The sequence below is a fragment of the Rhodophyticola sp. genome (assembly GCF_965284195.1).
In the GTDB taxonomy this organism is placed as follows: domain Bacteria; phylum Pseudomonadota; class Alphaproteobacteria; order Rhodobacterales; family Rhodobacteraceae; genus Rhodophyticola.
On record NZ_CBDIRM010000001.1, the window covers coordinates 1,684,188 to 1,740,530 of the forward strand.

General features: G+C 62.1%; 55 protein-coding genes, 3 tRNA genes and 4 pseudogenes (1 of these 62 cut by a window edge). 41 read left to right on the forward strand and 21 right to left on the reverse strand.

Translation table 11 applies throughout. The features are described from left to right. Positions 1–218, reverse strand: partial view of a phosphoribosylaminoimidazolesuccinocarboxamide synthase gene (gene purC / locus ACQ651_RS08345; RefSeq protein ID WP_121899528.1) — the beginning only. The gene continues 544 nt to the left of window position 1, outside the view; 218 of the gene's 762 nt are visible here — the first part of the coding sequence; the start codon lies at positions 216–218; the stop codon falls past the left edge of the window. Positions 219–388: 170 nt separating this feature from the next. On the opposite strand from purC, the gene ACQ651_RS08350 reads away from it, so the two are divergent. Next, positions 389–703: a DUF1476 domain-containing protein gene (locus tag ACQ651_RS08350; RefSeq protein ID WP_227286748.1), complete on the forward strand. Its 315-nt coding sequence runs from the start codon at positions 389–391 to the stop codon at positions 701–703. Here ACQ651_RS08350 and ACQ651_RS08355 read toward each other — a convergent pair. Continuing rightward, positions 700–888, reverse strand: a complete 189-nt coding sequence (locus ACQ651_RS08355) for a hypothetical protein (RefSeq protein ID WP_430449013.1) — start codon at positions 886–888, stop codon at positions 700–702. The two genes, ACQ651_RS08350 and ACQ651_RS08355, sit on opposite strands and share 4 nt — an antisense overlap. An 85-nt stretch (positions 889–973) precedes the next feature. On the opposite strand from ACQ651_RS08355, the gene bmt reads away from it, so the two are divergent. After that, entirely contained in the window at positions 974–1,990 is a 1,017-nt protein-coding gene (gene bmt / locus ACQ651_RS08360; protein WP_375552097.1) for a betaine--homocysteine S-methyltransferase, read from the forward strand. A gap of 110 nt (positions 1,991–2,100) precedes the next feature. Here the strand turns inward: bmt and ACQ651_RS08365 are convergent, their stop codons facing one another. Beyond that, positions 2,101–3,183, reverse strand: a complete 1,083-nt coding sequence (locus ACQ651_RS08365; protein WP_375552096.1) for a PA0069 family radical SAM protein — start codon at positions 3,181–3,183, stop codon at positions 2,101–2,103. A gap of 149 nt (positions 3,184–3,332) precedes the next feature. On the opposite strand from ACQ651_RS08365, the gene ACQ651_RS08370 reads away from it, so the two are divergent. The 3 genes from ACQ651_RS08370 (at position 3,333) to ACQ651_RS08380 (ending at position 5,815) form a co-directional block, all read left to right on the forward strand. Next, positions 3,333–4,040 carry a corrinoid protein gene (locus ACQ651_RS08370; protein ID WP_121899532.1) on the forward strand — a complete coding sequence of 236 codons (708 nt, stop codon included), beginning with the start codon at positions 3,333–3,335 and terminating at the stop codon, positions 4,038–4,040. 201 nt (positions 4,041–4,241) lie between these two features. Beyond that, positions 4,242–4,958 carry a metallophosphoesterase family protein gene (locus tag ACQ651_RS08375; RefSeq protein WP_430449014.1) on the forward strand — a complete coding sequence of 239 codons (717 nt, stop codon included), beginning with the start codon at positions 4,242–4,244 and terminating at the stop codon, positions 4,956–4,958. Then, positions 4,922–5,815: an EamA family transporter gene (locus ACQ651_RS08380; protein ID WP_375552094.1), complete on the forward strand. Its 894-nt coding sequence runs from the start codon at positions 4,922–4,924 to the stop codon at positions 5,813–5,815. The genes ACQ651_RS08375 and ACQ651_RS08380 overlap by 37 nt, the downstream gene beginning before the upstream one ends. A 112-nt stretch (positions 5,816–5,927) precedes the next feature. Here ACQ651_RS08380 and ACQ651_RS08385 read toward each other — a convergent pair whose 3' ends face one another. Beyond that, positions 5,928–6,440: a hypothetical protein gene (locus ACQ651_RS08385; RefSeq protein WP_430449015.1), complete on the reverse strand. Its 513-nt coding sequence runs from the start codon at positions 6,438–6,440 to the stop codon at positions 5,928–5,930. 124 nt (positions 6,441–6,564) lie between these two features. On the opposite strand from ACQ651_RS08385, the gene ACQ651_RS08390 reads away from it, so the two are divergent. Continuing rightward, entirely contained in the window at positions 6,565–7,191 is a 627-nt protein-coding gene (locus ACQ651_RS08390; RefSeq protein WP_430449016.1) for a DUF1638 domain-containing protein, read from the forward strand. A 25-nt stretch (positions 7,192–7,216) separates the two neighbouring features. Here ACQ651_RS08390 and ACQ651_RS08395 read toward each other — a convergent pair whose 3' ends face one another. Beyond that, a complete protein-coding gene (locus ACQ651_RS08395; protein ID WP_227286760.1) occupies positions 7,217–7,648 on the reverse strand; it encodes a SufE family protein in 432 nt (143 codons plus the stop codon). A 123-nt stretch (positions 7,649–7,771) separates the two neighbouring features. Between ACQ651_RS08395 and ACQ651_RS08400 the strand changes: the two genes are divergently transcribed. Next, complete coding sequence (locus ACQ651_RS08400) at positions 7,772–8,218, forward strand: hypothetical protein (RefSeq protein ID WP_227286762.1); 447 nt, start codon at positions 7,772–7,774, stop codon at positions 8,216–8,218. A gap of 24 nt (positions 8,219–8,242) precedes the next feature. Here the strand turns inward: ACQ651_RS08400 and rnd are convergent, their stop codons facing one another. From rnd to ACQ651_RS08420, 4 genes are all read right to left on the reverse strand, one after another. After that, positions 8,243–9,433: a ribonuclease D gene (rnd, locus tag ACQ651_RS08405; protein WP_430449017.1), complete on the reverse strand. Its 1,191-nt coding sequence runs from the start codon at positions 9,431–9,433 to the stop codon at positions 8,243–8,245. 122 nt (positions 9,434–9,555) lie between these two features. Further along, a complete protein-coding gene (gene purN, locus ACQ651_RS08410) occupies positions 9,556–10,149 on the reverse strand; it encodes a phosphoribosylglycinamide formyltransferase (protein WP_430449018.1) in 594 nt (197 codons plus the stop codon). Continuing rightward, a complete protein-coding gene (purM, locus tag ACQ651_RS08415; protein ID WP_430449019.1) occupies positions 10,146–11,192 on the reverse strand; it encodes a phosphoribosylformylglycinamidine cyclo-ligase in 1,047 nt (348 codons plus the stop codon). Before purM ends, purN begins: the two co-directional genes overlap by 4 nt. A 60-nt stretch (positions 11,193–11,252) precedes the next feature. Then, positions 11,253–11,657: a hypothetical protein gene (locus tag ACQ651_RS08420; protein WP_430449020.1), complete on the reverse strand. Its 405-nt coding sequence runs from the start codon at positions 11,655–11,657 to the stop codon at positions 11,253–11,255. A gap of 101 nt (positions 11,658–11,758) precedes the next feature. Between ACQ651_RS08420 and ACQ651_RS08425 the strand changes: the two genes are divergently transcribed. Further along, positions 11,759–11,835 (forward strand) — tRNA-Ile (locus ACQ651_RS08425). Positions 11,836–11,943: 108 nt separating this feature from the next. Here the strand turns inward: ACQ651_RS08425 and ACQ651_RS08430 are convergent. Next, positions 11,944–13,240 (reverse strand): annotated as a pseudogene (locus ACQ651_RS08430) (ATP-binding protein). A 47-nt stretch (positions 13,241–13,287) separates the two neighbouring features. Here ACQ651_RS08430 and ACQ651_RS08435 point away from each other — a divergent pair. The 3 genes from ACQ651_RS08435 to ACQ651_RS08445 all read left to right on the forward strand — a co-directional run bounded on the left by ACQ651_RS08435 (position 13,288) and on the right by ACQ651_RS08445 (position 15,606). Then, positions 13,288–14,166, forward strand: a complete 879-nt coding sequence (locus ACQ651_RS08435) for an MBL fold metallo-hydrolase (protein WP_430449021.1) — start codon at positions 13,288–13,290, stop codon at positions 14,164–14,166. Between the two features lie 70 nt (positions 14,167–14,236). Next, a tRNA-Asn gene (locus tag ACQ651_RS08440) sits at positions 14,237–14,311 on the forward strand. Positions 14,312–14,574: 263 nt separating this feature from the next. Next, on the forward strand, positions 14,575–15,606 hold the full coding sequence (locus ACQ651_RS08445) for a hypothetical protein (RefSeq protein ID WP_430449022.1): 1,032 nt from the start codon (positions 14,575–14,577) through the stop codon (positions 15,604–15,606). A gap of 59 nt (positions 15,607–15,665) precedes the next feature. Here ACQ651_RS08445 and ACQ651_RS08450 read toward each other — a convergent pair. After that, positions 15,666–16,799, reverse strand: a pseudogene (locus ACQ651_RS08450) (IS3 family transposase). A gap of 121 nt (positions 16,800–16,920) precedes the next feature. Here ACQ651_RS08450 and ACQ651_RS08455 point away from each other — a divergent pair. Together ACQ651_RS08455 and ACQ651_RS08460 are read left to right on the forward strand one after the other, a co-directional pair. Further along, a complete protein-coding gene (locus tag ACQ651_RS08455) occupies positions 16,921–17,946 on the forward strand; it encodes a hypothetical protein (RefSeq protein ID WP_430449023.1) in 1,026 nt (341 codons plus the stop codon). A 75-nt stretch (positions 17,947–18,021) separates the two neighbouring features. After that, positions 18,022–18,273, forward strand: a complete 252-nt coding sequence (locus ACQ651_RS08460) for a hypothetical protein (protein WP_430449024.1) — start codon at positions 18,022–18,024, stop codon at positions 18,271–18,273. 133 nt (positions 18,274–18,406) lie between these two features. Here the strand turns inward: ACQ651_RS08460 and ACQ651_RS08465 are convergent, their stop codons facing one another. Further along, a complete protein-coding gene (locus ACQ651_RS08465) occupies positions 18,407–20,722 on the reverse strand; it encodes a PIG-L family deacetylase (RefSeq protein ID WP_430449025.1) in 2,316 nt (771 codons plus the stop codon). A gap of 11 nt (positions 20,723–20,733) precedes the next feature. Next, positions 20,734–21,906 (reverse strand): ROK family transcriptional regulator, encoded by a 1,173-nt coding sequence (locus tag ACQ651_RS08470; RefSeq protein ID WP_227288023.1) that lies wholly within the window; start codon positions 21,904–21,906, stop codon positions 20,734–20,736. 129 nt (positions 21,907–22,035) lie between these two features. On the opposite strand from ACQ651_RS08470, the gene ACQ651_RS08475 reads away from it, so the two are divergent. The 20 genes from ACQ651_RS08475 (at position 22,036) to ACQ651_RS08570 (ending at position 41,272) form a co-directional block, all read left to right on the forward strand. Next, on the forward strand, positions 22,036–23,298 hold the full coding sequence (locus ACQ651_RS08475; protein ID WP_430449026.1) for an extracellular solute-binding protein: 1,263 nt from the start codon (positions 22,036–22,038) through the stop codon (positions 23,296–23,298). A gap of 81 nt (positions 23,299–23,379) precedes the next feature. After that, positions 23,380–24,330 (forward strand): carbohydrate ABC transporter permease, encoded by a 951-nt coding sequence (locus ACQ651_RS08480; RefSeq protein WP_227288025.1) that lies wholly within the window; start codon positions 23,380–23,382, stop codon positions 24,328–24,330. Beyond that, on the forward strand, positions 24,330–25,214 hold the full coding sequence (locus ACQ651_RS08485) for a carbohydrate ABC transporter permease (protein ID WP_227288026.1): 885 nt from the start codon (positions 24,330–24,332) through the stop codon (positions 25,212–25,214). Before ACQ651_RS08480 ends, ACQ651_RS08485 begins: the two co-directional genes overlap by 1 nt. Positions 25,215–25,310: 96 nt before the next feature. Continuing rightward, positions 25,311–26,807 (forward strand): argininosuccinate lyase, encoded by a 1,497-nt coding sequence (gene argH / locus ACQ651_RS08490; RefSeq protein WP_430449027.1) that lies wholly within the window; start codon positions 25,311–25,313, stop codon positions 26,805–26,807. Beyond that, entirely contained in the window at positions 26,808–27,860 is a 1,053-nt protein-coding gene (locus ACQ651_RS08495) for an ABC transporter ATP-binding protein (protein ID WP_227288028.1), read from the forward strand. Continuing rightward, positions 27,857–28,747, forward strand: a complete 891-nt coding sequence (locus ACQ651_RS08500; RefSeq protein ID WP_430449028.1) for a carbohydrate kinase family protein — start codon at positions 27,857–27,859, stop codon at positions 28,745–28,747. Before ACQ651_RS08495 ends, ACQ651_RS08500 begins: the two co-directional genes overlap by 4 nt. Before the next feature lie 481 nt (positions 28,748–29,228). Then, the gene (locus tag ACQ651_RS08505; RefSeq protein WP_430450319.1) at positions 29,229–29,693 is read left to right on the forward strand and encodes a sulfotransferase domain-containing protein; all 465 of its coding nucleotides are present in this window, start codon (positions 29,229–29,231) and stop codon (positions 29,691–29,693) included. Between the two features lie 319 nt (positions 29,694–30,012). After that, positions 30,013–30,768, forward strand: coding sequence for a cephalosporin hydroxylase family protein (locus ACQ651_RS08510; RefSeq protein ID WP_430449029.1), 756 nt, complete (start codon positions 30,013–30,015; stop codon positions 30,766–30,768). Further along, positions 30,765–31,253, forward strand: coding sequence for a GNAT family N-acetyltransferase (locus tag ACQ651_RS08515; protein ID WP_375552079.1), 489 nt, complete (start codon positions 30,765–30,767; stop codon positions 31,251–31,253). The genes ACQ651_RS08510 and ACQ651_RS08515 overlap by 4 nt, the downstream gene beginning before the upstream one ends. Further along, a complete protein-coding gene (locus ACQ651_RS08520; RefSeq protein ID WP_430449030.1) occupies positions 31,250–31,984 on the forward strand; it encodes a WbqC family protein in 735 nt (244 codons plus the stop codon). Before ACQ651_RS08515 ends, ACQ651_RS08520 begins: the two co-directional genes overlap by 4 nt. Then, positions 31,968–32,807 (forward strand): phytanoyl-CoA dioxygenase family protein, encoded by an 840-nt coding sequence (locus ACQ651_RS08525; protein WP_375552077.1) that lies wholly within the window; start codon positions 31,968–31,970, stop codon positions 32,805–32,807. Before ACQ651_RS08520 ends, ACQ651_RS08525 begins: the two co-directional genes overlap by 17 nt. 71 nt (positions 32,808–32,878) lie before the next feature. Beyond that, positions 32,879–33,955: a class I SAM-dependent methyltransferase gene (locus tag ACQ651_RS08530; protein ID WP_430449031.1), complete on the forward strand. Its 1,077-nt coding sequence runs from the start codon at positions 32,879–32,881 to the stop codon at positions 33,953–33,955. 147 nt (positions 33,956–34,102) lie between these two features. Beyond that, positions 34,103–34,819: a hypothetical protein gene (locus ACQ651_RS08535; protein ID WP_430449032.1), complete on the forward strand. Its 717-nt coding sequence runs from the start codon at positions 34,103–34,105 to the stop codon at positions 34,817–34,819. 78 nt (positions 34,820–34,897) lie between these two features. Beyond that, a protein-coding gene (locus ACQ651_RS08540; RefSeq protein WP_430447931.1) for an IS3 family transposase occupies positions 34,898–36,248 on the forward strand; the annotation gives its coding sequence in 2 pieces (ribosomal slippage) (positions 34,898–35,235 and positions 35,234–36,248; 1,353 coding nt in all). A gap of 78 nt (positions 36,249–36,326) precedes the next feature. Further along, a complete protein-coding gene (locus ACQ651_RS08545) occupies positions 36,327–36,506 on the forward strand; it encodes a hypothetical protein (protein ID WP_430449033.1) in 180 nt (59 codons plus the stop codon). Between the two features lie 62 nt (positions 36,507–36,568). Next, complete coding sequence (gene rfbF / locus ACQ651_RS08550) at positions 36,569–37,336, forward strand: glucose-1-phosphate cytidylyltransferase (RefSeq protein ID WP_375552769.1); 768 nt, start codon at positions 36,569–36,571, stop codon at positions 37,334–37,336. Between the two features lie 3 nt (positions 37,337–37,339). After that, on the forward strand, positions 37,340–38,383 hold the full coding sequence (gene rfbG, locus ACQ651_RS08555; protein WP_430449034.1) for a CDP-glucose 4,6-dehydratase: 1,044 nt from the start codon (positions 37,340–37,342) through the stop codon (positions 38,381–38,383). After that, the gene (gene rfbC / locus ACQ651_RS08560) at positions 38,380–38,928 is read left to right on the forward strand and encodes a dTDP-4-dehydrorhamnose 3,5-epimerase (protein WP_375552073.1); all 549 of its coding nucleotides are present in this window, start codon (positions 38,380–38,382) and stop codon (positions 38,926–38,928) included. Before rfbG ends, rfbC begins: the two co-directional genes overlap by 4 nt. Then, positions 38,925–40,157, forward strand: a complete 1,233-nt coding sequence (locus ACQ651_RS08565) for a class I SAM-dependent methyltransferase (protein ID WP_430449035.1) — start codon at positions 38,925–38,927, stop codon at positions 40,155–40,157. The genes rfbC and ACQ651_RS08565 overlap by 4 nt, the downstream gene beginning before the upstream one ends. Further along, positions 40,154–41,272, forward strand: a complete 1,119-nt coding sequence (locus tag ACQ651_RS08570) for a DegT/DnrJ/EryC1/StrS family aminotransferase (RefSeq protein WP_430449036.1) — start codon at positions 40,154–40,156, stop codon at positions 41,270–41,272. The genes ACQ651_RS08565 and ACQ651_RS08570 overlap by 4 nt, the downstream gene beginning before the upstream one ends. A gap of 294 nt (positions 41,273–41,566) precedes the next feature. Here the strand turns inward: ACQ651_RS08570 and ACQ651_RS08575 are convergent. After that, positions 41,567–42,700: pseudogene (locus tag ACQ651_RS08575) on the reverse strand (IS3 family transposase). A gap of 145 nt (positions 42,701–42,845) precedes the next feature. On the opposite strand from ACQ651_RS08575, the pseudogene ACQ651_RS08580 reads away from it, so the two are divergent. Beyond that, positions 42,846–43,224, forward strand: a pseudogene (locus ACQ651_RS08580) (hypothetical protein); the annotation flags it as partial. Next, positions 43,197–43,574 (forward strand): transposase, encoded by a 378-nt coding sequence (locus tag ACQ651_RS08585; protein WP_430449037.1) that lies wholly within the window; start codon positions 43,197–43,199, stop codon positions 43,572–43,574. The pseudogene ACQ651_RS08580 and the gene ACQ651_RS08585, both read left to right, overlap by 28 nt. 33 nt (positions 43,575–43,607) lie before the next feature. Here ACQ651_RS08585 and ACQ651_RS08590 read toward each other — a convergent pair. Then, a tRNA-Thr gene (locus tag ACQ651_RS08590) sits at positions 43,608–43,683 on the reverse strand. A 981-nt stretch (positions 43,684–44,664) separates the two neighbouring features. On the opposite strand from ACQ651_RS08590, the gene ACQ651_RS08595 reads away from it, so the two are divergent. The 4 genes from ACQ651_RS08595 to ACQ651_RS08610 all read left to right on the forward strand — a co-directional run bounded on the left by ACQ651_RS08595 (position 44,665) and on the right by ACQ651_RS08610 (position 50,488). Beyond that, positions 44,665–46,329, forward strand: a complete 1,665-nt coding sequence (locus ACQ651_RS08595; RefSeq protein ID WP_430449038.1) for a sulfatase-like hydrolase/transferase — start codon at positions 44,665–44,667, stop codon at positions 46,327–46,329. Beyond that, positions 46,322–48,439 carry a TRAP transporter permease gene (locus tag ACQ651_RS08600; protein WP_430449039.1) on the forward strand — a complete coding sequence of 706 codons (2,118 nt, stop codon included), beginning with the start codon at positions 46,322–46,324 and terminating at the stop codon, positions 48,437–48,439. The genes ACQ651_RS08595 and ACQ651_RS08600 overlap by 8 nt, the downstream gene beginning before the upstream one ends. Continuing rightward, positions 48,436–49,416: a TAXI family TRAP transporter solute-binding subunit gene (locus ACQ651_RS08605; protein WP_430449040.1), complete on the forward strand. Its 981-nt coding sequence runs from the start codon at positions 48,436–48,438 to the stop codon at positions 49,414–49,416. The genes ACQ651_RS08600 and ACQ651_RS08605 overlap by 4 nt, the downstream gene beginning before the upstream one ends. A gap of 196 nt (positions 49,417–49,612) precedes the next feature. Further along, positions 49,613–50,488, forward strand: coding sequence for a hypothetical protein (locus ACQ651_RS08610; RefSeq protein ID WP_430449041.1), 876 nt, complete (start codon positions 49,613–49,615; stop codon positions 50,486–50,488). Positions 50,489–50,561: 73 nt separating this feature from the next. Here the strand turns inward: ACQ651_RS08610 and ACQ651_RS08615 are convergent, their stop codons facing one another. Together ACQ651_RS08615 and ACQ651_RS08620 are read right to left on the reverse strand one after the other, a co-directional pair. Further along, positions 50,562–51,287: an SGNH/GDSL hydrolase family protein gene (locus tag ACQ651_RS08615; RefSeq protein WP_430449042.1), complete on the reverse strand. Its 726-nt coding sequence runs from the start codon at positions 51,285–51,287 to the stop codon at positions 50,562–50,564. A 23-nt stretch (positions 51,288–51,310) separates the two neighbouring features. Continuing rightward, entirely contained in the window at positions 51,311–51,574 is a 264-nt protein-coding gene (locus ACQ651_RS08620) for a DUF2312 domain-containing protein (protein ID WP_121897307.1), read from the reverse strand. A gap of 134 nt (positions 51,575–51,708) precedes the next feature. Between ACQ651_RS08620 and ACQ651_RS08625 the strand changes: the two genes are divergently transcribed. Both ACQ651_RS08625 and ggt read left to right on the forward strand, forming a co-directional pair. After that, complete coding sequence (locus tag ACQ651_RS08625) at positions 51,709–51,924, forward strand: hypothetical protein (protein ID WP_121897209.1); 216 nt, start codon at positions 51,709–51,711, stop codon at positions 51,922–51,924. A 324-nt stretch (positions 51,925–52,248) separates the two neighbouring features. Beyond that, positions 52,249–54,048 (forward strand): gamma-glutamyltransferase, encoded by a 1,800-nt coding sequence (gene ggt, locus ACQ651_RS08630; protein WP_430449043.1) that lies wholly within the window; start codon positions 52,249–52,251, stop codon positions 54,046–54,048. A 62-nt stretch (positions 54,049–54,110) separates the two neighbouring features. On the opposite strand, the gene ACQ651_RS08635 is transcribed toward ggt, so the two are convergent. The 4 genes from ACQ651_RS08635 to ACQ651_RS08650 all read right to left on the reverse strand — a co-directional run bounded on the left by ACQ651_RS08635 (position 54,111) and on the right by ACQ651_RS08650 (position 56,189). Further along, the gene (locus ACQ651_RS08635) at positions 54,111–55,160 is read right to left on the reverse strand and encodes an ABC transporter ATP-binding protein (protein ID WP_430449044.1); all 1,050 of its coding nucleotides are present in this window, start codon (positions 55,158–55,160) and stop codon (positions 54,111–54,113) included. Positions 55,161–55,328: 168 nt separating this feature from the next. Continuing rightward, positions 55,329–55,517, reverse strand: coding sequence for a hypothetical protein (locus ACQ651_RS08640; RefSeq protein WP_375552063.1), 189 nt, complete (start codon positions 55,515–55,517; stop codon positions 55,329–55,331). A 45-nt stretch (positions 55,518–55,562) separates the two neighbouring features. Then, positions 55,563–55,811, reverse strand: a complete 249-nt coding sequence (locus tag ACQ651_RS08645; RefSeq protein WP_430449045.1) for a hypothetical protein — start codon at positions 55,809–55,811, stop codon at positions 55,563–55,565. A 60-nt stretch (positions 55,812–55,871) separates the two neighbouring features. Further along, positions 55,872–56,189, reverse strand: a complete 318-nt coding sequence (locus ACQ651_RS08650; protein ID WP_227287183.1) for a TraR/DksA family transcriptional regulator — start codon at positions 56,187–56,189, stop codon at positions 55,872–55,874. Between the last annotated feature and the right edge of the window lie 154 nt (positions 56,190–56,343).

Here is a 56,343-nt window from a genome sequence, read left to right on the forward strand (position 1 = left end):
CGGCGGATGAAATGGGTCGGCACGCCGATATTGCCCAGACCGGTCATGAAGAACTCCGACAGGCGGTTGTTCAGCACGCCCTTGCCGTCGATCACATCGCGTTTCTCGGCGTTGAAGGCGGTGGCATCATCCTTGAAATATTGCACCAATGTGCCGGGTTCAGGCCCCTCATAGAGGATTTTGGCCTTGCCTTCGTAGACCAGTTTGCGCCGTGCCATATTGTCTCCGTGAAAGGGGGCCGAAACGTGCCCCCACATTCCGTCAATTGAGCCGCGCTATAGGCCATCGGGCGCTCTGTCGCAAGGCAGATGGGCCATATCCGCTTGCGAGCCTGTGTCCACCCGGCATAATGGGGTCGACCGGCATTCCCTGTGAACGGAGAACAGACATGACCACCTTCGATGATCGCGAACACGCGTTCGAGTCAAAATTCGCCCATGACGCCGAAATGGCTTTCAAGGCCGAAGCCCGGCGCAACAAGCTGATGGGATTGTGGGTGGCGGATATTCTGGGCAAGACCGGCGACGAGGCGAATGCCTATGCCGCCGAGGTCGTGAAGGCCGATTTCGAAGAGGCCGGGCACGAAGATGTGATGCGCAAGGTGATGGGCGATCTGGGCGACCGGGTGCCGGAGGCCGAGATCCGCGCCAAGTATGCCGAGCTTCTGGCGGTGGCCAAGGGCCAGCTTCTGAACGAAGCCTAGATCGTCGACACGACCCCACATTCCGACGGCCCCGACGGATCCATGCCCGCGGGGCCGTTTTGCGTGAAGACCGGGGTGGGCCGCGCCTGCGATCCCGGCATTGCTCCGCGCCCGGGACAGGTGCGGTGATCGTGCAGATCGGCGCGCGACAGGCGGCGATCCGCATGCCCTGCAAGGCGGCTCATAACCATTATGCAGAGAATAAGCTTGCGCAGAAGGGGCGCAGACGCCATGTCCGGCCTGCTTGCAAGTAGGAAAGACCCAATTCACATGACCGATGCGCTGTCCGAGCTTCTGGCGACCCGTGACTGGCTTCTGGCCGACGGGGCGACGGGAACCACGCTGTTCAACATGGGCCTGCAATCAGGCGATGCGCCCGAGTTATGGAATGTGGAGCATCCCGACCGGATCACCGCGCTCTATTCCGGGGCGGTGGAGGCCGGGTCGGATCTGTTTCTGACCAATTCCTTCGGAGGCACGCGCGCGCGGCTGAAGCTGCATGATGCGCAGGATCGCGCCTTCGAGCTGAACAAGGCCGCCGCCGAGATCGGCCGCGAGGTGGCCGACAAGGCCGGACGGCGGGTGATCGTGGCAGGCTCGATGGGCCCCACGGGCGAGATCATGGCCCCGATGGGCGCCCTGACCCACGAAAGCGCGGTGGAGATGTTCCATGAACAGGCCGAAGGGCTGAAGGCCGGCGGGGCCGACGTGCTCTGGGTCGAGACGATCAGCGCGGCGGAGGAATACAAGGCCGCCGCCGAGGCTGCCCGGCTGGCCGATATGCCATGGTGCGGCACGATGAGCTTCGACACCGCGGGACGCACGATGATGGGCCTGACCTCGGCCGCGATGTCCGAGATGGTGGAACGGCTGGACCACAAACCGCTGGCCTACGGGGCCAATTGCGGGGTCGGCGCGTCGGACCTGCTGCGGACGGTTCTGGGCTTTCGCGCCTCGGGCAACGAGCGGCCGGTGATCGCCAAGGGCAATGCCGGCATTCCGAAATATGTGGACGGGCATATCCACTACGATGGCACGCCCGATCTGATGGCGCGCTATGCGGTGCTGGCCCGCGATGCGGGCGCCACGATCATCGGCGGCTGCTGCGGCACCCAGCCCGAGCATCTGCGCAAGATGCGCGCGGCGCTGGAGACCGAGCCGAAATCGGCAGCGCCCACGCTGGAGGCGATCACCGCCGCCCTGGGCGGGTTTTCCTCCGACAGCGATGGCACCGACGGGGCCGGGCCGACGCGCGCGCGCCCAAGCCGCCGCCGTACGCGCGGGTGACGGGGGCGTGTGTCATGACCCTTTCCGTGGCGAGTGCCGCAACGCGGCCCCGTTTCCCTGACCCAACCCTTGTCCGGCACGGGGCTGTTCCGGCGGCGGGGCGGGCGACATCACAGAAGGCTGAGCTGATCGCCCTTCGCCGGCGGCGGGCAAAACAGATCCGTCCTGAGCGGTGGCAGGTCGCGGTCCAGCCCGAGCGCCCGGGACGCCCGGCGAAACCGGGCCCGGATCAGCGCCGCATAGGTGCCAGTGCCCGTCATCCGCTTGCCCCAGTCGCTGCGGTAATCCTGCCCGCCATGCATCTCGCGGATTTTCTCCATCACCCTGTTGAACCGCGCCGGGTAGTGCTCTTCCAGCCAGTCGCGCCAGAGCGGCGAGACCTCCCGCGGCAGGCGCAGAGTCACGAAACTTGCCGCCACCGCACCGGCGTCGCGGGCGGCCGTCAGGATCGCCTCGATCTCGGGATCGGTGAGGCCGGGCACGATGGGCGATACCATCACCCGCACCTCGCAGCCGGCACGGGACAGAACCTCGATCGCCCGCAGACGGCGCGCGGGCGACGGCACGCGCGGCTCCATCTTGCGGGCCAGACCCGGATCCAGCGTGGTGACCGAGATGCCGACCCGCGCCAGCCCCGCCTGCCCCATGGCCCCCAGGATATCCGTGTCCCGCTCCACCAGCGTACCCTTGGTGACGATGCCGACCGGGTGCTGAAACGCCTGCAACACCTCAAGGACGCCGCGCATGATGCGCCGGTCCCGCTCGATGGGTTGGTAGGGGTCGGTATTGGTGCCGATGGCGATCACGCGGGGGCGGTAGCGCGGGTTGCGCAACTCCGCCTCCAGCAGCGCGGGCGCGTTGGGCTTGGCGGTCAGCCGCGTTTCGAAATCGAGCCCCGGGGACAGGCCCCAATAGGCGTGGCTTGGCCGCGCAAAGCAGTAGATGCACCCATGTTCGCAGCCGCGATAGGGGTTGATGGAGCGGTCGAACGGGATGTCGGGGCTCGTGTTGCGGGTGATGATGGACTTCGCCAGTTCCTCCCGCACCTCGGTCTTCAGCGGCGGCAGGGCTTCCTCCTCCGCCCAACCATCGGAAAATCCTGTTCTTTCAAATCGCTCGAACCGGCCGGTTCGGTTGCTGGCGGCCCCCCGGCCCTTGCGGCGATCGGGGGAAAGGGTCGGGTCCGTTTCCATCCCCGGAATGTAGAACGCAACAAGAACATTCGCAAGCGCAGGTCGGTCGCAGCACGGCCTGTGTCGCAATCCAACGCGTCAATTTTCCCACGTAGCCTAGCTAATGGTCAAAATGCGCCCAGGACACCCAGAAGAGGGAGAGCCTAATCATGTCCGAAGAAGAAGACGACATCATTCTCGCGGATCTGGACGATGACGAGCTTGTCCAACAGATGTTCGACGACCTCTATGACGGTCTGAAGGAAGAGATCGAGGAAGGCGTCAACATCCTGCTGGCGCGCGATTGGGCGCCCTACCGCATCCTGACGGAAGCGCTGGTGGGCGGCATGACCATCGTGGGCAACGATTTCCGGGACGGGATCCTGTTCGTGCCCGAGGTTCTGCTGGCGGCCAATGCAATGAAGGGCGGTATGGCGATCCTGAAACCGCTTCTGGTCGAAACCGGGGCCCCGCGCGTCGGCAAGATGGTGATCGGCACGGTCAAGGGCGACATCCACGATATCGGCAAGAACCTGGTGTCGATGATGATGGAAGGCGCCGGGTTCGAGGTGGTCGATCTGGGCATCAACAACGCGGTGGAAAGCTATCTCGAAGCTCTTGAGACGGAGGAGCCCGACATCCTTGGCATGTCCGCCCTTCTGACCACGACCATGCCCTATATGAAGGTCGTGATCGACACGCTGAAGGAAAAGGGCCTGCGCGACGATTACATCGTGCTGGTCGGCGGCGCCCCCCTGAACGAGGAATTCGGCAAGGCCATCGGCGCCGACGCCTATTGCCGGGATGCGGCCGTGGCCGTGGAAACCGCCAAGGACTGGATCGCGCGCAAGCACAACCAGATGGCCGCAAGCGCCTGAGCGGTTCGGCGGACCGGAGTGGATGAAAAAGGCGGGCCGGAAGGCGCGCCTTTTTCCTTTCCCGGTCTCTCGCCGCCCTGGCGGAGGGACGCGTGAGGCAAAGCGCCGGGCATCAGCCCCGGCAGGCAGTGCCCCCCGCGCGCGTGCCGCATCCGGATCTCTGCCCTTGCGTCCGCCCCCCCATCCCGATTTGGTGCCCCCATGCGAACCTATGCCATCGGAGATATTCACGGTCATCTGGACAAGCTGGAGCTTGCCCATGAGTTGATCGCCACGGACCGCGCGGCCTGCGGCGACGAGACCGCCCCGATCGTCCATATCGGCGATCTGGTGGACCGGGGGCCCGACAGCGCCGGCGTGCTGCGCTATCTGCGCGCGCGGCAGCAGGCCGACGCCCGGATCGTGGTTCTGAAGGGCAATCACGAGCAGATGCTGGACGATTTCCTGACCAACCCTCCCGGCACCGATGACGCGCAGGCGAACGGATATCTGAGGCCCGGCATTGGCGGGCGGGCGACGCTTGCCTCCTTCGGGATGGATCCCGATGCGCCCACCGCCGAACTGCAACGCGATGCGCAGGCCAATGTATCCCCGTCGGAACACGCCTTTATCACGTCGCTGCCGCTGACCTTTCTGCACGGTGCCTGCCTGTTCGTGCATGCGGGCATCCGGCCGGGGCTCCCGCTGGAGCAGCAGGACCCGGAGGATCTGATCTGGATCCGCAAGGACTTTCTGGAAAGCACCGAGGATCACGGCCTGCTTGTGGTGCATGGTCACACGCCCATCGAACGGGTCGAACACCATGGCAACCGGCTGAACATCGACACCGGTGCGGCCTTTGGTGGCCCGCTTTCGGCCATCGTGATCGAGGGACGCGCGGCATGGCTGCTGTCTCCGAGCGGACGTCTGCCTGTATGAACGGCCGCGATCTTGCCATCGTCGCGATCGTGATTATCGCCTGGGGCTCCAATTTCACGGCCATGAAGCTGGCGTTGGACGAACTGCCGCCCTTTCTTTTCGTGGGCCTGCGCTTTCTGATCCTGTTGCCGCTGCTGGCCGTTCTGCCCCGCCCGCCCGTGCCATGGTGGAAAATCCTCGCCGTAGGCACGCTGATCAACATGGGGCAATTTGCGTTTCTTTTCGCCGCGATGCGGGCGGATGTGACGGCCGGGCTGGCCTCGTTGCTGTTGCAGGCGCAGGCGCCGCTCACGATCCTTCTGTCGGCGCTGTTTCTGGGGGAACGGGTGCGCGGCATTCAGATACTCGGGATCTCGGTCGCGGTCGCGGGGCTGGTGATTTTCGGCGTGGGCGCGGGCGGAAACCTGACGCGGGTGGGCCTTGGGCTGGTCTTGTGCGGGGCGCTGTGCTGGGCTGGCGGCAATCTGGTCCTGAAAGGTCTGCGCGGCGTTTCGATGCTGCCGCTCTTCATCTGGGCCAGCCTCGTTCCGCCGGTTCCGATGCTGGCCCTGTCGCTGGCGGTGGAGGGGCCGGAACCCGTCGCCACGATTGCCGCGCTCAGCATGCAGGGATGGGTTGCGGTGGTCTATGTGGCGCTGATTTCGACGGTTCTGGGATATTCGCTCTGGGGCGCGCTTCTGGCACGGCACAAGGCCGCCGATGTCACGCCCTTCGCGCTGCTGATCCCGGTCGTGGGCATCGCCACGGCGGCGCTGGTGCTTGGCGAGCGTCTCACCCCGCTGGAGGTGACCGGGGCCCTGGTGATCATGGCGGGGCTGGCGCTGGCGGTTCTGGGGCCGCGCCTCAGGCCGGTTTGACCCTGCCGCCCCCGGGTAGGACGACCGGCCCAAGACAAGACATCCCGCCTGACCGCCGAAGGGCCCGCGCGCGTCACGGGGCCCTCGTTCCTGCCCACCCGATCCGGCTGGATCACCGGCTCCGCAGCCGTTCCAGATATGCAACCGCGGCCGCCGCGGCGATGGCGTAAAACACATGCCCGGCCAAAGCGACCCACGTGATCCCGGTAAAGCCAAGGAAGAACGGCAGCCCCGCGATCATCGTGATCCCGCCGATGGCGAAGACCCACAGACCGGCCCCATAGATGGCCGAGCCGATGGCCCAATGCAGCCCGGGCAGGATGCGGGCGATGACGGGGCGGGCGATGAAAAGCCAGCCCACCGGATAGGCGATGGCCCCCACCAGAAAGAGATGCATGAAGTTCCCCGCCGCCGCACCGTTCGGCAGGCCAAGCGCGCCCAGAAAGCCGCGCGCCAGACCGACGGGCGCCAGTTGCGCGAACCCGAGCATCGGTGAAATCGCCTTGCCCCAGAGGTCGAAGGCCAGTGTGCCCGCCGCGCCGCTGATCAGGATCAGGGCGAGCGTGTGCAGATTGATCGTGGGCAGGCTGGCGCTGCTGGCGGTAGGCGTTGTGGTGGCTGTCATCGGTACTATCCTTCGAATGCGGTCTGTCTGAGATCCGGGTTTGTCTTGACGCCAGACTCGGCCAAGGGTCTGATCCGCTCAACCCACAGCGCCGTGAGCGCACGGACTGGTGTAAAGTGTTTCAATGCACATAGATGACGAAACCCTGACAAATCATGGCATCCACGCACAGAAAGACGGGCGCGTCCTGATCCTGGCCTGCGGGGCGCTGGCGCGCGAGATCATTGATATCATTAACATAAACGGCTGGTCACATCTGGACCTGCATTGCCTGCCGGCGATATTGCACAACACGCCCGAAAGAATTCCGGACGCAGTGGCCAAGGCCGTCGCGGAGCAGCGCGGGAGATACAGCGAGATTTTCGTGGCATATGCCGATTGCGGGACCGGCGGATTGTTACAGGCCCGCTGCGCCGAGCTGGGCGTCGAGATGATCGAAGGCCCGCATTGTTACAGTTTTTTCGAGGGGAATGCGGAGTTTGCCGCACGTGACGAGATATCCGCCTTCTATCTCACCGATTTCCTTGTCCGGCAATTCGACGCCTTCGTGACGAAACCGCTTGGCCTGGACCGGCACCCCGAGTTGCGGGACATGTATTTCGGCCATTACACCAAGCTGGTCTATCAGGCGCAGACCGACGACCCTGCGCTGACCGCGAAAGCAAGGGATTGCGCGGCATTCCTGAAGCTCGATTTCGAGCGGCGGTTCACCGGCTACGGCGATCTGGAGGCCGCGTTGCGCCCCTTGTAGGCGCGGGTTGCAAGGGGGGGCTGGCTCAGGCGGCGGCCACGGTTTCGCCGGCCAGTTTCCGGATCCGCTCGACCATCGCGCGCAACCCGTTGGACCGCTGCGCGGAGAGATGATCGTTCAATCCCAGCCGGGCCAGTTCGCCGCCGGCATCGACCTTCAGAACCTCGTCCACGGTCAGCCCGGAATAGAGCGCATGCAGCACCGCGATCAGCCCGCGCACGATCATCGCGTCGCTTTCGCCCTGAAAACTGAACACCGCATCGGGCCCCTGCCCGTCGATCCGCGGCAGGATCCAGACCTGGCTGGCGCAGCCGTCCACCTTGGTGGCGGGCACGCGAAAAGCCTCCTCCAGCGGGTCCATGGCCTTGCCCAGCTCGATAACATGGCGATAGCGGTCTTCCCAATCGTCCAGAAACTCAAAGGTTTCCGCGATCTCATCAAATGCCGCGCTGGCCATGGGTACCTCCGTTATCCGATTGCGTTCCTGAGGTAGGCCGCAGACCCGCAAACGTCCAGAGGCGCTTTTCATCGCCGGGCCAATGCGCTACGCATTTCCTCAAGAAAAAGCCGGAGGGGCAAGATGGCATTTCGTCTGCTGATCACGCTGACAGTAATTCTGGGGCTTTCGGCCTGTTCCACGCGGTTGAACCCGTTCAACTGGTTCGGTAATGACCGCGAAGAGCGGGTTGCGGTGGTGGAAACCGTGGTCGTGACCGACCCGCGCCCGCTGGTGGCGCAGGTGATCAGCCTGAACGTGGACCCGCATCCCGGCGGCGCGATCGTGCGCGCGATGGGTCTGCCGCCCCGGCAAGGCTACTGGATGGCCGATCTGGTCGAGGTGGAACGGGGCGAGGGCCGCATCGTTTATGAGTTCCGCGTTTTCGAACCCCCGGTCGCCACCCGGGAGGGCACGCAGCGCTCCCGCGAGGTTCTGGCCGGGACCGAATTGAGCAATCAGGATTTGCAGGGGATCCGCACCATCGTCGTGCAGGCCCAGACGAACCGGCGGAGCGTCAACCGGCGGTGACGCAAGCGACCGGCCCGGCGCGGGCTAGACCGTGATGATCTGAACCTTCTGGCCATTGGCCGACAGCGCAATCTCGCCGCGCGTGAGCCGCAGCGCATCCTCACCGAACACCTTGCGGCGCCACCCCTTGGACCAGAGCCCGTCATGGTGCCCTGCCGCGATATCGTCGAGATCGGCGGCCGAGGCGATCAGTTTCTGCGCCACGCCGGCCTCCTCCGCCTTGGCTTTCAACAGCACCCGCAACAGATCCGCCAATGCCGGGTTCAATGCCGAGCGGTCACGGCCCGCGGGCATGTCGGGGAAGGTTTTCGGATCGGCAGAGACACCCCGGGCCACCGCGGCAATCAGCCCCTCGGCGATCTCGCCGCGTCGCGCCTCGCGCAGAAGCAGCCGCGATTTGCCCAGATCTTCAAGGGATTTCGGCTTGGACGACGCGATCTCCATCAACGCGTCATCCTTGATCACCCGGTTGCGGGGAATATTGCGGGTCTGGGCATGGGTTTCGCGGAACGCCGCCAGTTCCCGGACGATGGCCAGAAACCGCCCGGAATTGCTGCGCAGCTTCAGCCGCCGCCACGCGTTTTCCGGCTCCACCACGTAATTGCTGGCATCCGTGAGTGTGCTCAGTTCTTCTTCCATCCAGGCGGTGCGACCGGTCTCTTCCAGCCGTGTGGCAAGATGCTCGTAGATCTGGCGCAGATGCGTGACATCGGCCAGCGCATAGGTTTTCTGCGCGTCGGACAGGGGACGGCGGGACCAATCGGTGAAGCGCGAGGATTTGTCGACGCCGCCCTTGGTGATCTTGCGGACCAGCGTTTCATAGCCGACCTGATCGCCATAGCCACAGACCATGGCCGCCACCTGCGTATCGAACAGCGGCGTGGGGACGACATCGCCCTCCACATGGAAAATCTCCAGATCCTGACGCGCGGCATGGAATACCTTCACCACGGCCTCGTTCGCGAACAGATCGTAGAGCGGATCGAGCGAGATACCGTCCGCCAGCGGGTCGATCAGAACGGCGTTGCTCTCATCGGTGCCGGGCAGGGCAAGCTGGACGAGGCAAAGCTGCGCGAAATAGGTGCGTTCGCGCAGAAACTCGGTATCGACGGTGACATAGGGCACGGTGGCAGCGCGGGCGCAAAACGCGGCAAGCGCATCGGTGGTGGTCAGGGTCTGGGGCAAAATCGGGAGCTTTTCCTGCAAACGGGTCATAGGTTGTCTGGGGCGCGGTGATAGGCCAGCCGCATCGGAATTGAAAGTGTCTTGACGCTTAGGGCTCCTGCGATGGCCAGAAGCCCGGGGCGGCGAGCATCCGCGGCGTGCGACGCAGGGGCTCAGGGCAGGAAAACGGGCCGGCGGTCGCCTGCCGCGAAGCGGCGCAGAACCGCAGGATAAAGCCGGTGTTCCATGATCAGCACGCGGGCGGCCAGCGTCTCGGCCGTATCGCCGGGCTCGATGGCCACACGGGCCTGACCGAGGATCGGGCCGTCATCCAGCGCGGGCGTCACCTCGTGCACGGTGCAGCCATGTTCCGCGTCGCCCGCCGCAAGCGCGCGGGCATGGGTCTCAAGGCCCCGGTACTTCGGCAGGAGCGACGGATGTATGTTGAGCATCCGGCCCTGCCAGCGGGCCACGAAACCTTCGGTGAGGACACGCATGAACCCCGCAAGACAGATGATATCGGGGCGGGCGGCCTCCAGCCTGTCGTTCAGAACCGCCTCGAATGCGGGCCGGTCGCCCCTGAACTGCCGATGATCGACGACGGCGGTCGGAATGCCCCGCGCGGCGGCCTTCTGCAGCCCGCCCGCCCGCTCGGAATTGGCCAGCACCAGACAGGGCCGCGCCGGATGATCGCCGGTCATGCTCTCGGCCAGCGCGATCATGTTGGACCCGCCGCCCGAGAGCAGAATTGCCACCCGTTTGCTCACCCAAGCGCCCCGGAATACCGGATGCCCGCATCCTCCGTGACCGTCCCGATGCGGAACACGGTTTCCCCTTCGGCGCTCAGAAGCCCGGCCAGACGCTCCGCCCCGTCCTCCGCCACGACCAGAACCATGCCGATGCCGGCATTGAAGGTTTTCAGCATCTCGGCCTCGGCCATCCCGCCGACATCCGCCAGCCATCCGAAGACCGGTGGAAGGGGCCAGCTGCCCAGATCGATCAGCGCGCCCATGCCGTCCGGCAGGATGCGGGGCAGGTTTTCGGTCAGCCCGCCGCCGGTGATATGGGCCAGCGCATGAACGCCCCCCGCCCGGATGGCGGCAAGGGCCGGTTTCACGTAAAGACGCGTCGGCGTCAGCAATTCGGCGCCCAGTGGCCCCGCGGCGAAGGGCGCCTGCGCGTCCCATCCCAGACCCGACATATCGACCACCCGGCGGACCAGCGAATAGCCGTTCGAATGCACCCCGTCGGATGCGAGGCCCAGGAGCACATCGCCCGCCCCGACCCCGGCGGGCAAGACCGCGCCGCGTTCCATCGCCCCCACCGCAAAGCCCGCAAGATCGAAATCACCGGCCTGATACATGCCCGGCATCTCCGCGGTCTCTCCGCCGATCAGTGCACAGCCCGCACCTTCGCAGCCCCGTGCGATGCCTTCGACGATCTGCGCCGCGCCCTCCACATCCAGCTTGCCGGTTGCGAAGTAATCGAGAAAAAACAGCGGCTCCGCCCCCTGACAGACCAGATCGTTGACGCACATCGCCACAAGGTCGATGCCGATCGTATCGAGCTTGCCGGTATCAATCGCGATCCGCAGCTTGGTGCCGACGCCATCGGTCGCGGCCACCAGCACCGGATCGTCATAGCCCGCGGCTTTCAGATCGAACAGCGCGCCGAACCCGCCAAGGCCCGCCATCACGCCGGGCCGGGCGGTGGCCGCCGCAAGCGGCTTGATCCGTTCGACCAGATCGTTGCCCGCGTCGATATCGACCCCCGCCTCGGCATAGGTCAGGCTGTTTTTCGCGTCGGTCATCTTGCCCCCTTTGACAGTCCCGGCCCTGCTAGCAGCGGGCCGGGTGGCTGTCCATCTCCGCTACCGCCCGGGACGCGCGCGTTCCGAGCGCACGCCCAGATAGAGAAACAGCGCCAGCATCGGCAGAACCATGGCGCGCGCAATCAGATAACCCTGGCTGCCCTCCGCCATCCGCGCGAGAATGCCGAAAAGCTGCGGCGCGAAGGTGGCGATGAACACCAGCTCCAGCAGCACGTAAATCGCAAACATCGCCGCCCAGAGCTGAACCCAGGCCCTGAAGGGCGGGATGACGCCCGCGCGGCGAATGGCATTGGCGGCGATTTCGATCGCCGGGGCGGAGGCGAGGATCACCTGCGTCGCCGGACCAAGCGGCAGCCCGGCCAGATTGACCGCCAGCAGAAACACCAGAGTGACACCGACCAGCCACAGCAGATAACGCAGGCACAAAATGGGCAAGTTCGGCATCGAAGCTCTCCGTCCGCTGGCTCCCGCGACGCCATAAGGCAGTGGGCGCGACCGCGCAAGCTTGACGGGCCGGAGCAAGGTGATAAGCCTCTGCCTCAGGCGGGCCTGTAGCTCAATTGGTTAGAGCAGAGCGCTCATAACGCTTTGGTTGCAGGTTCGAGTCCTGCCGGGCCTACCACCGCCTTATAAAAATAATTTAATATCAATATCTTATAGGGCAATGCGCCCCATAAGATATTGGCACCGTGGGGCAGATTTCAAAGCGGAACCGTCGGCACGGTCAGGCCTAACGCGCCAGAACCAGATCGACCCTGAGGCCGCCGAGATCGGCGCTTTGGCTCAGCCGCAGCGTGCCGCCGTGACTGCGTGCGATATCGCTGGCGATGGCAAGACCAAGCCCGACGCCGGTCCCCTTGTCCTGATTGCGCGCCTCATCCAGCCGGGCAAAGGGGCGCAACGCATCGGCGCGCTGATCGGGGGATGCCGGGGCCGTCATCTTCCACCGTGTAGCGCACGGCATGATCCAGAACATGCAGCGTGACCCGCGCATGATGGCCATAACGCAGCGCGTTCGAAACCAGATTGCCAAGGGCACGGCGCACGGCCTGAGGGCGGATTTCCACCTGCGGAACATCGTCCGGCGCGACCAGCTCCACCGTACCGCCGCCGCGGGCCGCATCCTCGATGATCCGGTCGACCAGATCCTTGGGATTTGTCGGGGCGGGATCATCCAGCGCATCGGCACGGGCGAAATCGAGAAACGTCGTCAGAAGCACCTGCATCTCGGCCACATCGCGTTCCAGCGCCTCGATCTCCGGTGTTCTCTCCTGCAGGCTGAGGCCAAGCTTCATCCGCGTCAGAGGGGTGCGCAGATCGTGGCTGACGCCGGAGAGCATCATCGTGCGCTGTTCGATCTGCTGTTCAATACGGTTGCGCATGTCCAGAAAGGCGCGCCCCGCCGATCGCACCTCCAGCGCGCCGCGCGGGTTGTAGGACACCACCCTGCCCTTGCCGAACTCCTCCGCCGCGCGCGCCAGCCGCCGGATCGGGCGCAATTGATTGCGCAGGAAGAAATAGGCGATGGCGGTCATCAGAAGCCCGGTGAACAGCATCAGCACGAGCAATTGATGCGGGTTGGAAGCCGACACGCGCCCGCGCATCACCTCGACCTCCACCGGGCCATCGGGCGTGATCAGACCGATCTGGACCAGCCTGTCGTTTTCGGCCAGATCTATCCAGGTCACTTCCGGCACGCGCGCCTGCAACTCGGCCATGACCTTGCGGCCCGACAGGTCATAGAACAGCCGCGCGTCCTCTTCCGGCGGCGGATCGCCGGTGAGCCTGAGTTGCAGGGACGCCGCCGCGTCGGCTGCGGCCTGCCCGCCCTCCCGCTCCCACCGGGCCAGCATATAGCGCAGATCGAGCACCAGCGCGGCGGTCAACTGCTGCGTCACATCCTCGAAATGACGTTGCAGAAACGCCGCCGAGACGACAAGTTGCAACGTGACGATCGGCACGATCAGGATCAATGCGGCCCGGCCGTAAAGCCCCCGCGGCATGAATCTCTTGAGCCAGCCGAACATCATGGCCCATCTAACCCGGGGCGCGCGGCGGTGCAAAGGACAAGCGGATGACGGCCACGGAATTGGAACCCGGTTTGCACGTGATCGTTGCGCCCAACCCGTCGCCGATGACCGGGCGGGGCACCAATACCTATCTGATCGGCGGCACGGATATCGCCGTGATCGACCCCGGCCCGATGATCATGTCGCATCTGGCCGCCATTCTGGAGGCTTTGGAGCCGGGGCAGCGGATCTCGCATATTCTGGTGACCCATTCCCATCTGGACCACTCCCCCCTCGCCCGCCCGCTGGCCGAGACAACCGGCGCGCCGGTTCTGGCGGCGGGGCCAAGCGACTGGGGCCGCAGCCCGGTCATGCAGGCGCTGGCGCGCGACGACCGGATCGGCGGCGGAGAGGGGATCGACGAGGGGTTCGTCCCCGACAGGCAACTGGTCCATGGCAGCCTGCTCCATGGCGATGGCTGGCAGATCGAAACGCTGGAAACCCCAGGTCACATGGCCAACCATCTGAGCTTTGGCTGGGCCGGGGCGCTCTTCAGCGGTGATCTGGTCATGGGGTGGTCCAGTTCGCTGATTTCGCCGCCCGATGGCGACATGACCGCCTTTTACGCCTCCCTCGCCCGGCTGCGGGCGCGTGGCGACAGGGTCTATTATCCCGGACACGGAGACCCGGTCACGGCACCGCAAGACAGATGTGAGGCGCTGGTGGCCCATCGCCGGGCCCGCGAAACCGCGATCATGGACGCGCTCAGCCGGGCGCCTGCCGACACCGCCGCGCTGGCCGGCCGGATCTACACCGACACGCCCGCCGCGCTCCTGCCCATGGCCGAACGCAACATTCTCGCCCATCTCATTGATTTAACGGAGCGAAATCTGGTTGAGCCATTGGGACCGATGAATGCCAAGGCCACCTTTGCCCTGCGGTGACGACCGTCTCGGTTTTTTCGCATTGCCCCACTGGACGCGGGGAATCGGGCTTGCTATATCGGCGCTCAGTTCCGGCGTAGCTCAGCGGTAGAGCAGTTGACTGTTAATCAATTGGTCGTAGGTTCGATCCCTACCGCCGGAGCCAAAATCTCTCAGAGATAACAATACGATAAGAGCCACCCATCGTGGCGGCTCTTGTCGTTTGCGCTCGTCGATGCAACATTGATGCAACATTTTGGTGAGCGGCGGCAACCGAACACGATCTTCCAAACACAGCGACGACACTCTTGCCCAAAGCACAGTGTTCCTGTTATGTTCCCACCCTCTGTTCCCCTATCTCCATTGACCAGATCGGTGAGGAACCCGATAACGTCAGGAAAGCCTTCGATGAAAAGAGCAGGACGCCAATTGACACTCGACATCCGCGGAAGCCTGAAAAACACTCGGATCAGTTCAAATCCGCTGGTCGTGGTTGACGAGCTGCTCGCTAATTCCATTGACGCCTTTCTCATCCGCCAGTTCGATGAAACTGCCGAAGTACCGTTTCAAGTGCAGCTTTCCGTCAAGGCGACTCAGGCTGACCTTCTCGGCAATGACTACGATCTCGAGATCGTGTGTAAGGACAATGGATGCGGGCTGGGTCCTGAACAACTCAAAGCTTTCTTGACCAAGGATACCTCCTACAAAGACGACTTGAGCATCCCGGGCATTGGAAAGTGCAAAGGAACCGGGCGGGTTCAGTTCTTTCATCATTTTGCGGCGATTGCGATTTCATCAATCTACAAAACCGACACTGGGCTTTTTCATATCGGACTTGATGAAGAAAAAGACCGCAAGGCCATCGAAGAGGAAGACTTCAAGATCGAAGAGCGCGCCTCTGGCGAGATCGGGACGATGATACGATTGACCGAGATTGCCCCAAAGGTTCGCGAAAGGATTCTGACAGCAACAGACATACAGCGGCTGCTGCCCGCCAGTCAGATCAAATTGCACGTGCTATTCAATCTTCTGCAGAGGTTCGTCAGCTTAAAGGAAGCGCTAGGGGATTTCTTGATCGAGTTTAGCAGCGATCTTGGCGGCACAATTACCACGGCGGAATTGCGACCTTCTGATATCCCTGAGCATACCTCCAAATCAACGATTACTGCAAAACATGTCGAGGGGGAGGAATCTATTTCAGCAGACTTCTCGGTTACGCACTACAAACTTCCTGCAGAGCAGTACGAACTGCCAATGAATATCATTGGCCTCTGCGCGAAAGCATCAATCGTCGAACTCGTGACGAGCCGATACCTCAAAACGAAAACACTGCAAAACAATCCAATCGACAAACACTTTCACATTGTCCTCGTTGAGGGAGACCTACTCGACGACGGCGTGAACGAGCAACGGGATGGGTTCGACAAAATCCCAGAGTCAGAAGGTTCGGGCGACCTTTGAGCTGGTCCTAGTATCCTGCACAGTTTCTCGGCCCTGCTAAGGTATATCGGGTTGTGTATTCAGGCCGCTTTCGTCAGTTCGATCCTCACTAAGTATGCCTCATCGGGGGTCCTCAGACCAAGTGCCGAGTGCGGGCGCTGGCGGTTGTAGAAGTCGATCCAACTGTCGACGACCCGCCCAGCCTCGAAGCCATCCGCGATATCCTGAAGGTAGACGGCTTCATATTTCATCGATCGCCAAAGCCGTTCAATGAAGATGTTGTCCATGCAGCGGCCGCGGCCGTCCATGCTGATCCGCACCCCGGCCTCGGTCAGAGTCGTGATCCACGCTGACCCGGTGAACTGGCTACCTTGGTCGGTATTCACGATCTCGGGCGGGCCATGGCGACGGATCGCCTCGTTCAGCGCCTCGACGCAGAAGTCCGCGTGCATCGTGTTCGAAAGCCGCCAAGACAGCACCTTGCGCGTCGCCCAATCCATGATCGCCACAACGTAAAGGTAGCCACGGCTGACTGGAACGAACGTGATGTCAGCACACCAGACCTGGTTCGGGCGGTCGATGGTCATGGTCCGCAGCAGGTAGGGATGGATCGGATGCGCCGGGTGAGGTTGGCTGGTCTTTGGCCTGCGATAGACCGCCTCCAACCCCATTCGACGCATCAGCCGCCGGATCCGGTGCCGCCCGACCGACAGGCCGTCACGCTTAAGCATCGCAACCATTTGTCGGCTACCGAAGAACGGATAGGCCGTGAACAACCGGTCGATCGACTTCATCAATGCCAGCGTGTCGTCGCGAACCGGCACGGGTCGATAATACAGCGACGACCGGCTGATCCCCAGGATGCGGCACTGCGCGCTCAGGCTGAGCTGCGGATGATCGGGCTGGACGATATTCTTGCGACGGCAGGGGCTCATGTCTTGAGCCCTTTGGCTAAAAAATCGTTCTCCACCGCCAACCTCCCGATCTTGGCGTGCAGATCCTTCAGCTCCGCTTCTCGGTCCACCGCGCCACCCGCCTTTCCGGCGAACACATCCGACAGGCCCTCCATTGCCTGCTTCTTCCAGGCACTCACCTGTGTCGGCAGCAGCCCGTGCCGCGCCCGCGATCTCCTGCACCGTCCTGTCACCACGCAGCGCTTCCAGCGCCACCTGGGCCTTGAAATGATCCGTAAACTTCCGTCGCTTCCGCGCCATCGTCATATCCCTTCGTCGTTGGGATACACCTTAGCTCACTGTCCAGTTTTCCGGGACCAGCTCACTTTTTGAAGGAATCCAGGTTACGTTCGAAGATATTTACGTCGTACTGGATGAGAAGGTGCAGGAACTCATCACACCGCCTGACTGGTCGCGCGAGAAGATCGTCGCTGATGTCGCGCACGACTACGGCGTGTCGGAGGAAATGCTTTCCCACTCAAAAACACGTGTCAATTTCGGCGATACGCCGATTGAGGTCGCAAAACGGGCGCTAACCAATCTTCAAGTCAAGGTCGTAGACGAGACATCGAGCCTAATGGCGATGAGGGATGCGATTAAAAACCTTGAGCCCGACAGCGATGATTTCAGGCGGAAGATCGACGATCTTTCTTGGGAGTATGCCGCGTCGCTCAAAACCATCGACATGGCCAACCTCTCCCAACTTGTGGTGCGGAGAGCCAACCTCATTGACGTGCTAGATATGGCCGTGAACGAGGGCTTGAGTGTGCAGTCAAGTCTCCCGGACGGGAAACGCCGTCGCAATGAAGCCCTCATTCACAACATTTTCTTTCCGATGCGGAAAGATAGTGATGAGGTTTCCGATCACGATGTGTGGCTTCTGAGCGAGGAATATCATTACTACGACTACATTGCATCAGATAAGCCTCTTAGCCAGATCAAGTGGGATGGGGGTCAGAACCTTTTCGATGCCGATATCGACGAAGAGGTAAGCAAGATGCTTGCGAAGATATCCGACGAGAACAGTGCAGGTCGACCCGACATCGCCCTGTTTCACGAAGAAGGTTCTGTCGTCATCGTAGAATTCAAATCGCCCGGTGTCAGCCTTGACGAGCACGTTGGGGATTTGACTGAGTATGCGACTATGCTCGCAGCAAAATCGAATGGTCGGCTGAAAAAATTCTACGGATACCTGATAGGCGATACCGTCAATCCGATACGACTTCAGGGTTACAATAAGCTGCCCGGCGCAAATGGCTTTTTCAACACGAGCGACATAAAAGAGCCAACCTCTCAAGTTGCAATTGGCCAGCTTTATTCTGAACTCATTTTCTACAAAGATGTAGTCGACAGGTCTCGCAAGCGCATTGACGTTTACCGGGAGAGACTAAAGCTGCCGAAAAACTAAAACAGCAAGAGAGAGCCGGGGCGACACGCCAAACTCTCGCCCCAATCGCACGGTATTAGCGTCTGCAAGATGCTGATGAACAATACCGAGTCCGATGCGCGTTCCCAGCCGCTCCCGCCGAAGCGGGCTAGCGGCAAGCGTCCTGTGTCGGACCTCGCCAAAGGTATGTCCTACCTCCGACGGTTCACGAACCGGCGCGGTGAGCCGGTGGAACGTGACGTGCTGCCCTACAAGGGTCGTCTCTACGTGATCACCAACGACTTGCTCATCGACTACGAACTCCGCGACCCACCATCTCTGAAGGTCACCTTCATGCACTTCATGTGATGGCGGAGTCCGTCGTGCGGCAGGAAGACATTCGCAAATCTAGCGGCCCACCAGCCTGAAACAGCCCGACAAGAACCACATTCCTCGGTAAAAGCCCGCGTGGAAGCCGGGTCGCGTCCCCGCACGGGCGCGGTCAGTCCGGGGTGACGATATTGGCCATGAGACGGAACGCGCCGGGCACGAGTTGGGCCATCTGGTGGTGCAGGATCAGGGCCAGATGGGTGTGCCGCCCCTGCCCGATCCGTGCGGAGACGAGCGCGCCGTGGAGCGGCTTCTCGCCCGGGTCGGACATCGCCAGAAGCGGGGTATAGGCCTTGTCCCATGACTTGGCGAAGTAAAGCCCCCGCTCCTTGTGCCAGCCCTCCCAGTCGCCGGGCGCGATCCGGTTCGGGGTGGTCAGAAGCGGGTGGTCCGGAACCAGATAGGTGACCGGCGCGGTTTCGTCGGTGACGCGCCAGCGCAGCGACGGCTGACCGATTTCCAGAGGTGACGGCGCGGTGGTTTTCGCATCCCAATTGTCCCACGGCCGGTGATAGAGGGTGACAAGATTGCCGCCGTTCCGGGTCCAGTCATGCAGCGCCGGCATGTGGCGCGCCAGGACCGGGCGGAAGCGGATCGCGAACACCCCGATCAGGATCGTGTCGTAGCCGGCGAAGGGATCGGCCGATGCAAGTGCCTGATCGCCGAGGTCTGTCACGTCGCAGCCGATGGCGGCCAGCCATTCCGCCGCGCGGTCGTTCCCGCCGCCGATATAGCCGATGCGGGCCTTGGGCACGGCGATATCCGCAACCCGCAGCCTGAGCGTCGCGGGGGTGCTGCGCAGGCGTGGGGCGATATGATCATGGGTGAAGACGCGGATGCCATGCGCCGGTTGCCCGTCCAGCAGGAGCGGCAGGTGGTACAGGCCCTCGGCGACGTCCTCGGGCGCGTCCAGCGCAACCTGCGGACCGGTCCAGCGTTGTGTCCAGCCCTCCGGAAGATCGAAGCGCGGCGTGCCGCCGGAGATGTTGGAAACGCTCAGCTCGATGGCGCGCCCGGGGCGGGCAAGATTGAGGATCGCGGCGTGGCGTGACAGGTCCGCGCGGGCCGACGGCGCGACCAGCAGCGGCGTTTCAAGGGCGATGTGGGAGGTGGCGGCGATCCCGTCGGTTTCGATTGTGACGGCCAGAGACGGCGCGCGCGGCGCAAGCGGATCGTAGCTGTCGGGATAGGGGTCGCTCGGTGGCGCGGCACGGGACAGGCGCAGCTCTTCGCCGTTGCCGTCCATCCAGTCGGGCAGGACCGGCGTGACCGTCGCGCGCCCGAAACAGGCCGTGCGCCGTTCGACCGTCAGCGTCGTGCTCTCGCCCGGCGTCAGCCTCGGTTCGGCCAGTCGTCCGCGGATGTCGGGATGGGCGCAAAGCCGCATCAGGCGCGCAAGCTGCGCCTGTTTACGCCCAATCCGGTGGGCATGGAGCGGATCGGTCTGCGCCTGACCCAGCGCCGCATGGGCGCGGGCGGCGGCCGCCAGCATTCCGGCTCGGTCCGGAAATGCCGCCAAGGCCGCATCGATGGCCATCTGCGCGGTGTCCAGCGCCGGGTCCAGATCCTGCAGATCGCCCGGCAGGTTGTCGGTGATGGCCCCCTGATCGGGGCCGAGCTTGCTGATTGCAAGATGGAGGGGCCAGTCGGTCTCCGCCCCAGGCGGGATCCAGCGCCCCATACCCTGGGTGCGGTGAAAGGCCCGCGATTGCTGCGCGATGCGGGCGTAACTGGTTCCAAGCACCGGGTCCGTGCCATGCCCGTCGATGGTGAGCGTGGCGTCGGGCGGCGGCAGTTCGTCGTCATAGGAGCCGCCCGCCCCGGACCACGCCGGCAGGTACAGCTTCGAGACCTGCCAGATCGGCAGGTCGCTGCCGGTAAAGGCCGGATCGGCGGCAAGCTCCATCGCCTCATGGGCGGCCGATGTCATCGCGCGGTGGTGGCCATGCTGGCCCGGAATATCCAGGAAGGTGGGGCAGATGATATCCGGCCGCTCCATCCGCAGGATGTGGACGAAGCGGGCCAGCGTCCGGTCACGGCCCCAGCGGGCCATGGTCTCGTCGCCGGATTTCGAAAACCCGAAATCGGTGATCGTGTCCTCCGGGGACTGACCCAGCCAGTAGAGGCGCATGTCGAGCATCTCGGCGGCGCGCTCCATCTCGGCGGTGCGGATGGTGCCCAGGTCGAAACCTGCTTCGGTCCCGATATCGTTCTGCCCGCCCTCGCCCCGGTTGGCGCAGGCAAAGCTGAGATTGATGCCGTCCCGCAAACCCAGCACGGCCAGCATCGCGGAGGTTTCGTCATCGGGATGGGCGCCCGTGTTCATGAACCCGACAACCGAGCGAAGCGGCTGAAGCGCGCGCCAGATCCGGGCGATCAGGGGGGTCGCGGCTTCCGCCATGATGCGGGACTGGTCGGTGGTGGGCATCGGCACGTCTTTCAGGTGGCCAGCCCAAGGCTGGGCGTGAGGGTCTGATTGATGACAAGGGCGGCCGCCCCATGGGTCGCGGTCATCCGACCGGCGGTGCCGGCCAGAAGCCTCGGGCAGTTTCGATCCGCCCGGTTGGAGACCGAGAGCGATGGCAGCGGGATGGTGTCGGTCAGATGCTGCAAGAGCCTTGCGGGCAAGGCCCCGCCCATGATCACCGCTTCGGGATCGTAGAGGTTCTCGACGATGTGAACCGCATGGGACAGGGCCGGGCGCGCGCCCTCGATCCAGGCCATCATCGCCGGGTGGCGCTGTTCGAAAAGCCGGTCGAGATCGGTCACGGTTTCCGCCGCTTCGCCCGCGCGCCGCAAGGCCGTGGTCAACGCCATCCGGCTGGCGATTTCCTCAAGCGGTTTCAACCCGCCTTCGAACGGGGCCGGGACGTGGCCGATTTCGCCCGCATTGCCAAACGCGCCGCGGAAGATCGTGCCCCCGGACACAAGCCCGAGGCCGATACCGGTGCCGAAATAGAGAAACGCATAGGAGGACAGCCCCGCCGCCACCCCCGAGACACGTTCGGCCATGGCGGCCGCGTTGGCGTCGTTTTCGACGGTCACGGCCATGTCCAGCACCTCGGCAAAGAGGGCCTGCGCGTCAAGCCCCTCCCAGCCGGGCAATTCGGTCAAGAAGCCCGACAGCCCGGTCTTGCCGAAGGGCCCGGGCATCACAACGCCTGCGCCCAGAACCCGCGCGACCTTCGTGCGGCTGTTGGACAGGGCACGTTCGAGAAGCTGGCTCACCAGCTGGACGACATGACCGGGATCGGCCCGCGAGACCGCGACGCGATCGGTGTAAAGCGCCCGCCCGTCCAGATCGATCAGCGCGCACAGCACCGCATTGGGGCGCAACTCGATACCGAACGCGGTGCCCGCCGCCCCGTCGATGGCATAGGTCACGGCCGGAAGCCCGCGCCCGCCGGTCCGGCGCCCGGCCTCATACAGCCAGCCCTCCGCCACAAGCTCTCCGATGATGTTGCTCACCGCCTGCGTGCTCAGCCCCGATGCGCGCGCGATCTCGGCCCGGCCCGAGGCGCCGGCGCGCCGCACATGGCCCAGAACCAGCCCGCGATTATAGGCGCGGCTGCGTTCGGCATTCGATCCGGGGGGCAGGAGAGGCAGACTCATGCCTCCGGGATTAACTCAACTTGCTTGATAACTCAATTGGTTTGACTTAATCCTGAATCATCCCCGCGCTCGAATCGCGGATACGGTGCATGCTTCGCGCAAGCCGACAACAACAGGGAGTTTCCAAAAATGTTTTCCGGACTTCGGACCACAGTCGCCGCGACCGCCGTTTCGGCCTCAGCACTGTTTGCCGCCGCCCCCGCCATGGCAGAGGTCGAAATCGAATACTGGCAGTATTTCTTCGATGCCCGCGTCACCGCGATGGAGCAACTTATCGAGAATTTCGAGGCCGCCAACCCCGACATCACGGTCACCATGACCCATTTCCCCTACGCCAACTACAGAACGCAGGTCGCCGCCGCGATCCCGGCCGGCGAAGGCCCCGATGTGGTACAGCTTTTCTACGGCTGGCTGAATGACTACGTCGAGGCCGACCTGATCCAGCCGCTGCCGGCGGATGTCTTCTCGCCCGCCGAGATCGAGGCGGAGTTCTTCCCGATGGTTTCCGCGATGGAACAGGATGGCCAGTACTGGGCCCTTCCCACCGCCGTGCGCAGCCTTGCGCTGTTCTATAACGAGCGCCTGTTCGAGGCCGCGGGCATCGACGGCCCGCCCGAAACGCTTGACGAACTGGTCGAGATCGCCGCCGCGCTGACCGAACGTGACGGGGCGGGCAACATCACACAAGTGGGCATCACCACGGGCATGACCGCGCAGGATCACCACTGGTTCCGCGAGGTTCTGGTGCGCCAGTTCGGCGGCTCTCCCTATAGCGACGATTACCGGACCGTCACCTATAATGACGATGCCGGGCGGGCGGCGCTGGAGTTCTACACTGATCTTCAGGAAGAACATGGCGTCACCCAGGTTCTGTTCATGGACGAGCCGCAAGCGGCGTTCCGGGCCGGGCGCGCGGGCATGCATATCGACGGCTCGTTCCGCATCGGCGCGCTCAACGACACGCGCGGGCTGAACTGGGGTGTGGCGGAGCTTCCGGCCGGTTCCGACGGGACACGGTCGAACTATTCCTCCTACTGGGTCAACGCGATCACCAGTCAGGCGGAAGGCGAGAAATACGACGCCGCCGTCCTCTTCATGGAATACATCACCTCGCCCGAGGCGATGGAGATCTGGCTGGAAGTCGTGGGAGAACTGCCTGCACGTCAAGCCGTTGGCATGACCGACGAGAATGCCAATGATCCGGTCTACGGGCCGTTCATCCGCGGGCTGGCCTATGCCAACACCACGCGCTTTGCCGATGAAAGCGCGCAGCGCCAGTTGATGGTGGAAATGGTTGAGCGGGTGCAGCTGCAAGGTGCCTCCGTCGCCGACAGCCTCGCCACCGCGGCCGAAGCCGAACAGGCTCTGCTGGACGACTATTACGGCGAGTGACCGCGGACCCAAGGGCGGGCACCGTCGCGGACGGGCCCGCCCCCTGCCCTGCTTTTCCTGACCTGCCGGAGATCGCAACCCGTGGCCGACACCTCTCAATCAGACGACATGTCGCCCGGCGCCAGGAGCGGTCTTTCGGCCCGCTGGCACCGGCTCAGCATCCGGCAGAAACAGGTGGTCTGGGCCTGGGCCTTTCTGGCCGTGCCCATCGTCTTCTACGTGGTCGTGCGCTTCTACCCTACCGGCAACGCCTTTGTGCTGAGTTTTCAGGAATGGAACCTCCTGGGCAGCCGGGAATGGGTCGGGTTCGAGAATTACGTGGATCTGTGGAACGATCCGGTCTTCTGGATCGTCTTCGTCAACACGTTCGAATATCTGATCATCGGTACGCCGATCAGCCTCGTGATCTCTTTTTTCGTGGCCTATCACCTGGACAAGGTGCGCTTCATGCATGGCACGATCCGCGCGCTCTATTTCCTGCCCTTCATGACGTCGGCCGTGGCCATGGCGTGGGTCTGGCGATGGTTCTATCAACCGGTCCCGATCGGCGTGTTCAACAATTTCCTTGCGCAGTTCGGCATCCCGCAGATCGAATTCCTGCAATCCACCTCCATCGCCCTGCCCGCCGTTCTGGCCCCCGCCGTCTGGGCCGGGCTCGGCTTTCAGGTCATCATCTTCATGGCGGGGCTCCGCGCGATCCCGCCGACCTATTACGAGGCCGCCCGTGTCGATGGCGTCTCCAACTGGACGATGCTGTGGGAGATCACGCTGCCGCTGCTGAAACCCACCATCGTCTTTCTGGTCGTGTTCTCCTCGATCGGGTTCCTGCGGATCTTCGATCATGTGTTCAACATGACCACCAACAACCCCGGCGGGCCGCTCAACTCGACCAAACCGCTGGTTCTGATGATCTATGAAACGGCCTTTGGCGGGCGCAGCCAAATGGGAGCGGCGGCGGCCCAGACCGTGGTTCTGTTCGTGATCCTGCTGATCGTGAGCCTTGTGCAGCTGCGCATTCTGAGGGACCGCTGATGGCCATTGCCGAAGACATCCGGATCAAGCCGTCCTCGGAAACGCTGTTGCGCCCCGACCGGCCGAAACCGCCGCGGAATTATGCCCAATTCATCCGTTGGGCGCTGCTGTTTCTGGGCGGCGTTCTGATGGTGATGCCGCTGGTCTACATGATCTCGACCTCGCTGAAATACTCCTTCGAGGTCTACAATCTCAACCTGATCCCCGAAGAACCGACGCTTGAGAACTACACCTACGTTCTGGAGGACGGGCGGTTCTACACGTGGTTTCTGAACTCGCTGATCATCGCGACGCTGACCACGATCTCGACGCTGATCTTCGACAGTCTGGTGGGCTATGTGCTGTGCAAGTTCAAGTTCCGCGGGCGCTACCTGATCTTCATCGCGATCCTGTCGACGCTGATGATCCCGACCGAAATGCTGGTGATCCCGTGGTATCTGATGAGCCAGCAGCTTGGCTGGCTGGATACCTATTGGGGCATCATGTTCCCCGGGCTGATGACCGCCTTCGGGGTGTTCCTGATGAAACAGTTCTTCGAAACCGTACCCGACGATTTTCTGGAGGCCGCGCGGATCGACGGGCTGAACGAGTTGCAGATCTGGTGGTCGGTGGCGATGCCGCTGGTCAAACCGGCGCTGGCGGCGCTTGCGATCTTCGTGTTTCTGGGCAACTGGACCGCGTTTATCTGGCCGCTGATCGCGACGACGGATACCGCGCTCTACACGCTGCCGGTGGGGCTTTCCTCCTTCGGGGATGAGGCCGATGTCGCCTGGGAGCTGATCATGACCGGGGCCGCTATCTCCACGCTGCCGACGCTGGTCGTGTTCCTGATCTTCCAGCGCTTCATCATTCGCGGCGTCGTGATGGCGGGGCTGAAGGGATGAGGCCTCCCCGGGACCATATGCAGACACTCAATCGCTGGCGGGAACCGGGGTCACCCCCTCGCACTCCCGCCAAATTCATGAAGCAAAGATAAGGATATGCGTGTGAAGGATTGCTCCACGTTTCCCGACCCGGTCTACCGCGACACGGTTCTGGCGCCGCTCTTCGAGGGGGTCAAAACCCATTACGCCGCCCATATGGCCCGGATCAACCGGGCGCATCTGGTGATGCTCGTGGAGACGGGCATTCTGAATGCCGAAACCGGAACCAGCATCGCCGGCGCGCTGGCCCGGATCGACGCGGAGACCGATCTGGACGCGCTGAGTTACTCCGGGGAGCATGAAGATTACTTCTTCTTCGTGGAGGAGCAGTTGAAGCAACGTCTGGGCGCCGATCTGGCGGGGAGCCTGCACACCGCACGTTCCCGCAACGACATCGACCATACGGCGTTCAAGATGGCGCTGCGCAGCCGCACCGATGCGATGCTGGCCGCCCTGTTGGACCTGACGGAGGCGTTGATCGGCAAGGCGCGGGACGAGCGGGAAACGGCGATCGTTGCCTATACCCACGGGCAACCGGCCCAACCCACGAGCTTCGGCCATTATCTGGCCGCGGTGATCGAGGTGCTTCTGGCGGATATCACGCGGCTTGAGGCGGCGCGGGACGCGCTTGATCTCTGCCCGATGGGTGCGGCCGCCATCACCACCTCGGGCTTTCCGATTGACCGGGAACGGGTGGCCGGGCTGCTGGGGTTTGCGGGGCCCAAGCAGAACTCCTATGGCTGCATCGCAAGTGTCGATTACATCACCGGGCTCTACTCGGCCCTGAAGCTGCCGTTTCTGCATCTGGGGCGGGTGGTGCAGGATCTGGCGTTCTGGTCTGCCTTCGAAGTCGGGCAGCTTTACGTGCCGAACGCGCTTGTTCAGGTCAGCTCGATCATGCCGCAAAAGCGCAATCCGGTGCCGATCGAACATCTGCGCCATCTGGCCAGTGTCACCGTCGGTCGCTGCGACACCATGCTGATGACGATGCACAACACCCCTTTCACCGATATGAACGACAGCGAGGGCGAGGTGCAGGCCGCAGGCTACGGCGCCTTCGAGACGGGAGGCCGGGTGATCGCCCTGCTGACCGCGCTTCTGCCCGCCTGCTCGATCCGGGCGGCGCGGGTGCGCGCCCATGCCGATGCGGCCTGCGTGACCATCACCGAGCTGGCCGATACCCTTGTACGCGCCGAAGGCCTGTCCTTCCGTCAGGCCCATGAGATCGCCGCCATAACGGCTCAGGGCGTCATCGCGCGGGGGGCGCCGCTCAGCGAGGGGTATGACGCCTTTGTCGCGGCATTCGATGCCCTGATCGGGCGGTACCCCCAGTTCGACGAAACGGCCTTTGCCGACGCCGTGGCGATCGACAGCTTCATCGCCCGGCGCACGGTCTTCGGCGGCCCTGCCCCGTCGGCGCTGGATGCGGCCCTTGACGGCTACGCCCGGGATGCCGCAGCCCATCGCAGTGCGCTCGATACCCGCGCCCGGCGGCTCGAAGAGGCAGACGCCGCCCTGACCGCCGCCTTTCACACCCTGACGGAGCCCAGCTAAATGGCCAATCTTGCGCTGCGCGACCTTGTGAAGACCTATGACAGGACCGAGGTTCTGCATTCGATCAATCTGGATGTGAAGGACGGCGAATTCGTTGTCTTTGTCGGCCCCTCGGGCTGCGGCAAATCCACGACGCTGCGCATGATCGCGGGGCTTGAGGAAGTGACCTCGGGCACTGTCGAGATCGGCGGGCAGGTGGTGAACAATCTGGAGCCCAAGGACCGCGACATCGCCATGGTGTTCCAGAACTACGCGATCTATCCGCATATGACCGTGCGCAAGAATATCGCCTTCGGGCTGCGCACCTCGAAGATGACCCGCGCGCAGAAAGAGGCGCGGATCGAGGAGGTGGCCGGCATTCTGGGCATGACCGAGTATCTGGACCGGAAACCCAACCAGCTGTCGGGCGGACAGCGCCAGCGGGTCGCCATCGGGCGGGCCATGGTCCGCGACCCGGCGGTGTTTCTGTTCGACGAACCGCTGTCCAATCTCGATGCGCAATTGCGCACGCAGATGCGGCTGGAGATCAAGAAACTGCACCGCAGGGTGGGCAGCACGATCGTGTTCGTAACCCATGACCAGGTTGAGGCGATGACCATGGCCGACCGGATCGTGATCATGAAGGACGGGCATATCCAGCAGATCGGCAGCCCGGCCGAGGTGTATCACGCGCCGGCGAACACCTTCGTGGCGCAATTCATCGGCGCGCCGTCGATGAACCTGCTGGAAGGGCGCGGGACCGCGTCAGGCGTGACCTTGTGGACCGGCGCGGCACTTGCCACCGGCCCCAAAGCCGACGGCAAGGCGCTGACCATCGGTATCCGGCCCGAGGATCTTCACGTGGTGGAAAGCGGCGGCGTGCTGTCGGGCGTCGTCTCCGTGGCCGAACCGCTGGGATCGGAAACGCTGGTTTACGTGGATGTGGACGGCAAGGAGATCATCGCTTCCGCCTCGGGCCGGACACCGCCGGCGGCAGGCGACCGGATCACCCTCGATCTCGATGTGCGGAACCTGCATGTCTTCGATGCCGCCAGCGGAGAGGCGCTTGCATGAACGCGCCCCTGCGCATTCTGACGGCCGGACGGATCTATTGCGATCTGGTCTTCACACGTCTGGACGACGCGCCGGCGGCGGGCCGCGAGGTGTTCGCCGAAGGACTGGCGCTCCGCGCCGGCGGCGGGGCCTATATCACCGCGGCCTATCTGTCGGCGCTGGGCCACGAGACCACGCTGATCGGCACCCTGCCGGCGGCACCTTTCGACAGCGTGGTGCGGGCGGAAATGGCGAGCAACCGGGTGGGTGCGCTTTGCGATACCGCCCCTGCGGGAACCGATCCGCAGATCACCGCGGCGCTTGTCCACGGGGATGACCGTGCTTTTGTCACCCGCCGACCGGGCGCGGCCCTGTCACTGGGCGGCCCCCTGCCCGCGGCGCGCCACCTGCATCTGGGCGAGATCACGACCGCGCGCGACCATCCCGACCTGATCCGCAAGGCCCGCACCATGGGCATGACCGTGTCGCTGGATTGCTCATGGGACGGACGCAGCCTGACGGAACCCGGCCTGTCGGAGATCATCGCCGGGGTGGATCTCTTCTTTCCCAACGAGGCCGAGGCGCGGGAGTTGACCCGCAATGGCATAACGATGTCCCCGCGGGTGGCGACCATCGTCAAGCAGGGGCCCCATGGCGCCGAGATACGCCCGGCGGATGCCGCCCGGTATCACCGCCCCGCACAAAAGGCCGATCTGGTGGACACCACGGGCGCGGGAGATGCGTTCAACGCGGGGTTTCTGGGCGCTTGGCTGAAAGGGAAGCCGATGCCGGAATGCCTGGACCTGGCGATTGCCTGCGGCGCATTCGCCGTAGGCCAGATCGGCGGCGCGGGAAAGTTGCCGCCGCTCGACCATCTGCTCGCAGAGCGGCAGAGAATGGAGCTTTAGAGGTCAGTCGCTGGATTTTCTTGGTCGGTCGTAGCCCGGCAAGTGGCTCGACCTCCCGCGGCTTCGCGACAACTTCGTAGGACCCGTACCGGCTAGTTCTTATCGTTGATCCTTTTACTAACGACAAGGCAGGGCTATCTCTTAGCGGATGATCAAGCGCTTCCACATCCTATATATCCGGTCCGAATTGCGTCTTCGGAGTATCTCTGCGGCCTGTCGCTATGGCACTCTATGAATACCTGCCGGGCTATCAAACTGCCCACTTCCTCGTAGCATGTATGCCAAAATCAGGAAGCACATTCCTGACCGAAGCGCTCGCGTCGCTTCCTGGCTTTAAACGCGCTGTGCTAGTGCCTCAGCATGGCCGCAGAGAACAAGAGCTCGAACGACGCCAACTGCAGAAGTACTGGTTTGCCAAGTATGCCACTCAACATCAGTTCGATACAGTGAGGCTACTGCTTGGGCCATCCGGCGATTCAATCTGAAACCAATCGTTCTTACCCGGAACATCTTTGATGCCTGCGTCAGCCTTCGCGACCATATGCGCAACGAGAGTTCCGTTGGTCCAATGGCATTTGCGCCTTCTGATATCTCCGCAGCCAGCGACTCAGAGCTTGAACTTTTTATTGCTCATCACGTTGCACCTTGGTATTTTAATTTCTTTCTGTCATGGGAATCCGTAGATAATAAAATCTCCATAGGCTATGAAGATCTTCGACTAAACCCGGAACAAAAAATTCAAGGAGTACTAGAATTCTTCAATTTTCCGGCATCAAGTAATGATATAGATAGAGCCGTGGAGAAGGCCTTGAAAGGGAAAATCCGGAAGAATATTGGTGTATCGGGCCGAGGGATGAATCTGAACCCTCACGCGAGAGAACATATTTTAAGACTTTCAAGTCACTACCCCAACCAAGATTTTTCTGCCCTGGGAATATCGAATTAGACAGGCTGCAAAATCCAAATATGGATTTTCTCCGAAAAGTTAAAACAGCGACCTGCTACTCGGATTGTCCTCGTTCAGAAGTTAAGTCTGTTCCGGGTTTGGTCCTTCTCTGACCGGTTGAAGTTTCCCGCGGCGTAAGCCCGCCGACGCCCGTGTGCGGGCGGTGGTGTTTGGAGGCCTCGCGCCATATCGCAATTAATTGGCGGCAGGTCAGCATCCGCTGGCTCACTGTGACGTTCTGTCAGGCAAAAAAGGTCCTGTCCTTGCGCATCAATGGCGTTTTGTTAGGGTCTGCGAAACAAGTAACGTGAGGAGCACTATGATCGTTAACGATGATCGGGCCGAGTTCAAAGCCCACACCGAGGCGCAGGCCCGCGCTTTGGGAAAAGACGGCGCGACGTTCAAGCGTGCGACCGAAACTTTGACGGATCTCGATCGGTACGACTACTCGTATCTGTGGACGTGGATGGGCTTACCGATCATCCAGATGCCCGCAGATATCATCGCAACGCAGGAAGTGATATGGAAGACGCGCCCTGATGTGATCATCGAAACTGGCGTTGCGCGGGGCGGGTCGGTCATTTTTCAGGCTGCCATGCTGCAGCTTTTGGGTGGTGATGGATTCGTGATCGGTGTGGATATCGACATCCGCGCGCATAACCGCGAAGCTATCGAAAGCCATCCGTTCGCGGACCGGGTGAAGTTGATCGAAGGCGGGTCTTGGGACGACGCGACGCTGGAACAGGTCCGGGATCTGATTCCCGAAGGCTCACGGGTCATGGCAATCCTCGACTCCGATCATTCTCGCGCCCATGTGCTGGCTGAACTCCGCGCTTACGGACCGATGGTCACAGAGGGCTGTTACATGGTGGTGGCCGATACGCTTGTGGGGCATATGACCGAAGAGGACACGCCGCAAAATCGCTCGCAAATCCTCTTCAAAGGGAACGATCCGTTGTCAGCCCGCGACGACTACATGGCCGAGACCGACCGATTTCTGGTAGACGAGACGCTTAATGGCAAGCTGGTGCTGTCGTCTTCGCCCGGCGGCTATCTGAAATGTGTGAAGCCTTGATCCGCCTGCGTAAGGTTGCCGACGCAGACCATCGGACTCTCGCGGCCCTACGCGCGGACGAGACGCTTCAGCATCAGCTCTTGGCCTATCCTTCGGCAGGTGGGTCCCATGATTTCGAGGCATGGCTGGCCCGGCGCAACGAGGGACATTGGTGGGTGATCGCTGATGTTCGGAACGACGCGTGTCTTGGTTACGTGCAGCTCAGCGGGTTTCATCACCGCGGTCGATTTGCCTGGCTTGGTATCGCTCTTGCTCAAGACGCGCGCGGCAAGGGCATAGGCCGCGCAGCGATGATCGAGCTTTCGGCTGCATCGCGCGAGTTGGGGCTGCGCAAACTCATGCTGGAGGTAATGGCCGGCAATGCTCCCGCCGTGGCGTTATACCGCTCTCTTGGCTATCGGGAAGTTGGAACGCTGGTGGATCACTATGATGACGGCGCCAGAATGCATGACACGCTGATCATGGAGACATTGCTCAGCTCATGACTGTGGTCGCCATTTCCCAGCCCATGTACTTCCCGTGGGCCGGCTTCATGGAGATGATGAAGCTGGCGGATGTGTTTCTGTGGCTGGATGATGCACAATTCTCGAAAGGTTCGTTCACTAATCGCATCCAAGTCAGGACCCGATCCGGTACGAAGTGGATGACCATCCCGCTTGAGGGGAAGGGTACATCCCAGCAGATAGTTGCCCTCAGGCCCAAGGGCGATAAGTGGGCGATCTCCCACCGCTCGCTACTTCAGACATCGCTGAAGTACGCTCCCCACCGGAAAACAGCACTAGATTTGTTCGACCGCGCGCAGAAGCAAACCGATCTATGTGACTTGCTGATTGCTTCGGCGGAAGAACAGGCGCGCGCCTTAAACGTTCTTCCGCCGCACCGGGCCCGCACCTCCCGGATGGACGTCCGAGGCGAGTCATGGCGGCGCGTGTTGGCACTCGTGCAGTCCGTTGGCGGGACTCACTATATCTCCGGTGCGGGCGGTGCTCGTTACATTGATCATTCGGCGTTCGATGCGGCTGGCGTGGCCGTCAGTTACATGGAATACAACCCAGTGCCGTGGCCACAGCATGGCGCAGCGTTCACGCCCTATGTAACGGCCTTAGACCTGATCGGGGCGCGCGGCGATGCCGCGCACACGCATTTGCGACCCGGCCTAACCCCATGGCGTGAGCGCTTGGCAAAGATGGAGAACAGCGATGTCCCGACCGACTGAAACCAATGTCGCCGAGTTTCGGGATCTTGGATACACTCTGATCCCCGAGTTCTATAATGTTTCCGACGATATTGCTCCTATTCAAGAAGGCATTCGCAAGATCGTTGAGCTGATGCTCAAGAAGTACCGTGTGTCGGCCCCTTGCGGAACGCATGAAGAGGCGATGACGCTGGGGTATCCGGCATTGATTCGCGAGAATCGAGCCTGGGGCGGCGAGGTCTATGACGCGATCAAGCAAATCCCCGCCTTCGTCCGGCTGGTATCGACCGCACGGAACGACGAGGTGTTCAAGGCGCTGCGCAGCGGCTCAGTGCCTGGGCTTGCTGCGGGAGGCTATGGCATCCGCATCGACAATCCGTCCGAGGACAAGTTCCGCGCTCTGTGGCATCAAGAGTTCCCGGCCCAACTTCGCTCGGTCGACGGAATGGTCTTCTGGTCGCCGCTCTTGCAGATGACCCCCGATATGGGGCCGGTTCAGATCGCGGTGGGAAGTCACAGTGGGGGCCTCGTACCAGTTTATGAGGATGACGGTGGAATTGGAAAATCGGGGGCCTATGCGTTGCGGCTCGATAGCGAAGCCGAGCACTTGGCTCAGTATGATATCGTGGCACCGTGTACGAATCCGGGCGATCTGGTTTTGATGGACTTTCTGACTCTTCATCAGTCCGGGGCCAACGTTTCCAACCGCCCGCGCTGGTCGATGCAGTTCCGGTACTTCAATTTTCAAGATCCCATCGGCATCAAGATCGGATGGGCTGGATCATATGCCGCCGGCCAGAGATTTGAAGATATTCTGCCTGAGTTGAAGGCGCCCGGCGCATGACCCGATGTCGCGTCTGCGGAACTGACTGCGGTAAGCCGATCTATCGGGCAAGCGCGCCCGCAGTCACATCCATGTCGACGCTTCTGGACGTAAAAACTGAAGCCTATTCGTGCAACTCGTGTGGACATAGTCAATCGCCCGACCTGCCCGATCTCGCTGGTTACTATGACACCGATTACAAGATTTCGTTGGCCTCTGACGATCACGACCAGCTCTACGAGATGGTGGAGGGCCAGCCAGTCTTCCGTATGGCGAAACAGGCCGAGCTGGTCCTGCTGCATTCTAACCCGCCACATGGCGCACGAGTGCTCGACTACGGGGCCGCGAAAGCTGCAACCTTGCGCGCCATCATGGCCAAACGCCCCGATATCCGACCGGCCGTATTCGATGTGTCGCAGGACTACCGCGCTTATTGGACAAACTGGGTGGCGGGGGATGATCAGGCGACTTACCGCTGCCCCGAGGAGTGGTCGGGTCAGTTCGATCTTGTCACCGCGCATTTCGTGATTGAGCACGTGGCCCAACCGGTCGAGGTTTTTCAAGACATCGCGCGGCTTCTCGCTCCGCAAGGCGAAGTGTTCTTCACTGTGCCCGATGTGATCTCGAATCCAGGCGATCTGCTGGTGGTCGATCATATCAATCACTTCACAGCCTCCTCTATCGATGCGGCGCTTTGGCAGGCGGGCCTCGTAACTGAAAGCGTGACCAATGATTACCGTGGCGCTTTCGTTGTAGTCGCGCGCAAGGATACTGGGATCGAGCGTGCGCCTTCGTCGCAGAACATCTCCGCAAAGGTGATCGAACTGCGTGACATCGCCAGCTTTTGGACCGAAGCGAGGAAGACGCTACTCGGCGCCGCTTCTGAGCATGGGAAGCGTAAGGCGGTAATCTATGGTGCGGGCTTTTATGGCTTGTGGATTTCATCCGTCTTGGCTGGGCGACAGCGGATTTCTGGATATCTGGACCAAAACCCGTACGTTCGTCAGGCCGCGCCGGTAGGTCCTGTTTTCGACCCGTTGGATCCGCCCAAGGGCATTGAGGTTGTGTATGCTGGCCTCAACCCCGCGATTGCGCGGCATGTACTTCCCGAGTGGCTGAAATCAATCGGGCTTTCAGCCCAGATCGTCTATCTTGACGGAGGGGCCTGAGACGACTGACCGTTATAGGGAAGATGCTGCAACACCGTTCCCGGTGCCAGCGCGGACGGTCCAGATATCGTTGTACTCTTAACGTAACAGCAAGCCACGTCAAAAGCGGTAGTTGGGCGCCCGACGGCTTTAGCTAGAGGACACATCATGTCAAATCTGACATTCGTCGTTACCCATGGAGCAGAGGTATTGTTCCCTCTTCGGGATGACGCAATCCTTATCTGGCTGTCCAACGGACCCTCGCCCAAGGGCCTGCCCAATCAGATCATTCGTGCCTACGAGATGTACTCTGCGCCAGAGGATCTACACCGGCGCATGTCGGGATCGATGGGAACTAAGGCGGCCTACGAATACGTGAACTCGCTTGTCGACAAACCCGAGCGTGTAACAATTGCCAGCTACCGCAAGTTCAACTGCAAGACCGGATACGGCTTGCCGAACTGGCACTTTCGCAGAATTCCGGCGTCAAGCTATCTCGGAATGCAAATCATCGGTCCCACGACGCCAAACCCGGTTCCGCCTTTCCCTTCAGGCATCGACGAGGATTTCGTGGTCTCAACGCCTCGAAGGTTCCCGGAAATCATGACCCAATTCGCAAATCGGCATAAACTAGAGTACCTGCTACTGCTCGTGACCGCTGGAATACATACTGGCGGACTAACCCGCGACGAAGGTCTGCGCGCGCTGAAGGAGCAACGCTTCATTCCAGGGGGTATCGAGCTTGGCACGTTCCCCTATGACTTCTGGCACGCCTCAATGGGAAGGATGTTGAAGGCGGTCGACTACTATTTCGAGCATTTTCACAAGGAAGTCTCAAGCCGAACAGAACAGGTTCGCGACGTATCTTTCGCGATGGATGTCTGACGTCAGCACCAATGGGACAGTTTAGGTCGATTTGATAAGAGAGGGTTTCTGGCACATCGTAACCACCAAGGAGTGGAGATGAGACAGAAACCCGGAACACGAAAGAGCCACGGCGAGAAGGTTGTCAAAGACATCCGCCGTGCGACGCGCAAGCAGTATTCAGCGGAAGAGAAGATCCGGATCGTGTTGGACGGTCTGAAAGGTGAAGACAGCATAGCTGAGCTGTGCCGCCGGGAGGGCATTGCCCAGAGCCTGTACTACAGCTGGTCCAAGGAGTTCCTTGAGGCTGGGAAGAAGCGGCTGGCGGGCGATACGGCCCGTGCAGCGACGTCGACCGAAGTCAAAGGCCTGCGACGGGAATCCCGTGATTTGAAAGAGGTCGTCGCTGAACAAGCCCTGGAGCTGCGGCTGCTCAAAAAAGCATGATCGCGGATGGGGACGACGACGAATGAGATACCCCGCATCTGAGAAACTGGAGATCATTCGCCTGGTCGAAGGCTCGCATCTCCCGACCAAACGAACGCTGGATAAGCTCGGCATCCCCAGAACCACTTTCTACCGTTGGTACGACCGGTATCTGTCGGGTGGCCCCGAGGCCCTTGAGGATCGCAGTCCCAAGCCGTCGCGGGTCTGGAACCGCATTCCCCAGCCAGTTCGGGAGAAGATCAAAGGCCTGGCTTTGAAGGAAAGTGATCTATCGCCGCGCGAGCTTGCGGTTCAGTTCACTGACACGGAAAAGTATTTTGTGTCAGAGGCTTCGGTCTATCGTATCCTCAAATCCTACGACCTGATCACCAGTCCGGCCTATGTGGTTCTGTCAGCTGCGGACGAGTTCCAAGACAAGACCACTCGGCCGAACCAGCTCTGGCAGACCGACTTCACCTATCTGAAAGTGATCGGTTGGGGCTGGTTCTATCTCTCGACGATCCTGGACGATTACAGCCGATACATTATCGCCTGGAAGCTGTGCACAACGATGATGGCCGAAGATGTGACCGACACGCTCGACCTCGCGCTGCTGGCTTCGGGTTGCGATAAGGCGACGGTCCTGCATAAGCCACGTCTGCTCAGCGACAATGGATCGAGTTACATCTCGGGCGAACTGGCAGATTGGCTGGAAGATCAGCAGATGGACCATGTTCGAGGCGCGCCGTATCACCCCCAGACTCAAGGCAAGATTGAGCGCTGGCATCAGACCCTCAAGAACCGCATCCTGCTGGAAAACTACTACCTGCCGGGCGATCTCCAGCAGCAGATTGACGCCTTCGTCGAGCACTACAACCACCGACGCTACCACGAGAGCCTACAGAACCTCACGCCAGCTGACGTCTACTTCGGACGCGGTGAAACCATCCTGAAACAACGAGAAAGGATCAAACAGAAGACCATCGAAACGCGACGCTTGCTTCACAGCAAATCCGCCGCATAATCAAACCAAACAGATGCGCCAGACCCTCTCTTAGTTTAGGCAGCCATCTGTCCCAAAATCCCTGACGACGGACACGCGATGGAGCGGTTCGGCTCTTTCCTTATCAACGATCATCTCGACCGGCTGCACACGAACCAGACTATAAAACAGGACCCATTCGGTCATATCCACACTGTCTTCAACGATCCGGTAAACCGCCGCAATCTTGTGGAACGGTTATTTTTCCGCCAAAAGCTCAAGATGCGTCGCTACCGGTGAGACGGATGTTCGGATCGCCCTACAGAACTACACCAAACGGAACCCAGATGTCGGACAACAACATAAAAGCCATTATCCTCGCCGGCGGTTTCGGAACCCGGATAAGCGAGGAATCTCACCTAAGGCCGAAGCCAATGATCGAGATCGGCGGGCGACCGATCCTGTGGCACATCATGAAGATCTACGTCCAGCACGGGATCACGGATTTCATAATCTGCTGTGGCTACAAGGGTTTCATGATCAAGGAGTACTTCGCCAACTATTTCCTGCACATGTCGGACGTGACCTTTCACATGCTCGAGAACCGCATGGAAGTGCACCAAGCCAAAACCGAGCCATGGAGCGTTACAGTGGTCGATACAGGCGAGGATACGATGACGGGCGGACGATTGAAACGCGTTGCCGACTACATCGACGGAACGTTCTGCCTTACCTACGGTGACGGATTGTCGAACATCGACATCAAAGAGCTGATCGCGGCCCACAGGCGAGCTGGCACCGAGGCGACAGTGACCGCGGTTCAGCCACTTGGCCGCTACGGAGCGCTGGAGATCAAGGATGATCGAGTGAGCAAGTTCCTCGAGAAACCGGTCGGCGACGGCCAATGGATCAACGGCGGGTACTTTGTGTGCGAGCCATCAGTGCTAGACCGGATCGATGGACCGGAAACGCCTTGGGAGGGTGCCCCACTCGAAGGCCTGGCCCAAGACCGCCAGTTATCGGTCTACAAACACAATGGCTTCTGGGCCGCGATGGACACGCTGCGCGACAAACGACAGCTCGAAACATTGTGGGAAGCCGGAGATGCGCCATGGCGCATTTGGGATTGACCCATGTTCGACTGGGCCAAAAAACGTGTCCTTCTGACCGGACATACAGGGTTCAAGGGCGCGTGGCTCTCAGAAATCCTTTTGCAGAGAGGCGCGCGGGTCTTCGGCTTGGCTCTTGCACCTGACACGATACCGTCTCTGTTCGAACAACTAGGACTGAGCAAGCGGCTAGATCATTGTGTAGGTGACATCCGAGACCCAGAATTTGTTCGTAAACGAGTCGCACAGGCCGCACCCGACATCGTATTCCACCTCGCCGCTCAATCCCTGGTGCGCCGCTCTTATGCGCAGCCGCAAGAAACATGGTCGGTCAACGTGATGGGCACGGCAAATCTTCTTGATGCGCTCAGGCCGGTCCGACATCGCTGCGCCTGCGTGATTGTGACCACTGATAAGATCTACGAGAACCGCGAATGGGAACATCCGTACCGCGAGACGGACCGACTGGGTGGGCACGACCCTTATTCGGCCTCGAAAGCAGGGGCGGAACTGGTTGTATCAAGCTATCGTAGTTCATTCTTTTCGGGCGGCCCAGTGCAGCTGGCCTCTGCGCGCGCGGGCAACGTGATCGGCGGCGGCGATTGGGCCAAGAATCGGCTCCTGCCAGACCTTGCCCGTGCATTCTCGGCTGGCGAGATGCTGGTTTTGCGCAACCCCGCCTCAACACGTCCTTGGCAGCATGTACTTGAGCCACTAGCCGGTTATCTTAGGCTGGCCGAACGTCTCTTCAACAACGACGGATATGACGCGGCCTACAATTTCGGCCCCGAGATTCAGGACGTCCGCAGCGTTCAAGAGGTTATTGAGTCCGCTGTGCGGCTTTGGCCAGGCGCATATGAGTATCGCAAGGATCTGAATGCCCCGCACGAGGCAGGTCGTCTCATGCTCGGGATTGAGCGCAGCCGGAGCAGATTGGGCTGGACCCCACGATGGGATGTCGAACGCGGGATCGCCGAGACTGTAGGCTGGTATCGCGATGTGGCAGGCGGCGCCGATCCCGTTGCATTGACGCGGACCCAGATTACCACATTCGAGGCCGGGAAATGATCTTTACACGGTTGCCTCTTTCAGGCGCATATCGTGTCGAAACTGAGCCGCGTTCTGACGCGCGCGGGACCTTTGCGCGGATGTTCTGCGTTGACGAGTTCGCCGCTCATGGATTGAATACCGAGTGGGTGCAGTCGAACCTGTCGGTTACGATTGAGCGCGGCACCTTGCGCGGAATGCATTTCCAGCGCCCGCCTGCGTTAGAATGCAAGCTAGTGCGCTGCAGCAAAGGCGCAGTGTTCGACGTGATTGCTGATCTCAGGGCGGGCTCGCCCACCTTCGGCCAGTGGGTTGGCGAGGAGCTTGATGCCGAGCGACGCTCGGCGCTCTACGTGCCCGGTGGCTGCGCTCATGGTTTTCAGACATTGACTGCAGATGCCGAGGTTTTCTATCTGCACTCCGCGCGATACAGTTCTGAGCACGAGGGCGGAGTTCTTTGGAGCGATCCCGATCTGGGAATCGAGTGGCCTTTACCTGCAAAGAACCTATCCGGGCGCGACATGTCATTTCCCCGACTTAAGGAACTGGAGCCGATCCGACTGTGACACAACACCATTGTCGACATTGCGGCGCTCCGCTGAGCCATATCTTCGCGGATCTGGGTTTTGCGCCTCCATCGAATGCCTACCGCGCACCGGAGGATCTGAATCGGCCAGAGACAACGTTCCCTCTGCGTGTGCGCGTCTGCGATCAATGCTTTCTCGTGCAAACCGAAGACTTCACTGACGCAGAGACGCTGTTTTCGGCGGACTACGCCTATTTCTCCTCTACTTCAAAAGGATGGCTGGCTCATGCCGCATCCTATTGCGCGATGGTGACAGACCGCTTCGGTCTCGACGGCTCGAGCTTTGTCGTCGAGCTTGCGTCAAATGATGGATATCTTCTGAAGAACTTCGTCGCAGAGCAGGTACACTGTCTCGGTATCGAACCTACAGCGCGCGCCGCAGCTGCAGCAGAGGCCTGCGGAGTGCCAACCTTGCAGCGGTTTTTCGGGAAGGAACTCGGAGTATCGCTCGCAGCCGAAGGAGGGGGAGCGGATCTGATTATCGGTAACAATGTCTACGCGCACGTGCCCGATATCAACGATTTCACGAGTGGGATCGCGGCCCTTCTAAAACCGCAGGGTGTGGTGACGCTGGAGTTTCCACACTTAATGCGTCTGGTCGAGTTCACGCAGTTCGATACGATCTACCACGAGCATTTCTCGTATCTTTCACTCTCGACAGTGGCGAAGATCTTCGCGAGATGCGGGCTTCGCATTTTTGATGTCGAGGAACTGCCAACCCATGGCGGCAGCCTAAGGGTTTTCGGATGTTTTGCCGGGGCGGACCACGCAACCGCCGCTTCCGTGAACCGTATACTTTCTGAGGAGATCTCCCGCGGCATGCAGGGGATCAACTTCTATACCGGTTTTCAGCCGCGGATAGAGGCGCAAAAGAACGCCGCCCTGCAATTTCTTTTGGACCTGCGGAAGTACGGAAAGACTGTCGCGGGTTATGGCGCAGCTGCCAAGGGCAACACCTTTTTGAACTATGCTGGTATCAAACGCGATCTGCTTCCGTTTGTTTGCGATGCGGCGCCTGCGAAACAGGGCCGGCTGCTACCCGGCAGCCACATCCCAATCTTCTCCCCAGACGTGCTCACAGAAACACGACCTGATTATGTCGTCGTTCTGCCTTGGAACATCGCTGCGGAGGTGCGCTTCCAGCTGTCCGACCTTGTCGACACTGGAACGCGTGTAGTGACTCTGATGCCGGAGGTGAAGGTTCATTGAGCGCACGCATTGCCTATACTCGCCCGTCGATCACTGGGCGCGAGACCGATTATGCCGCCGACGCCGCACGCAACGGCTGGGGCGCGCAATGCTATGACTACATCATCCGTTTCGAAGCGGCCTTCGCAGAGCATCTCGGTGTGCCTCATGCCTTGGCGACGTCAAGCTGTACCGGTGCGCTGCACATGGGCATGGCGGCGTTGGGCATTGGGCCGGGCGATGAAGTAATCCTTGCGGATACCAACTGGATCGCATCGGTCGCGCCGGTCGTGCATCTCGGCGCAACTCCGGTGTTCGTAGATATCGACCCAGTTTCTTGGTGCCTTGATCCAGATGCGGTTGAGGCGGCCATCACTCCCCGCACCAAGGCCATTCTAGCGGTGCATATTTACGGCAACCTTTGCGACTTGGACCGCCTCCACGAAATCGCGGACTACCACGGCATCCTGCTGATCGAAGACGCAGCCGAGGCCATTGGGTCGGTCTACCGAGGTCAGAGGGCCGGGTCTATGGGCGCATTTGGTGCGTTTTCCTTCCATGGCACAAAGACATTGACTACTGGTGAGGGGGGAATGTTCGTGACCTCCGACTCCGACTTGTACGAGCGTGTACTGACCCTATCGAACCACGGTCGGGCGCGAGGCGAAACACGCCAGTTTTGGGCCTCTGCAGTTGGGTTCAAGTACAAAATGTCCAATATTCAGGCCGCTCTTGGCCTTGGCCAGATCGAACGTGTCGCGGAACTAACCCAAAGGAAGCGCGAGATACTGAACGCCTATCGAGACAGATTTTCGATGTATCCCACGATCTCAATGAACCCAGAGCCAAGAGACGGTGTAAATGGGGCATGGATGCCCACAGTTGTGTTCGCTCCCGAGACGGGTGTGACCAGCGACATAGCGATTCAGGCTTTTGCCTCCGCCGGTATCGACGCGCGGGTGTTTTTCCATCCGCTTTCATCGCTCGACATGTTCAAGGCCGTGCCATCCAATATCAACGCTTGGGACATCGCATCGCGCGCGGTCAACTTGCCGAGCTATCATGACATCACAGCCGATGAGCTGAACCGAGTCACCGACGTCATCGCCACGTTGATGGAAACGCGAGCCTCGTAGGTCCGCTGACAGCCGAGAGACCGAGATGTAGAGTTCCCAGGTTGATCGACACTTTTCACTCGGTTAACAACAGGAATGCCTTTCATACCGCGAGTTAGGGAGCCCGGCCCGAAGTAAGCCAGTGATCAGATTGCTTACGCTTTTGCCAGCAGGGTTAAAGCTTGGAGGCTTTATTGTGTGTATCTGAGTACTGCGCTGCAACCATTAAGATCGGGACAAACGTGTCGAGATATGAGCTGGTCCTAGTATCCTGCACAGTTTCTCGGCCCTGCTAAGGTATATCGGGTTGTGTACTCAGGCCGCTTTCGTCAGTTCGATCCTCACTAAGTATGCCTCATCGGGGGTCCTCAGACCAAGTGCCGAGTGCGGGCGCTGGCGGTTGTAGAAGTCGATCCAACTGTCGACGACCCGCCCAGCCTCGAAGCCATCCGCGATATCCTGAAGGTAGACGGCTTCATATTTCATCGATCGCCAAAGCCGTTCAATGAAGATGTTGTCCATGCAGCGGCCGCGGCCGTCCATGCTGATCCGCACCCCGGCCTCGGTCAGAGTCGTGATCCACGCTGACCCGGTGAACTGGCTACCTTGGTCGGTATTCACGATCTCGGGCGGGCCATGGCGACGGATCGCCTCGTTCAGCGCCTCGACGCAGAAGTCCGCGTGCATCGTGTTCGAAAGCCGCCAAGACAGCACCTTGCGCGTCGCCCAATCCATGATCGCCACAACGTAAAGGTAGCCACGGCTGACTGGAACGAACGTGATGTCAGCACACCAGACCTGGTTCGGGCGGTCGATGGTCATGGTCCGCAGCAGGTAGGGATGGATCGGATGCGCCGGGTGAGGTTGGCTGGTCTTTGGCCTGCGATAGACCGCCTCCAACCCCATTCGACGCATCAGCCGCCGGATCCGGTGCCGCCCGACCGACAGGCCGTCACGCTTAAGCATCGCAACCATTTGTCGGCTACCGAAGAACGGATAGGCCGTGAACAACCGGTCGATCGACTTCATCAATGCCAGCGTGTCGTCGCGAACCGGCACGGGTCGATAATACAGCGACGACCGGCTGATCCCCAGGATGCGGCACTGCGCGCTCAGGCTGAGCTGCGGATGATCGGGCTGGACGATATTCTTGCGACGGCAGGGGCTCATGTCTTGAGCCCTTTGGCTAAAAAATCGTTCTCCACCGCCAACCTCCCGATCTTGGCGTGCAGATCCTTCAGCTCCGCTTCTCGGTCCACCGCGCCACCCGCCTTTCCGGCGAACACATCCGACAGGCCCTCCATTGCCTGCTTCTTCCAGGCACTCACCTGTGTCGGCAGCAGCCCGTGCCGCGCCCGCGATCTCCTGCACCGTCCTGTCACCACGCAGCGCTTCCAGCGCCACCTGGGCCTTGAAATGATCCGTAAACTTCCGTCGCTTCCGCGCCATCGTCATATCCCTTCGTCGTTGGGATACACCTTAGCTCACTGTCCAGTTTTCCGGGACCAGCTCAATTGACGACGGCGAGAGCCCCTAGATATTTGATCCCACGGTTTGATGGTGCGATCCATTCGCGGGAATGGAAGGAAACCCTTTGGGACAAGTTCGTCATGGCAGCGCCACGACCACGCACGCTGTCAAAGCAGCAATACAGCGATCCGTTGGCCGGCAAGCGATTGCCTTGCAATCGCTGAGAGGCGCAGGCTTCGATCGCGGTGCTGAGCCGCAAGCTCGGGGTTAACCCGAAGACAGTCGCCAAGTGGCGAAAGCGCGAGACAGTTAAGGACCGTAAGGCGGGACCGAATGCGCCACGCTCAACCGTTCTCACGGAGGCAGAGGAGGCGATGGTCGTCACCTTCCGGCGCCACACTCTGCTGCCGCTGGACGATTGCCTGTACACCCTGCAAGCCTCGATCCCGCATCTGACCCGGTCGGCATTATACCGATGCCTTCACGCCATCGGTTTGTCTCGAGGAGGTCTGACGACCAAGATTCATGCGGTCGTGGATGGGCGCGGTCTACCCGTACGGCTGCTATTGACCCCGGGGACGCCTCCGACAAGACCACCGCCCCCGACCTCGTTGGCCCGCTCAGCCTCACCGGTGACGTGGTTGGGGACCGGGGCTACTTCGGCAGGGCCGAAATCGGCGCCAACGAGGCAACGAGCGCCACCGCCTACATCCCAAGCCAGTCTAACGTTTGCGTCAACCGAACTGTGGACCGTGATCTCTACCGGGAACGCAACAGGGTCGAGCGCTTCCTCAATATCCTCAAACACTTGCGCGGGATCGCCACGCGCTACTTTAAGATCGTAGCCAACTAGGAGCCTCGTAATCACATGTATTTATTGTAAAATTGGTGCCCCCACACGGACTCGAACCGCGGACCCTCTGATTACAAATCAGATGCTCTACCAGCTGAGCTATAGGGGCAAACCGTCTCTTAGTCTCTTCTCCGAGGATATGCAGCGGATATAGCAACCAATATCGAGCGGATGCAACGCAGAAAAAGCCGCAACCGTGCAGTCGCGGCTTTTCCACTTCATTAAAGAACCACCCCATCGCCCGCGCCACTACCGGGGCGAGATCTGCGAACATGAGCTTGGCGAGGGCCACCGCCTCAAACAGAATGGTTCTGGAGACTCCGTGGCCCATATCGGGCCTGGCTGGGAGAGGGTCGGCGTCTGCATCGTGTGGAAGACCTGTTTCGGGTGACTGGGCTGGAGCCTGTGCCGGGAGCCAATCTTCGCGACATCGCAATCGTCTATTCGGGCCGATCCGGGATTGCCCCGGACGTCGCACCATTGGTGGTCTTGCAAGCAGCCCTGCACAGCGACGGTCAGGACCTAGACGCGTTGATACGATCCTTCCCGGCTGAATGGTATCGGTGCCGACGGGAGAGGCATTTCCAGTTCTGGTTCGATTTCAGCCTGACGCAGAAAGCGCGATCGGAACAGTGTTCGTGGCACCGCAAGGTGGAGTAATATGGTTCCTAGGGGCAGAATGAGGCGGTCGGAACACCTGAGAAAGCCGGTCCGAGGACGCGGGCGTATGTACCTGACGCACAGTATGTCCAGCCGGTTTGTCTGTGTAGAGTTACGGCATCTCTGGCCGAACATCCCCAATTCCGGGTCGTAGTACCGCGCGTTGAGATATTGCAGCCCGGCATCGCTGTCATAGCGCTCGCCCGTTGCCCGGCAGGGGTTTGCCCGTCAAACCCCGAGAGGGGATGAATCCGAAACTCTCATCCGCCGCACCGCACACTGAGTTCGCCAGCCGCAAGGCGGGGTATTCCAAAAAGATATCGCAGTAGCTTTTTTGCACCTGCCCTGCCCGCGCCGGATGCACTAGGCTTCCTGCGACAGGGGTGGGACACCGCCCCGGGGGGAGAGCAGTGAGGGGGAGGACCTGCATGTGAACATTCTGTTCATCATGTACGACCAGTTGCGTTTCGACTATCTGAGCTGCGCGGGCCATCCGCATCTGCACACGCCGAATTTCGATCGTGTCGCGGCGCGCGGCGTCCGGTTCACCAATGCCTATTGCCAGTCGCCCATTTGCGGCTCCTCCCGGATGAGTTTCTACACCGGGCGCTATGCCTCGTCCCACGGGGCGCAGTGGAACGGCTACCCTCTCCGCATCGGCGAGATGACGATGGGCGACCATCTGCGCAAACTTGGCATGGAGTGCTGGCTGATCGGCAAGACCCATATGCGCGCAGACAAGGAGGGGATGGCACGGCTGGGGCTGGACCCGGACAGCATGATCGGCGCGCGCCAGTCGGAATGCGGGTTCGACGCCTGGACCCGTGACGACGGGCTTTGGGGACAGGGGCCCGACGGGTTCTATGACGAAAACCGCTCCCCCTATAACGAATATCTGAAATCCAAGGGCTATGCGGGCGAAAACCCATGGGCCGACTATGCGAATGCCGGGGTCGAGAATGGCGAGATCGCATCGGGCTGGATGTTCCGGAACGCCGACAAGCCGGCCAATATCCGCGAACAGGACAGCGAGACGCCGTGGCTGACGCGGCAGGCGATCGGCTTCATCGATCAGGCCAGCGGGCCATGGTGCGCACATGTCAGCTATATCAAGCCGCATTGGCCCTACATCGTGCCGGCCCCCTACCACGACATGTTCGGCCCCAATCAGGTACCCGCCCCGACACGGCACGACTGCGAGTTGGACGACACGCACCCGGTTTTCAAGGCATTCCTGGAGGGCAAGATCTCCACCGCCTTCCAGCGCGACGATGTCCGCGCGAAAGTGATCCCCGCCTATATGGGTCTGATCAAGCAATGCGATGATCAGCTCGGCGTTCTGCTGGACCATCTGGAGGCCACCGGCCGGATGGCGGACACGATGATCGTGCTGACCTCGGATCACGGTGATTATCTGGGCGACCACTGGATGGGCGAAAAGGACCTGTTCCACGATCCGTCGGTGAAAATTCCGCTGATCGTCAGTGACCCGCGCGCCGGGGCAGATGCCACGCGCGGCACGACATGCGACGCACTGGTCGAGGCGATCGATCTGGCGGCCACATTCGTCGAGGCGGCGGGCGGCGAGGTGCCGCGGCACATCATCGAGGGCCGCTCGCTGATGCCGTGGCTCCGGGGCGAAACGCCGGACTGGCGGGAATATGTGATCAGCGAATACGACTACGCGGTGCGGCCCTTCGCGGCGGATCTGGTCACATCCACGAAGGACGCGCGGTTGTTCATGGTCTTCGACGGACGCTGGAAGATGATCCATGCCGAGGGCGGATTCCGGCCGATGCTGTTCGATCTGCAAACCGACCCCGAGGAGTTTCACGATCTGGCGAAGACCGGGGGCCACGAGGACCGGATCGCGCAGATGTACGGCCATCTGAGGGACTGGGGCCTGCGCATGTCGCAGCGCGTCACCCGATCGGATGCGGATCTGGAGGCGATGCGCGGCAAAAGCCTGCGCCGGGGTATCCTGCCCTTCCTGTTCGACGGATCGGAAGTGCCGCCCGAACTCACCGAGACCTATCGCGGCCCGGCCCGGCAGATCCATCTGCCGCCGGATGCGGACACCGGGTCTCATGACTGATCCGACCGCAGGGGGTATCGCGCGGCCCCGGCCCGACGACCGGATCGCCGATCTGCTTGCAGTGGGTTTCGTTCTGGTGATCCTGACCTATGCGGCCAGCGGCCCGATCTCGGATTTCGTGCGCTGGTTCGTGGAGAGTACCACCGAGGGCTGGGCCGATATGAGCCGCCGCGATCAGCGGGTTCTGCTGCGCGAGCACTGGCTGGGCGGCGGCTATCGCGCGTTCGAGCGGGCATTTCTGCAACCCACCGGCCTGATCCTTGGCCTGCCCATCGTCTTCGCCTTCGCGATCTCGCTTCTGGCGATGCGCGACCCGGGCCGCCGGCGCTGGATGCACCGGCTGATGGCGATCGTGGCGACGGGCTGTTTCGGGGCGTGGATCGTCAAGATCTATGCCACCGATGCCGGGCTGCTGCCCTCGGCGGAGCCGATCGATTTCGTCGTTTTCCCGGTGATCATCGCGGTCACGCTGTACCTGACCTGGCGGCTCTTCGGGGCGTTCATCGCGATTTTCTGCATCTTGTGGGTGATCTATTTCTTCACCCGGGGCCTGCTGCCCGACTGGACGGGTATCCTCGCCGGGTCCGAGGCGACAGTCGCCCAGAACCTCAGGGCCATGGTTCAGAATTTCTGGGCGCAGACCGGGGGGCTGTTCGGCCAGCCGTTGCAGGTCGTCTCCGGCAGTGTGCTGATCTTCATCGTCTTCGGATCCGTTCTCATGGCATCGGGCGCGGGCGATCTGCTGATGAAAATCGCCAACCGGCTGACCGGCGGATTTGTCGGCGGCGCCGCGCATTCCGCGGTGGCCAGTTCGGCCCTGTTCGGAACGCTTTCGGGGGCTGCGGTCTCCAACGTGGTCTCCACCGGCACGATGACCATCCCGGTCATCAAACGGGCGGGCTTCAAGCCTCATTTCGCAGGCGCGGTGGAGGCCGCGGCCTCCACGGGCGGCCAGGTCATGCCGCCGGTGATGGGGGTCGTGGCCTTCTTCGTGGCCGGCCAGATCGGGCTTGAATACCGCTATATCGTGGTCGCCGCGATCCTGCCGGCGCTGTTCTACTATCTCGGTACCTTTCTGACCGTCTATTTTGAGGCGCGGCGTCAGGGCATCGGCGCGCTGCCCGCCGAGGCGCGCCCGCGGCTGGACCCCGGCGAACGCTGGCAATGTCTGGTGTTCATCATCCCGCTTGCCGTCCTGTCGACCTTTCTCTTCATCCAGCCTTCGGTGCCGAAGGCCGGGTTCTTCGGCTTTGCCGCGGCGCTGATCTCGGCGCTGGTGCTGTTCCCCGGTTTCCGCTCCCGCCGACAGATCTGGCGCGCCTTTGTCGCCGCGGGGCGGATGGCGGCCTCGATCGTGACGATCGTCGCCGCGATCGGGCTGATCGTGGGGCTGATCCAGCTGTCGGGCTTTGCCGGGCGTCTTTCGCTTCTGCTGGCGCAACTGGCATCGGGGCCGCTCTTCGTGGTGCTGATCGTGGTGGCGCTCGGCTCCATCGTGCTGGGAATGGGCCTGCCGCCGGGCGCCACCTATTTCATCATCGTCATCGCGCTCAGTTCGGGGATCGAGGCTGTGGGAATCCCACCCCTGTCTCTGCATCTTTTCGTGGTCTTTTTCGCGGTCATGTCGACGGTCACGCCGCCTGTCGCGCTGGCCGCCTTTGCCGCCGCACCCATCGCCGGCGCCGATCCGATCAGGACCGGGTTCGCCGCGGCGCGGATCGGGATCGCGGGGTTCCTGATCCCGTTCGTCTTCGTCTACCACCCGGCATTGCTCTACAAGTTGCAGGTGCTGTTCGAATGGTTCGGCGGGGAGCCCGCCAATTCCCGTGCGATGATGGATGCCGCCGAGATTTCCTGGGCGGCGCTTGCCTGGATCATTGCCGCCTTCACCCTGTCGCTCTGGCTTCTTGCCTCGGCGCTGGCCGGGCAGGAGGCGGCGCGGCTGACCCCGGTCGAACGGCTCTGTCGTGCCGCCGCCGGATTTGCGGTGCTTGTGCCCCACGCGGCCATCGCGGCGCCCGCCGCGGCCATTGGCGCGGCACTTGTCGCCATCCACCGCATCAGAAACTCACAAATCCGACCCACGGATCATCAGGAGAAGACGACATGACCCATTTCATCAAGGCCACCGTTCTGGCGGCGGCGCTGGCCGGCGGGCCGGCACTGGCCGAGGATCAGAAGCTGCGCATGGCAACCATCGCCCCCAGCCTTGGTCAGGCGATCACGATGGCCACGTTCGCCAATATCGTGAATGACAATCTTGACGGGATCACGATCGAGGTTGCGGCGGGCGGGGCCGCCACGTTGCACCAGTTGGAGGTCGGGCGCGGCAATCTTGATTTCGCCATGACCTCGCCCACGATCTATGCCCTGCTGCAAGGCGGGCGGGCCATGTACCAGAACGAGGCCGACGCGCCCCAGGCGGCGGAAAACCTGCGCCTGCTGATGTGGTATCCTTACGGCAACTACCACTTCGCGGTCCGCGGCGACAGCGACATCCAGACGCTTGACGATATCGAGGGTGCCACCGTCTTTCTGGGCCCCCAGGGCGGCGGTGCCTATAACGCCGCCAGCCGCTGGATCGAAGCCACGACCGGCCTTGTGGTGGGCGAGGATTACGAGGCGATCAGCGCCAACTGGCAGACCGGGTTCCAGTCCTTCCTCGATGGCAATATCGAGATGTATGTGAATGGCTGCCTCGACCCATGCCAGCAGTTCATCCAGTTCACCGAAACCGAAACCGTCCGCTTCATCGGCCCCGAAAGCGCCGAGGGCGAGGCGGTCACCGATTTTCTCGGCACCTTCCGCTGGATCGAAATGGTGGAGCCGGGCCTCTATGAAAACCAGCTGAACGAAACGCCGGTGATCTCCATGAACACATCCGTCGGCATCGGCGTGCGCGGCGATCTGGACGAGGAGACCGTGTATCAGATCACCCGCGCCTTCTGGGAAAACCTGGACCAGATCAGCAGCGATGCCCCTTGGGTGGACGGCATCGATATCGACTTTGCCGTGCAGCAGCTGGGATCGATGGAACTGCATCCCGGCGCCGCGCGCTACTACCGCGAGGTCGGCGCGATCGAGTGATCTGTCGCAGGCCGTGGCCAGCCCGAGGTCGCGGCCTGCCTTCCATAGGCCTGGCGCGCGCCTCCCCTTGCCCGGCCCGTAGACAGCCCTTCGGCGCGGCCCGTCAGCATCGCCTGTCAGCAAGGGGGTTTGCGTCACGTCCGGCGCGTGTATAGGTTTGGCCGCAACGGAAAAACGCGGTTTGGGTTTGTCAGTAATGCAGGTTGTCTATCACCTCGGCGCGCCATGCACCGATGAAGATCAACTGATCCAATCGCTATTGAAAAATCGCGTCGAACTGGCCCGGAGCGGAATCGTCGTACCGCCGCCCGGGCGCTATCGCGCCGTGATCCGCGATGCGTCGCGCGCGCTGAAGGGCGCGCCCGCCTCCAAGGACGTTCAGGATGCGCTGCTGGATGCCATCACGGAGAGCGACCGGTGCGACCGGCTCGTCCTGTCGGATCCGCGCTTCATCTGCATCAACCGGCTGGTCGTTCAGGGGGCACAGATCTGGCCGATGATCGAACGGGAGACGACCAAGCTGCGCAATCTCTTTCCCGATGCGCAGGTGGAGTTCTTCATCGCCATGCGCGATCCCGCCACGCTGATCCCGGCGATGTTCAACGCCTCGCGCTTCAACGATTTCGACGAGTTCACCGAAGGGGTGCAGCCCAGGGGCGTCGCCTGGTCCGAGATGCTGCAACGGCTGAACCGCGCACATCCCGATTGCCCGATCACGGTCTGGAACAATGAGGATACGCCGCTGATCTGGGGGGAGATCCTGCGCGAGATGGCGGGGCTTGGCCCGGGGGAGGTTCTCGACGGCGTCGACGACCTGCTGGAAAAGATCATGGAACCGGCCGGGTTCAAACGGATGCAGGCCTATCTGGCGCAGCATCCGCCCCAGACAGAGATGCAGAAGCGGCGGATCGCGGCGGCATTTCTCGACAAGTTCGTTCTGGAAGAGGCCTTGGAGGAGGAACTCGACGCACCCGGCTGGACGGAGGGTCTGATCGAGGAGATCACCGCGCATTACGAGGCGGATATGGATCACATCGCGGCCATGCCCAACCTGACCTATATCACCCCGTAAACGCGACCTGCCCGCGACCGGCCCCGCGCCGTCAGACACCGAAGAGTGCCCCGCAAAGCCCGCTGGCGCGCCTTCAGGTCTGGTCGGGAGGCCAGTCCGCCCGGATATGTCCGGCGACGATTTCCGCCCATTTCGCGTAGACATCCGGGCCCGGATGAAACCCGTCCGGCGCCATCAGGGCCGCGTCCATCTCGAAGCTGAGCGGGATGTAGCGGGTCCGCATATCCGCCGAGGCGAGGCGCCGGATGTGGACATCGAAACGTTCCGCCCGCCGGCCCAGCACCCATCTGAGCGGCTGCGGCAACAGCGGAAAGTACCGCACCGGCGGCAGACCGGAGAGATAGATCAGCCGCGCCCCGAAGCGTGTTTCCAGCAGGTCGACCAACGCGGCCTGCCGCACAAGCCATCTGCGAAGCGGCACGAGCTTTGTCACGTCATTCACGCCAAGCGCCACGATCGCGATATCGAAGGGGCGCGGGGCCGGGTCCTGCCGCGCCAGCCGGTCCAGCGTATCCTGCGTGGTCGCGCCCGTTTTCGCGATCAGATGCCAGTGAACCTGATACTCGCGGGACAGCGCCGCGGCCAGTTGCCCGGACAGCGCCTGATCCTGCGTCGCGACGCCGACGCCGGCGGCTGAACTGTCCCCCGCGATCAGGATCCGCAATACCGGCCCCTGCCCCACCTGCGCGCGGCGCGGACCGTCGGGTTCCGGCAGGTTCAACGCCTTTTTCCGGGTCCAGATCGCCTGCCCCGCCAGAAGCGGGAACAGGGCCACGCGAGCGAAGAGATCAAGCGCCATTCATCCCCCGGAGCAGGCCTTGCCTAGCGCATGCCAAGCGCTTCCTTGTACATTTCCAGAACCGCCTCTTCCTCGGCGATATCGTCGGGCTCGCGTTTGCGCAGCGCCACGACCTTGCGCAGGATCTTGGTGTCATAGCCACGCCCCTTGGCCTCGGCCATGACCTCCTTCTGCTGATCGGCGATATCCTTTTTCTCCGCCTCCAGCCGCTCGATGCGTTCGATGAACTGCCGCAGCTCGTCGGCGGTCACACGGTAGCTGTCGGATTGGGGGGCGCTGTCGTCCATCATGTCATGGGCCTTTGCGTTTGGAGGATCGGGCAAAAGCTCTACCCTTCTGTCCGTGGGCCCGCAAGAGAGGCTGGACCTGTGCCAGGAAATTGCGCAAACTGAATGCCCGCAGCGAATAGGAAATACGCCTCATGGAAGTGTTGATCTGGATTGGAACCGGTCTTGCGGCTCTGGGGCTTGTGGCCATCGTCTATTGCATCGTCGCGGCGATCTCCGCAAAGCGGGCCAACCTTTCCGATGACGAACTGCGCGCGCGCCTGCAGCGGGTCGTGCCGATCAATATGGGTGCGGTTCTGGCATCCGCGCTGGGCCTGATGACGGTCGTGATCGGCGTTTTTCTCACCTAGGCTGCGTACTGTCCGGCCCGGGCTTTGCACGCCATCGCATCCTTCACAACGCCGCGAAGATCCGGGCCAGCTGACAGGCCATAGTGCCGGCAACGCGGACCTGTCACGCTCCGCAGGCATAGCGACCCGGCTATCGCCCGCAGGCGGCCTGTGCCGCGCCCTGTTTTCAGCCTGTCACGGAAAGGCCTGCCGGTCAGTCTCTGGCGCGGTCTTGAGCCGCGTCACTACCGGCCCGCGCGGGTCCGCCGCCAGCGCGCCATTGCCTTGCGGGGCGGTTTGACGCAGGCTCTCCCCACATCATCCCCAGAATGAAAGGTGCCGCCCATGCCTCGCCTCCTCCCTTCCGCCACAGCGCTTGGCCTGATCCTCTTTACGGCCTCCGCGCTTGCCCAGCAGGCGGCCGATGCCGTCGCACCGGAGATCGCGACCGAAGCGGGGGCCATGGCGCTCTCGGAAGCGGCCCTTGCCGCGATGGCCGCACGCGATGCGGGCCAGCCTGCAACGGCCGAAAACTGGATGCTTGCCGCTGCCAACCCGCTGGCGGTGGAGGCCGGGGCCGACGTGCTGCGCGCCGGGGGCACCGCCGCTGATGCGATGGTTGCCGTACAGGCCGTTCTGGGGCTGGTGGAGCCGCAATCCTCGGGGCTCGGCGGCGGGGCGTTTCTGGTCTGGTACGACGCGGCCACCGGCGAGATCACAACCCTCGACGGGCGCGAAACAGCACCACTGGCCGTGACACCCACCCTGTTTCAGGACGAAAACGGCGAACCGCTGGGCTTTTTCGACGCGGTGGTGGGCGGCCTCTCGGTGGGAACGCCCGGCACACCCGCCCTGATGGAGGAGGCACACCGGCGCTGGGGCCGCGCCAACTGGGGCGGGCTCTTCGACGCCGCAATCGGCCATGCCGAAGACGGGTTCGCCGTCTCCCCACGGCTGGCCGGGGCCATCGCCAATGATGCGGAGCGGCTCTCCACCTTCCCGGCGACGGCGGCCTATTTCCTGCCGGATGGCGCCCCGCTGGCCGAGGGCGCGCTGCTGAGGAACCCCGCCTATGCCACGACGCTTCGCGCGATGGCCGCGGGCGGGGCGGATGTCATCTATTCCGGTCCGATCGCGGAAGGCATCGTCGACACCGTCCGCAGCGCCGAGGGCAATCCGGGTCTTCTGTCCTTGCGCGATCTGGAGATTTACGAGGTGGTCGAACGCGCCCCGGTCTGCGTGACGTACCGCGCGCATGAGGTGTGCGGCATGGGTCCGCCGTCCTCCGGCGCGCTGACCGTGGGGCAGATCCTGGGCATGGCCAGCGCCTTCGATCTGGCCGCGCTCGGCCCAGACAGCGTCGAGGCATGGCGGATCATCGGCGACGCCTCCCGGCTCGCCTTCGCGGACCGGGGCCGCTACATGGCCGATAGCGACTTCGTGCCGATGCCGACGCAGGGGCTGGTGGACCCGGACTATCTGGCCGAGCGCGCCACGCTTCTTGAGGGCGATGACGCCCTGCCCGAGGTGGCCCCGGGAGAGCCCGCCTGGGATCACGCGTTTCTCTGGGCCGATGACCAGTCGCTCGAACTGCCGTCGACCAGCCACATCTCGATCGTCGATGGCGACGGCAATGTGCTGTCGATGACGACGACCATCGAAAACGGCTTCGGCGCGCGCCTGATGGCGCCGGGCGGGTTTCTCCTGAACAACGAGCTGACCGATTTCTCGTTCCGGACCCATGCCGATGGCCGCCCCATCGCCAACCGGATCGAGCCGGGCAAGCGCCCCCGCTCCTCGATGGCGCCGACGATCGTGCTGCGCGACGGCGCACCGGTTCTGGCCGTGGGCTCCCCCGGGGGCAGCCGCATCATCGGCTATGTGGCGCAGACCATCATCGCCCATCTGGATTGGGGCATGGATGTGCAGCAGGCCGCCGCGATGCCCCATCTGGTCAACCGGTTCGGCACCTATGATCTCGAAGAAGGCACCAGCGCCGTCGAGATGGAAGGCCCGCTGACCGATCTGGGATACGAGGTGAGTATCCGCGGCCTGAACTCCGGCATCCATGTGATCGCCATCGGCGAGACCGGGTTGCAGGGCGGTGCCGATCCGCGCCGCGAGGGCATCGCCCTGGGCGAATAACCCCGTCAGCGCTTCCCCCGCGTCTGCCGCGCAGGCATGGGGGAAGTCGCTCCCTGCGGGGCTCAATCCAGGCGCGCGCCGGTCTCCGCATGAAACGGGTGGCAAATGTCGGACGGCACCGAAATGCCGACCTGATCGCCGATTTCCGCGCGATAGTCTTTCGACGCCTTCACCGCGACCAGCGCGTTGCCCGCGCGTACCGTGACCATGGTCGCATCGCCCAGAAGCTCCATCGTGTAGACCGGCGCGTTGATCTGCCCCTGCCCCGCGGCGGTCACCGCCGCATCCTCGGCCCGGAACCCGAGCGAAACCTTGCCCGCGCCGGCGCTCAGACCGCCGATTTCGACATTTCTGCCGCGGAAGGTTCTGCCATCGATCTGCCCTTCCATCAGGTTCATCGCGGGGTTGCCGATGAAACCCGCCACGAAGGTGTTCGCGGGCCGGTCATAGATATCCGTCGGCGTGCCCACCTGCTGCACCACCCCGGCCTTCATCACCACCACCCGGTCCGCCAGTGTCATCGCCTCGATCTGGTCATGGGTGACGTAGATCGTCGTGACCTTCAGTTCGTGGCTGAGATTCTTGATCTGCGCGCGGGTCGATACCCGCAGCTTCGCGTCGAGATTGGACAACGGCTCGTCCATCAGGAAGACCTGCGGCTCGCGTACGATGGCCCGGGCAAGCGCCACGCGCTGGCGTTGCCCGCCCGACAACGCCGCCGGTTTGCGGTGCAGGAACTCGGTCAGTTCGACCATCCCGGCGGCTTTCCTCACCCGTGCGTCATGCTCCGCCTCGGGCACCTTGCGCACTTTCAGCGGGAAGCGGATGTTCTGGTAGACATCCATATTCGGATAAAGCCCGTAGGACTGGAACACCATGGCCACGTCGCGATCCTTGGGGTCAAGCGTCGTGACCTCCCGGTCGCCGATCCAGATCTCGCCTTCGGTCGGGTCCTCCAGGCCCGCGATCATCCGCATCGTCGTGGTCTTGCCGCAGCCGGAGGGACCAAGCAGAACCAGGAATTCCCGATCCGGGATCACGAGATCGAAATTGTCGACACCGATGAAACTGCCCCAGCGCTTGCAGACATTCTTGAGCCGGATTTCCGCCATGGTCCCGCACCTCCAAGGGTCGCAGATCATCTAGACAGGCGCAGCCGGATCCGGCAACCATTTTTGCATAGGAATGCAACGGGCCTGGGCACGAAAAAAGACTCATCAGGCAACCTGAAATCCGGTCGCCCTTCCGAGGGCAGGAAGATTTTCGCGCCAGAGGCGGTGTCAGACAGGCATGTCGTTGAACAGATCGTCCAGTCTGTCATCTTCGTTGGATTGGGTCTTTTTCGCCTGCTCCGCCAGCTTGGAGCGTTTGGCAACCGTCGTATCGGGCTTTCGCTCCCCGTCTCTCTTTTGCTTGCGCAATTCCGTATGTGCGCCCTCTTTGCGGTCGTCCTTGGATGTCTCTGCCATGGCAGGTTTTCCTTTCTCTGGGGCCCGTCCCTCGCCGTCGGTCGTTCAGATGGGCAAGGAGTTGATCGCCGCGCGATAGGTCACGCGACGGATCTGTCGGGCGTTTTCCGGATCGGTGTCCCGCTCCGGCGTCAGTTCGGCCATTCGCAATTGTGCATCCGCCGCCAGAACCTCCCGCTGCCAGTCCACATAATTACGGATAAGCCGTTTCTGGACCGCCGTGCCGGCATTGCGGCTGGTCAGAAAATCGAAAAGAGCAGCCTCCATTTCGGTATCGGGTCGTTTCGGTGCCATTGAATTTCCCCCCTTGCAGGCACCTCCCCCGTGCCTGCATCGAATTGCGTTCCGCTTTTCCTACACCGCGCATTTCCTGCAGAATGGCGTGAAAGGCAAAAGATCCAACCGCTCTTCCGAGATCGCCTCATCGCATTTGGTGCACAAACCGTATTCGCCCGCCTCGATTCGTGCCAGCGCGGCCTTTATCTGGCGGATTTCCGCCTGACCGCTGACGCCCATCTGCTCCAAAACCTCGTCGTCTTCGCGCTCGGTCGCCAGCTCCTCCCAATCCTTCGATTGATGGCTGTCGAGCTCGTCCTCGATTTCGTGCAGCCGCTCTTCGAGATCGGCCAACCGGTCGAGGAGCTGTTGTTTACGCCTTGCCAGATCGGTCATGGAATTCCCCCAATTGAAGGGGCTGCGCCCGTTCGCAGCGCTGGCCCGACCCCGATCCTAGCGCCGCCCGACGGGGCCAGCTTTGACCTCGATCAAGCCGATCTGCAGAGCGGCCTTGACCTTCGCGGAAGAAACCCAACATAATTGACAATGC

Bases quoted from the DNA above. Each gene is read 5' to 3' on its own strand.
- purM (WP_430449019.1), bottom strand. From the start codon at position 11,192: ATGACCGACGCGAAAAACAGCCTGACCTATGCCGAGGCGGGGGTCGAT.
- ACQ651_RS08495 (WP_227288028.1), top strand. From the start codon at position 26,808: ATGGCCAATCTTGCGCTGCGCGACCTTGTGAAGACCTATGACAGGACC.
- ACQ651_RS08375 (WP_430449014.1), top strand. From the start codon at position 4,242: ATGCGAACCTATGCCATCGGAGATATTCACGGTCATCTGGACAAGCTG.
- ACQ651_RS08390 (WP_430449016.1), top strand. From the start codon at position 6,565: ATGCACATAGATGACGAAACCCTGACAAATCATGGCATCCACGCACAG.
- rnd (WP_430449017.1), bottom strand. From the start codon at position 9,433: ATGACCCGTTTGCAGGAAAAGCTCCCGATTTTGCCCCAGACCCTGACC.
- ACQ651_RS08475 (WP_430449026.1), top strand. From the start codon at position 22,036: ATGTTTTCCGGACTTCGGACCACAGTCGCCGCGACCGCCGTTTCGGCC.
- ACQ651_RS08485 (WP_227288026.1), top strand. From the start codon at position 24,330: ATGGCCATTGCCGAAGACATCCGGATCAAGCCGTCCTCGGAAACGCTG.
- ACQ651_RS08500 (WP_430449028.1), top strand. From the start codon at position 27,857: ATGAACGCGCCCCTGCGCATTCTGACGGCCGGACGGATCTATTGCGAT.
- bmt (WP_375552097.1), top strand. From the start codon at position 974: ATGACCGATGCGCTGTCCGAGCTTCTGGCGACCCGTGACTGGCTTCTG.
- ACQ651_RS08525 (WP_375552077.1), top strand. From the start codon at position 31,968: ATGTCCCGACCGACTGAAACCAATGTCGCCGAGTTTCGGGATCTTGGA.
- ACQ651_RS08615 (WP_430449042.1), bottom strand. From the start codon at position 51,287: ATGGCGCTTGATCTCTTCGCTCGCGTGGCCCTGTTCCCGCTTCTGGCG.
- ACQ651_RS08470 (WP_227288023.1), bottom strand. From the start codon at position 21,906: ATGAGTCTGCCTCTCCTGCCCCCCGGATCGAATGCCGAACGCAGCCGC.
- ACQ651_RS08435 (WP_430449021.1), top strand. From the start codon at position 13,288: ATGACGGCCACGGAATTGGAACCCGGTTTGCACGTGATCGTTGCGCCC.
- ACQ651_RS08460 (WP_430449024.1), top strand. From the start codon at position 18,022: ATGAACAATACCGAGTCCGATGCGCGTTCCCAGCCGCTCCCGCCGAAG.
- ACQ651_RS08350 (WP_227286748.1), top strand. From the start codon at position 389: ATGACCACCTTCGATGATCGCGAACACGCGTTCGAGTCAAAATTCGCC.
- ACQ651_RS08600 (WP_430449039.1), top strand. From the start codon at position 46,322: ATGACTGATCCGACCGCAGGGGGTATCGCGCGGCCCCGGCCCGACGAC.
- ACQ651_RS08585 (WP_430449037.1), top strand. From the start codon at position 43,197: ATGCCTTCACGCCATCGGTTTGTCTCGAGGAGGTCTGACGACCAAGAT.
- ACQ651_RS08380 (WP_375552094.1), top strand. From the start codon at position 4,922: ATGGCTGCTGTCTCCGAGCGGACGTCTGCCTGTATGAACGGCCGCGAT.
- ACQ651_RS08370 (WP_121899532.1), top strand. From the start codon at position 3,333: ATGTCCGAAGAAGAAGACGACATCATTCTCGCGGATCTGGACGATGAC.
- ACQ651_RS08650 (WP_227287183.1), bottom strand. From the start codon at position 56,189: ATGACCGATCTGGCAAGGCGTAAACAACAGCTCCTCGACCGGTTGGCC.
- rfbC (WP_375552073.1), top strand. From the start codon at position 38,380: ATGATCTTTACACGGTTGCCTCTTTCAGGCGCATATCGTGTCGAAACT.
- ACQ651_RS08625 (WP_121897209.1), top strand. From the start codon at position 51,709: ATGGAAGTGTTGATCTGGATTGGAACCGGTCTTGCGGCTCTGGGGCTT.
- ACQ651_RS08635 (WP_430449044.1), bottom strand. From the start codon at position 55,160: ATGGCGGAAATCCGGCTCAAGAATGTCTGCAAGCGCTGGGGCAGTTTC.
- ACQ651_RS08465 (WP_430449025.1), bottom strand. From the start codon at position 20,722: ATGCCCACCACCGACCAGTCCCGCATCATGGCGGAAGCCGCGACCCCC.
- argH (WP_430449027.1), top strand. From the start codon at position 25,311: ATGCGTGTGAAGGATTGCTCCACGTTTCCCGACCCGGTCTACCGCGAC.
- ACQ651_RS08520 (WP_430449030.1), top strand. From the start codon at position 31,250: ATGACTGTGGTCGCCATTTCCCAGCCCATGTACTTCCCGTGGGCCGGC.
- ACQ651_RS08385 (WP_430449015.1), bottom strand. From the start codon at position 6,440: ATGACAGCCACCACAACGCCTACCGCCAGCAGCGCCAGCCTGCCCACG.
- ggt (WP_430449043.1), top strand. From the start codon at position 52,249: ATGCCTCGCCTCCTCCCTTCCGCCACAGCGCTTGGCCTGATCCTCTTT.
- ACQ651_RS08420 (WP_430449020.1), bottom strand. From the start codon at position 11,657: ATGCCGAACTTGCCCATTTTGTGCCTGCGTTATCTGCTGTGGCTGGTC.
- rfbG (WP_430449034.1), top strand. From the start codon at position 37,340: ATGTTCGACTGGGCCAAAAAACGTGTCCTTCTGACCGGACATACAGGG.
- ACQ651_RS08610 (WP_430449041.1), top strand. From the start codon at position 49,613: ATGCAGGTTGTCTATCACCTCGGCGCGCCATGCACCGATGAAGATCAA.
- ACQ651_RS08640 (WP_375552063.1), bottom strand. From the start codon at position 55,517: ATGGCAGAGACATCCAAGGACGACCGCAAAGAGGGCGCACATACGGAA.
- ACQ651_RS08530 (WP_430449031.1), top strand. From the start codon at position 32,879: ATGTCGACGCTTCTGGACGTAAAAACTGAAGCCTATTCGTGCAACTCG.
- ACQ651_RS08605 (WP_430449040.1), top strand. From the start codon at position 48,436: ATGACCCATTTCATCAAGGCCACCGTTCTGGCGGCGGCGCTGGCCGGC.
- ACQ651_RS08645 (WP_430449045.1), bottom strand. From the start codon at position 55,811: ATGGCACCGAAACGACCCGATACCGAAATGGAGGCTGCTCTTTTCGAT.
- ACQ651_RS08395 (WP_227286760.1), bottom strand. From the start codon at position 7,648: ATGGCCAGCGCGGCATTTGATGAGATCGCGGAAACCTTTGAGTTTCTG.
- ACQ651_RS08620 (WP_121897307.1), bottom strand. From the start codon at position 51,574: ATGGACGACAGCGCCCCCCAATCCGACAGCTACCGTGTGACCGCCGAC.
- ACQ651_RS08535 (WP_430449032.1), top strand. From the start codon at position 34,103: ATGTCAAATCTGACATTCGTCGTTACCCATGGAGCAGAGGTATTGTTC.
- ACQ651_RS08355 (WP_430449013.1), bottom strand. From the start codon at position 888: ATGAGCCGCCTTGCAGGGCATGCGGATCGCCGCCTGTCGCGCGCCGAT.
- ACQ651_RS08510 (WP_430449029.1), top strand. From the start codon at position 30,013: ATGATCGTTAACGATGATCGGGCCGAGTTCAAAGCCCACACCGAGGCG.
- ACQ651_RS08545 (WP_430449033.1), top strand. From the start codon at position 36,327: ATGGAGCGGTTCGGCTCTTTCCTTATCAACGATCATCTCGACCGGCTG.
- ACQ651_RS08365 (WP_375552096.1), bottom strand. From the start codon at position 3,183: ATGGAAACGGACCCGACCCTTTCCCCCGATCGCCGCAAGGGCCGGGGG.
- ACQ651_RS08400 (WP_227286762.1), top strand. From the start codon at position 7,772: ATGGCATTTCGTCTGCTGATCACGCTGACAGTAATTCTGGGGCTTTCG.